Below are 55630 nucleotides of genomic sequence, written 5' to 3' on the forward strand. Positions count from 1 at the left end.
GGCCGGTTGCCGGCCTGGCAGCCGGCCGCCATGGCCTCTGCGAAGGCCAGGTCGGCCGGCTCGTGCACCACCACCTTGAGTTCGTGGCAGGCGGCCAGGAGCTCGGGCCGTGGCGGGCGGTGGCGCTTGGGCGAGAGGGTGATCCAGTCGAAGCGGCCGCTGAGCGGGTCGACGCCGCTGGTCTCCAGGTGCAGCGGCAGCCCGGCGGGCTCGAGGGCCGCGCAGAGGGCATCGAGCTGGTGGTGCAGCGGCTCGCCGCCGGTGACCACCACGAAGGCGGCGCCGGCGGCGGCGGCGGCGCGGGCCGCGGCGGCGAGCTCACCCAGCCGGCGCTCGGGGTGGGCATCCCGGGGCCAGGAGTGCTTGGTGTCGCACCAGGGGCAGCCCACCGTGCAGCCCGCCAGGCGTACGAAGAAGGCGCTGCGGCCGGCGTGCACTCCCTCCCCCTGCAGCGAGTGGAAGGTTTCCACCACGGGGATGACCGAGGGCAGGATGGGGGGCATGGCGAGGGGCATGGCGGCGGTGGCTGCCGGCATGGGGGATCGGTCGCGACCAGGCCTGGTGCCGCAACCCTAGGCAGCAGGGTGTTGCGGTCGTCTGCGCGGCAGCCTGCGCCGCTGGGAAGCAGGCAGGATGGGTCCACCGATGGTGGTTGATGCAGACCCCGGATCTGGCCCGACTGGCCCGCTACGGCCTGTTGCGCAGCTACGTGCGCCAGGCCCTGCTGGAGGAGTTGCTGGCGGATGTGCCCCTCGACGCCCAGGAGCTGGAGGCGGCGCGCGGCCAGTTCATGGCGGAGCGGCGGCTCGCCGATGAGGCCGCCCTGCAGGCCTATGCCCGCGACCAGTGCCTGGGACCGGCGGATCTCGACTACCGGATCACCTATCCGGTGCGGATCTGGAAGCACTGCCAGCAGCACTTCGCCCCCAAGGCCGAGTCGCGCTTCCTGGCCCGCAAGCAGAGCCTCGACAAGGTGGTGTACAGCCTGCTGCGCACCCGCGACGGCGGGCTGGCGCGGGAGCTGTTCCTGCAGGTGAGCGAGGGCGAGGCGGAGTTCGCCGAGCTGGCGGCCCGCTATGCGGAAGGTCCGGAGCGTGCCACCCGCGGCATCGTGGGCCCGGTGCCGCTGAACCAGGGTCATCCCGACCTGGTGGCCCGCCTGCGGGCGGTGGAGCCGGGGATGGTCCTGGAGCCGTTCCGGATCGAGAGCTGGTGGCTGCTGGTGCGCCTCGAGAGCCTGGTGCCCGCCAGCTTCGGGCCGGAGGAGGCCGACGCCATGACCCAGGAGCTGTTCAACGAGTGGCTCGACGCCGAGGTGGACCGCCGCCTGCAGGCCCTGGCTGCCGCCCCCGAGCCGGTTGAGGCCTGAGCGGCCCGCGCACCCCACCCCACCATGCCCGCCACCGATCCCGCTGCCGCCGCCCCCCTTTCCGGTCTCGATGGGCTCGATGAGGCCCTGCGCCGGCGTCTGCTGGCCAGCGGCGAGCGCCGCCGCTACGAGCTCGGCCAGTCGCTCTGCCATGCCGATCTGATTCCCTCTGAGATCCTGCTGCTGCTCAGCGGTCAGGCCCGGCTGCTGGTGCGCGATGCCGGTGCCCTGCGCACCGCCGAGAAGCTCGGCCCCGGGGCATGGGTGGGGCTGGCGTCGCTGCTGCGGGCCGCCCCCTGCGAGGAGGTGACGGCGGCCGGCGAGGTGGAGGTGCTGGCGATCGCCGATGCCCGGCTGCTGGCGCTGCTCAAGGAGGAGCCCGCGTTCGCCGCGTGGTGCGCCGGCCGGCTGTTCAGCGCCGAGCTGCTGGCCCTGCTGGCGGAGCTGCTGCAGCGCCGGGCCCAGGCCGATGCGTCGCTGCTGGGCCTGTGGCGCGAGCTGGCACCCCAGGCCCGGCTGGTGCCGCCCACCCGTGCGGGCCTGGAGAGCCTCACGGCCGAGGAGCTGCTGCTGGCTGCCAGCCACAACCTGCCGGCCCACGCCATCGGCAGCGAGCTCGATCCGGCCGAGGGGGTGCCGAAGGCCCGGCCGCCGCTGCCGCCGCGGCTGATCGCCCTGCCCGCCGCGCCGCTGCGGGCGGTGCTGGCGCCGCCGCAGCCGCTGCAGCCGGGGGAGGCGGGCACCGCCGCGGCATCCCAGCTGGTGCCCGCCGCCGCCGCGCCGCTGGCCAGCGGCCTCGATCTGGGCCAGCGCGACCGGCCCGAGCTGGCGCTGGTGCGCGGCAGCGGGCCGCTGGAGGAAACCCTCGCCTGCTTCCAGATGCTGGCGGCCCAGCTGAAGCTGCCCTTCCGCCGCGACGCGATCGAGAAGATCCTGCGCGATGTGCTCGGCCGCGGCCAGACACCCGACCTGCAGCTGTGCGGCAACATCGCCGCGATGATGGGTCTGCACGTGAGCGGCGTGCGGGTGCCGCCCCAGCTGGGCACGCGGCTGCAGGTGCCGGCCCTGGTGAACTGGAAGGGGGGCTTCGCGCTGGTGCGGGCCGCCGACGCCCGTGGCCTGGTGCTGGCCTCCCCCCGCGAGGGCTGGGTGGAGCTGCCCCCGGCCGGGATCGAGGCCGCCTTCCCCGACGGCATCGACGTGCTGCTGCTGGAGCGCAGCAACACCACGCCGGAGCAGCGCTTCGGCTTCGAGTGGTTCTGGCCGGCCCTGCAGCGCTACCGCGGCATCCTTCTGCAGGTGCTGCTGGCCTCGTTCGTGGTGCAGCTGTTCAGCCTGGCCAACCCCCTGCTGATCCAGGTGGTGATCGACAAGGTGATCAGCCAGCGCAGCCTCGACACCCTGCAGGTGCTGGGCATCGCCCTGGTGGTGGTGACGCTGATGGAGGGGGTGATCGGCGCCCTGCGCACCTTCCTGTTCACCGAAACCACCAACCGCATCGACCTGCGCCTGGGCTCGGAGGTGATCGACCACCTGCTGCGCCTGCCGCTGAGCTACTTCGACCGGCGGCCGGTGGGGGAGCTGGGCACGCGGGTGGCGGAGCTGGAGAAGATCCGCGAATTCCTCACCGGCCAGGCGCTCACCACCCTGCTGGATACGGCCTTCTCGGTGATCTACATCGCGGTGATGCTGATCTACAGCTGGCTGCTCACGATCATCGCCCTGTGCGTGCTGCCGATCCAGGTGGGGCTCACGGTGCTGGGGGCGCCCCTGTTCCGGCGGCAGTACCGGGCCGCGGCCCAGGAGAACGCCCGCACCCAGAGCCATCTGGTGGAGGTGCTCACCGGCATCCAGACGGTGAAGGCCCAGAACGTGGAGATGATCAGCCGCTGGAAGTGGCAGGACCTCTACACCCGCTACATCGCCCGCAGCTTCGAGAAGACGATCACCGGCACGGCGCTGGTGGAGACGTCGCAGGTGCTGCAGAAGCTCTCCCAGCTGCTGGTGCTGTGGGTGGGGGCCTCGCTGGTGCTCAACGCCGAGATGACCCTGGGCCAGCTGATCGCCTTCCGGATCATCTCCGGCTACGTCACCCAGCCGCTGCTGCGGCTCTCCTCGATCTGGCAGAACATCCAGGAGCTGAAGGTGTCGTTCGAGCGCCTGGCCGACGTGGTGGACACGCCGGAGGAGAGCAACGAGGCCGACCGCCAGAAGATCCCGCTGCCGCCGATCGCCGGCGAGGTGGTGTTCCAGAACGTCAGCTTCGCCTTCCCGGGCTCCTCCACCCAGGTGCTGCAGCACATCGACCTGCGCATCCCTGCGGGCACGTTCGTGGGGGTGGTGGGCCAGAGCGGCAGCGGCAAGAGCACGCTGATGAAGCTGCTCTCCCGGCTCTACGCCCCGGGGGAGGGGCGGATCCTGATCGACGGCTGCGACATCGACAAGGTGGAGCTGTATTCGCTGCGCCGCCAGATCGGCATCGTGCCCCAGGAGCCGCTGCTGTTCACCGGCAGCGTGGCCGAGAACATCGCCCTCACCGATCCGGACGCCGGCAGCGAGGCGATCATCGAGGCGGCGCGCCTGGCCTGCGCCCACGAGTTCATCATGGAGCTGCCGGGCGGTTACAGCGCCCCGGTGGGCGAGCGCGGCTCCGGGCTGTCGGGCGGTCAGCGCCAGCGCCTGGCCCTGGCCCGCACCCTGCTCAGCCGGCCCCGGCTGCTGGTGCTGGACGAAGCCACCAGCGCCCTCGACTACGACACCGAGCGGCGGGTGTGCGACAACCTGCTCGACAACCTGCAGCACTGCACGGTGTTCTTCATCACCCACCGGCTGTCCACGATCCGCCGGGCCGACCTGATCGTGATGCTGCACGAGGGTGCCATCGCCGAGGTGGGCCGCCACGATGAGCTGATGGAGCGCCGCGGCCGCTACTACGCCCTCTACCGCCAGCAGGAGACCGGCTGATGACTCTGATGCGCAGGCCCGGAGGGCTGGTGAAGGCCGGCCAGAACGCTCTCGAGCGGCGGGTGCAGGGCAGCCACGAAACCCTGGCGCTGCAGCAGTCGCGGCTGCTGGCGCGCACGATCACCTGGGCTCTGCTCGGCACCACCGGCGCAGCCCTGGCCTGGCTGGCCCTGGCGCGCACCGACGAGGTGGTGGTGGCGCCGGGGAAGCTGCAGCCGGTGGGCGAGGTGCGCACCGTGCAGATGCCGGTGGGCGGGGTGCTCGACCAGATGCTGGTGAAGGAGGGCGAGCGGGTGAGCGCGGGTCAGGTGCTGCTGCGGCTCGACAACGAGGCCTCGCTCGACCGGGAGCGGGCGCTGAAGGAGTCGATCGCGGCGCGCCAGGAGCAGCTGCGGCTCAAGCAGCTGGAGCTGGAGCGCTACCTGGGCCTGAACGACACCGAGCAGCAGGTGCTGCAGCGCAACATCGAGCTGGAGGGCGAGATCCTCGGACGTCTGGAGAGTCTGCAGACGGCCGGTGCGGCGGCCGAGCTGCAGGTGCTGCAGCAGCGCAACCGGGTGCGGGACGTGGAGGGCGAGCTGGAGAAGGTGCGGGTGGACCGCAACCGCCAGGAGGCGATCCTGGAGCAGGCGATCGCCCAGCTCAACGGCGAGCTCTCCGATCTGCGCGGCCGGCTCACCGAATCCTCGGTGACCGTGCGCTACCAGGACGTGCGCTCACCGGTGGACGGGGTGGTGTTCGACCTCAAGCCCACCGGGCAGGGTTTCGTGGCCCAGACCAGCGAGCCGGTGATGAAGATCGTGCCGTTCAAGGACCTGGAGGCCAAGGTGGAGATCAACAGCAGCGACATCGGCTTCGTGCAGGTGGGCAAGCCAGTGGAGCTCAGCATCGATTCCTTCCGCGCCAGCGACTTCGGCACCCTGGCGGGAACCCTGAGCAAGATCGGCTCCGACGCCCTGCCCCCCGATGAGCGCAACCCCAACTACCGCTTCCCGGCCACGGTGGCGCTCAACTCGCAGCAGTTCAAGCTGAAGAGCGGCCAGGAGCTGCCCCTGCAGACCGGCATGTCGCTCACGGCCAACATCAAGCTGCGCAAGGTGAGCTACCTGCAGCTGCTGCTCGGCGGCTTCCAGGACAAGACCGATTCGCTGCGGCGGTTGTGAGCTTCCAGGAATCCCATGTCATTTTCCTGTTGTCCAATTCGAGTTTCATGGGACGGCCTTGGGCTCGATTTAGCCCGGCAACCGTGCGGGGCAGGGGTGAAAGAGGTGTTTTCTGGATGGTTCTGTGGTTGACCGTCATACTCACCAATGAGGGCTAAGATACTGCCGGTTTACCCCGGCGAGATGAGTTGACGCGTTCTGGTCCCGTCGTTTAAGACGCCCGGGCGCTTTTAGCCTGTAAACAGGTTCCCGTAGTGCCCATTCACGCTGTTCAGCTTCCGCAACGCGGGAGTCATCCAGGGATTGTCCTGGATCTCTGCAAGAGCCGTCAGGGAGCGTCGCTCGTCATCATCACTTCTTTATTCTCATCGCAACACTGAAATGACTCTGGAAGCTGGCACTTACACCTGGGAGTTTGGAGATAGCAGCCAGGCGCTTTGGTTTGTTGTATCTTATGACACCGAGACCAACCAGTGGACTGTTGAAATGAAGCGGGGGTCCATGGACCTCAATGCCTTCTGGTGGTCGAATGATGACACCAACAAGGACGGTGATATCAATTTAATTTCCAAGGACAACAGTCTCAATATGAATGGGACTGGTGTTGTCTGGGACGGCTATGACAAGGTCTCGGATACTGGGCTCACTGGAACAGAGCATGATGGCAGCTCTTTGCTCACCACCAATCCAGATCGCTCACCCAAAATCTACACCTACGACCTCTCGAAGGACGGTGGGCAGGATTTTGAGGCTCTGCTTGCTAATGCTAATACCTCTACCGGCGAGGGTGCCACCCTTGGTATCCGCGCCACCAGTGTGAACGGCAGCAGCGGTATCAAGGCGGTGAATGGGGAGTTCACGTTTGTCTCTGCCAACACGCCTCCCACCGCCAGAGACGACACGGGCACCGCCGTGGAAGCCGGTGTGAACCCTGGATCCAATGCCACCGGTAATGTCCTGACCGACTCGCCTGCCGACAGCGATCCGGACGGTGATCCGCTGACGGTGAGCGCGATCCGCACCGGCACCGAGGTCGGCACGGGCACTGCCGGCACAATTGGATCGCCATTGGAGGGTATGTATGGATCGCTCACCCTCAATGCCGATGGCACCTACACCTATGTGGTGGACAACGCCAACGAAACGGTGAATGCGCTCAATGGAACGGGAACGCAGAGCCTCGCCGAAACCTTCACCTACACCGTGTCCGACGGCAAGGGTGGTACTGATACGGCTGAATTGGTGATCACCATCAACGGCGCCAATGATGCACCGACTCTGGCTGCGATTGCTGATGGCTCCGTGGCCGACGCCTTCGACAGCCCAGCTCTTGGAATTGTGGCGAACCTCTCAGGCACCCTGAATGGTGACGATGTAGACAATGGGGCTGTCCTGGCCTACGGAATCGATGGGGGGACAGCTACGGGTCCCGGTGATCCGGATGGTTTCGATGTCAAGAAGGCCGGAACCTATGGCACCCTGTATCTCAACAGCACAACTGGCGCCTACGAGTTTGTTCCAGATGCCGCAGCGGTAAACGCTCTTGCCGCTGGTGCCGAAGAAACTGATGTGTTCACCCTCAGTGTGACGGATGAGTTCGGAGCCCAGGCAACCGAGACGTTCACGGTGAATCTGACCGGTGCCAATGACAGTCCAGAGGCTGATCCCGAAAACTTCATTAGCACACAGAATACAACGGCAGTCTTCTCCGGTGATTTTCTGCTCAATGGTGACGTCGATGTCGACGGAGATCCAATCGAGATCTTCGTTCCGTCCGGCTCTACCGTGACTTGGACTCTCGTCAAGACCGACGATTCAGACTTTACGGGCACCGTTGTCTACAACAAAGACACCAACAGCTTCTCCTTCACTACGGGAGGAATTGGTACCTACACATTCGAGTACACCATCACCGATGGTGAGCTCACAGCCACGGGCACAGCCACTATTGACGTTCGTCCGGCCACAGGCGCTGCCAATCCCATTTCATTTACTGGTGCAGAGTACGACGCTTCGTTTATTGACGCTAAAGGTGGCGGCGATACCATCAATGCCGGCAACTCCCCTAACGAACTATATGGCGGTACTGGTAATGATGTGATTGTCGGCGGTGCTGGCTTCGACCTGATCGTCGGCGGTGCCGGTGCCGACAACATGACTGGTGGACTTGGCGCTGACATCTTCCGAACCGGCGCTGTGGGAGATAGCATCGCTCCCGTACTCACAGTAATGGAGATGGGTGATACTATTACTGTAAGCACGACTACAAATCCTCTCGCCGCCGGTAATACGCTTGATTTCCGAGGTGGCGTTGATATCATCACCGATTTCTCTTCCGTCGAGGGGGACAAGATTGACGTAGCCGCTGCTGGTGTCGCGCCCACATCTCTTATTGGTCTGAATCCCACCACGGCACTTGCCGCATCCACTACCTATGTGGTCTACGGAAGCTGGGACGACACAACCCAGAAGTTCACCTTAGCGACTGAATGGGATAGCACTACCAACAACGATGCCCTGATCGCTGTCGGCAATGGATCGCTGAGCGCAACCACAACCACGGCCTACACGCTGCTGAAGGATGTTGAGGGGCCACTTGTGGGAACGGATTTCATCTGACCACCAGAACATCTTTTCGCTGCCAAGAAGTATTCTCAGCCCTCGGCCTCCGCTTTGGCGGAGGCTTTTTCGTGGCTTTCAGATCATTGCCCTCTCCAGCCGCCAACCGCTGAATCCATGGCCTACGAGCAGGACACGGCGTACCTGCGGATCTTTGACCCGCATCAATCACCGGCCCACTTCGAGGTGATGGCCGGCCGCTTCGGAGCCGCTGTCGCCGCAGTCGATGCCTCCCGCACATACCTTGACCTGGGCTGCGGTCCTGGCCATTCGATCCTGGCACTTGCGCCGCTGTATCCCTGGGTGCAGTTCATCGGTGTCGACTTCAACCAGCTGCACGTTGAGGCTGCTCGGCAGGAAGCCCAGCGGCTTGATCTGGATAACGTGTGCGTGCATCAAGCTGATTTTCGCCAACTGCCGCCCGATCTCCCGCGTGCCCATTACCTCGTGCTGCGGGGTACCTACAGCTGGCTGGAGTCAACGGTGCGCAATGCAGTCGAGAGATCCCTTGGGGAGCTGCTTCTGCCGGCAGGACTGCTCAAGCTGCACAGCATCGTGCGACCAGGAGGCTTGCTCCGCCAGACCCTCATGTGCGTCATTCAGCAGGCGCTTGGAGACACCGCCGATCCCGAGAGGGGACGCCAGTTTCTCGACGAGTTGGTTGGTGAATGCCACGGCCTCGAACTCTGCTTCAGTCATGCCGGCAAAGCCATCGAGCTGATGCGTGCGGAAAGCGACGAGGCCTGGCGGCACGACATTCTCAATCCTGACTTCTCCATTGAGACAGCCGCCCAACTCTTTGCTCGCTTTGAGGGCCTTGGTCTGCGCTTCCTGGCCAGCGCCAATCATGAGCGCAACCTGCCCCTTCTGCAGGTGGGTGAAGGGATGGCCCGCCGGCTCCAGGCCTTGCCGCCAGGCCGCGCGCAGACCCTGTTGGATCATCTCAGTGGCAACGGCACACGCGATGACCTCTTCCTCCGCGAGCCAGCCCCTACAGGCCCCCGCCGCTTTGCTGCCCCATGGCGCTTCGGCCTGATCGTGCTTCCTCACCAGGCGCATCAGCCGCACCAGACGGTGCGCGGGCAGATCCTGTTCACCCATGACGACTGCCGGCGGATTCTGGAGGTACTGGCCGAGACACCTCTGACCTTTCCCGAACTGCACCGGCGCCTTGAGCCGATGGCTGTAGAGAGCATTGTCCTCTGGCTTGACCTGTTGCTGGCCGCCCGCCGGATCGGGCCCTTCCTGCCTGCCTCCCAGACAGGTCTGGCCGATCGGGGACGCCTCCGCCGCCTCAATCGGGAGCGGCTTCGGCAGACGGTCGCTGACCTCAGTGTTCGCACCACCACACCGCTGCTTGCGGCTGAATACGGCAACTGCCTGGTGGCTGGCTGGTTCGAATCGCTCGTGCTCGATCAATTTGAGCGACGCCATGACCCCAAGGTGCAGCAACGGCTCCTTCAACGGATTGCCAAGGCGGGTCTAAATCTGGGCGGCTCAGCTGGCCAGGCTAGGGATGATCCCTCCGTGGCATTTCGTTCGCGTCTGCGTCAGCTTGACCAGCTCTACATCCCTCGCTTGCCCTACTGGGGGATCGAGCTCTGAGCTTTCATTCCACCTTCCCCGTATGGAGAAACCGTTCCGCCAGCAGACGGCCAGCCTCGCCGAGTTTCACCAGGGCCACCAGCAGGACTTCCGTGCGGGTTGGAGCCGCCACGGCGGGCTGCTGCGCGGCGTGGAGCTGCTTCACGATCGCGGCGGCTGGCTCTTCCCCCAGCAGCACGGCGATCACGGCGCTGGTGTCCACCACCAGATCGATCACTCCCGGTGCCACCGCGGTGGCCGCGGCGGGTTCAGGAGCAGAGCCCATCGTCTCCATAGCCGAGAATCTCGTCGGCGCTGCGCCGATCGAGCTGCGGCAGCGTCCACACCTCGCGCTCCAGCCAGGAGAGGGTGTCCTCCACCCTGATCCGCTCAGGAGCTTGGCGGATCCTGCTCCTGGATCACGAACCGATCGGCATAGGCCGTGAAGCGGGGATGGCCGTGCTCCACCCACAGGAAGCTGCGCTGGGCCAGGGCCGGCTTCCACACCTCGAACACCTCCAGCGCCGTGAGGGTGGCGGCTGTTTCCAGCGGGCCGATGAAGCCCGCGTTCGGCAGGGTCCGCTGCCGGCGCCGCTCCACCTGGGCGGCGTCGAGACAGAACAGGCCGGCGTGGGGGTTGGCGGTGCGATCGAAACTGATCTCGGGCCCGCCGGCGAACCGGCCCCGGGCCACCGCGGGCTGCGGGGTGGCGAAGCGGCGGATGAAGCCGTCGCGCAATGGCCCATCCACCAGCAGGCGCTGGCCGCCCCGCCCGGGGATGGCCTCGTGGCGATGGGGCATCAGCACAGCCCGGCCCTCTGTGGCGCGCGTGAACCAGTGCTGCTTGGCGAAGAACAGGGGATCGGCGATCACCAGATCGTCCTCCAGGTAGAGGCTGAGATCGGCGATCGGTTCGGCGGCGATCAGCCAGTCGCGGGTGATCAGCGCCAACTGGCGCGGGTCGTTCAGTTCCACGGCATGCACGTGGATCTCCGGCCCGAAGTGGGCGAGCACCTCGCTGAGGGCGTGGCCGCCGGTGGTGAACACATGCACCTCAAGCTGCACTGCGTGTGGCATCCCGCCGGAGGAGGTGAGGCAGCGGCGGCCGATGTCCAGCATCAGGTCGGGTGCGGCGCGGCGCTGATCCAGCAGGGCCCCGAGACAGCGGGCCAGAGCCAGGCTGCGAGCCAGGCGGGCGCCGGGGGCCCCTGAGCCGTAGCCGCTGGCCTGCTCGCCTTCCTGGAAGAAGTGGGGGATCGCGGCGCGAACCCGCAGGCAGGGAAAGCCGGCACTCATCCCGGGGTGCGGCCGGCGGCCAGAGCATCCACCAGCTGCAGCTGACGCGGCAGGCACACGCTGTGCAGGTCGTAGCGCTCCACCACGCTGCGGCGTGCGGCCAGTCCCAGGGGGCGATGGGTGCCCGGATCCGCCAGCACCCCGGCGATCGTGGCCGCCAGGGCCTCGCCATCGAAAAAGTCCACCAGCAGGCCGTTCTCGCCATCCCGGATCACCTCCTGCACCGGCGCCGTGGCGGAGCCCACCACCACCGCCCCGCAGGCCATCGCCTCCAGCAGGCTCCAGCTCAGCACGAAGGGATAGGTGAGATACACGTGGCAGGCGCACACCCGGAACAGATCGTGCAGCACCGCATGGGGGATACGGCCCACGAAGTGAATGCGGGAGAGATCCAGCCGGCCCTCGAGTTCCTGCAGCAGCACCTGCCGCCAGCTGCCGCCGCCCGCCGGCGGTGCTCCGTAGCTCACCCCATCACCGCCCACGAGCAGCACGTGGGCCTTCGGGCGCAGGCGCTGCAGTTCCGGCAGGCAGCGCAGGAAACGGTGAAAGCCGCGGTAGGGCTCCAGATTGCGGGCCACGAAGCTCACCAGTTCGTCCCCGGGGTGAAACGTGAGCCCGGCCTTCTGCAGCTGGATGCGGCTGCCGGGCCGAGGGGCGATGCGATCGGAGTCGATGCCCTCGTGGATCACGCTGATGCGGTCGCGGAATTGCACCGGTGCCGTCGCCGCCTGCCACCGGGTGGGGGCCAGGCCCCAGTCGAGATCGTGAAAGGCCAGCAGCTGGGTGGCGCGCTTCAGCCGCGTGCGGCTCCGGGCCCGCCAGCCCTCCGCCGGAAACTCGGGATCGAAGCCCAGATCACCGCCCTGCAGCTGATACACGAACTCCACCTGGTGCAGCACCGGCACCCCGGGCAGCACATCCTTCACCGCCAGCAGCTCCCCCCAGCCCGGATGCCCCACCACCAGATCCGGCCGCAGGCCGTCCGCCACCAGCCCCTCCAGCAGCCGGGCCACCGCCTCGGCGCGGATCGTCTTGGCCTGGAAGTCGGCCGCCCAGCTGTGGCAGTCGGGCACGCCACCGGCCGGCATCGGGTCGTAGCGGTGCAGTTCCACCCCTTCCAGTCCGCGGGCGGTGGGCCCACCGATCGCCACCACCCGGTCGCCTCGCTGGCGCAGCGCCGCCGCCAGATGGCGGTATTGCCCGGGGAAGTTCTGGTGGATGAACAGCACCTGCATGCCGGCGATCTTGATCGGTCATCCGCCTTTCCGATCGCCAGGCGTCTGACTAGACATGGGGTGAGACCCGGATGAGACCGGAGGAGGGTGTCATGACTGCGCACACTGCCAATGGGGCGGTGGGTCTGCGCGATCCCTGCCCGCCTGGGTCAGCCCCTGCCGAAGCCTGTGCCGTGTTCGCCGAGCCGCTCATCGCCGAGGTGCGTTTCGGTGAGGGCGCGGAGGCTGCGGTGGAACAGGCCGACGTGCTGGCCATCTGCGACGACCATCTCGAGCTGGCCATGCCCACCCACGGCTTCCATCAGCCGGGTGAGGTCTGCCAGGTGTCCTTCGAGCTCAACGGGGCGCGGCGGGTGCTGGCCTGCACCATCCTCTGGTTCAGCATGCACCAGCTGGTGAGCCTGATGGGCGTGGGTCTCGGCTGAGGCCTGCACGCCAGTCGCCTTGGAGCAGCTCCAAGTCCAGCCCCGTCTTCAGGAACTGGCGGGAGTTCTGATCAAGGGTGACCAGCCGAATGGAGCCGGTGGCGGCGAAGGCTGCCAGCCGCACCTTCACATATCAAGCAGGGAGGCCGGCACGGCGGATGTCCTTCTGCATCAGGCACGGATGCTTCAGCCTCACCGCATCGCTCGGGGCGGCTGCAGGATCCGCAGCAGAGCCCGCTCGTCCTCGGCCTGCGCCAGGCCTTTTACCCTGATGGCCCAGCGCCAGGGCCATCAGCTCAGGACCAGCGCCTCTTTCCGCGCTTTCATTCGCCAAGCGGGGCAGGTTGCGTGGCTGTTTTCAGCCGCATCGATTCCCGCCTTCCATGATCTCTGCACATTCAGACCTCGGCCTTGGGATATCGATCTTGGCGGTTTCATAGACTGTATCGTCGTCTACTGATGCATAGTTGTGGGTAAGGATATTTCTGAAGCCGATGGCCTTGCGGCCATCCGAAAGGCGTTGAAATCTCTCAGGGGCGAACTTGGCCAGCATGGCAACGGCTTCTCCAATCAGCATGAACTCACGCTCTACCACTGACCTCTTCTCTCGATTCTGAGCATGCGCTTCGAGGGATGCACCTCGCAGGATGGATTCAATGGAATCGCAGGCCTCGAGGATGTCGCTCACATAGGCGAAGATGTCACGAGCCATAGATCATCTGCTTTGTTTGTTCGATTTCACGGGCAATCGCTGCATTTCGCACGGCTCCATTCATGACGAGATCAACTCTCGATCCAAGCAATTGCTGCAACTCATCAAGCATTTTGAAATAGGCTTGCCCTTTGGCGTGCCCCCCGATCGGAGCAAATTCGACAAGCAGATCAACATCGCTTTCTCCAGGCCGAAAGTCGTCCCGTATTGCCGATCCAAAAGCAAACAGCTTCTTGACACTGTGCCTGCGGCACAGTTCGGCAATTGCGTCTTTGTAATTGTGCAAGAGATTGTTCATGATTCACCTTTATGACCTTTTTCGCCATTTTACGCGAGGCAGCCATTGGAGATCAGAGCTCGTGTAGAGCGGATCGACCCCTGATCCAGAGACCGTTGGATGGGCCGGAAGCTGGCCTCGGGGGGTCAGCGGCCCATCAGCCGCACCGGCCCCGGATAGACCGCCAGTTGCTGATCGGCGGTGATCAGCAGCAGGCCGTCGGCCGTGGCCTGGGCCAGCAGCAGCCGATCAAAGGGATCGCGATGCAGCGGCGGCAAGGCGGCCACCGCCAGGGCAGCAGGCAGCCGTTCGGGCGAGCCCATCGCCCACACCAGCAGGTGCGTATCGAGCAGCAATCGCATCGACCGCCTCAGGCGCCCACAAACAGATCGGCGATCTAAGCGGCGCCCATCTGAACAAAGTCGTCGGGCACCTGGCACTGGCCGGCCAGCAGGCCCAGGCGGCGCACAGGCGCTGCAGCCATGCCCTCTTCGCTGAGGGGGGTGACGCGCACCATGGGCCGGCCGGCCTTGCAGATCACAAACGACTGGCCCGCTGCCGCCTCATCCACCAGGCGCGACAGATGGGTCTTGGCCTCGTGCATGTTCACCTGCCGCATGACCGGTTCGAGGCCTGTCATCTCACCCACCTTTGTCGACTGAGTCTGGCCGCCGCGTCACACCTGCAGCGGCTGCTCCTGGAGCGCCGCCGCGCTGGCCGGCTGCTCCTGACTGTGACCCACGGCCTCACCCCGCTGCGCCTGGGCCGCCTCGATCAGTCCCAGGAACAGGGGGTGGGGCTTGCCGGGCCGGGAGAGGAATTCCGGGTGGTACTGGCAGGCCGTGAAGAAGGGGTGATCCCTCAGCTCGATCAGCTCCACCAGCCGGCCGTCGGGGGAGGTGCCGCTGATGGCGTAGCCCGACTCCAGGAACAGGTTGCGGTAGGCGTTGTTGAACTCGTAGCGGTGGCGGTGGCGCTCGTACACCACTTCCTCGCCGTAGAGCCGGTGGCCGCGGGTGCCGGGCTGCAGCCGGCAGGGGTAGACACCCAGGCGCATCGTGCCGCCCAGGTCCACCACGTCCTGCTGCTCCGGCAGCAGGTGGATCACCGGGTGGGGCGTCTGCGGATCCAGCTCGGCGCTGGTGGCGCCGGCCAGGCCGGCCACGTGGCGGGCCCACTCGATCACGGCGCACTGCATACCCAGGCACAGGCCCAGGAACGGCACCCGCTGCTCCCGCGCCCAGCGGATCGCCGCCACCTTCCCGTCCACGCCGCGGTTGCCGAAGCCGCCTGGCACCACCACCGCGTCCATGCCCGCCAGCAGCGCCTCGGCGCCCTCGCTCTCGATCTGCTCGGCGCACACCCAGTGCAGATCCAGGGAGGCGTCGCGCTCCAGGCAGGCGTGGCGCAGCGCCTCCACCACCGAGAGGTAGGCGTCGTTGAGCTGCACGTACTTGCCCACCAGCGCCACCTTCACCGCCGGCCCCGGGTGGCGCAGCTTGGTCACCAGCTCGGCCCAGCCGCCCATGTCGCTGTCGTGGTCGGCGAGGCGGAGCACGTCCAGCACCTCCCGGCACAGCCCCTCGCGCTCCAGGGCCAGCGGCACCGCGTAGATGCTGTCGGCGTCGAGGGCCTGGATCACGGCCCGCTCGCGCACGCCGCAGAAGCCGCCGATCTTGCGCTTGAGATCGGCGCTGATCTCCCGGTCGCTGCGGCACACCAGCACGTCGGGCTGGATGCCGATCGAGCGCAGCTCCTTCACCGAGTGCTGGGTGGGCTTGGTCTTGAGCTCGCCGGAGGTGCCGATGTAGGGCAGCAGCGTCACATGCACGTAGGCGATGTCGTCGCGGCCCACATCGCCGCGGAATTCGCGGATCGCCTCCAGGAACGGCAGCGACTCGATGTCACCCACCGTGCCGCCGATCTCGGTGATCACCACGTCGGCGCCGCTGTTGGCCGCCACCCGGTGGATGCGCTGGCGGATCTCGCCGGTGATGTGCGGGATCACCTGCACCGTGCCGCCCTCGTAGTCACCGCGGCGCTCCTTGTTGATCACCGCCTGGTAGATCGAGCCGGTGGTGACGCTGTTCAGGCGCGAGAGGGCCGTGTCGGTGAAGCGCTCGTAGTGGCCCAGGTCGAGGTCGGTCTCGGCGCCGTCCTCGGTGACGAACACCTCGCCGTGCTGGTACGGGCTCATCGTGCCCGGGTCCACGTTCAGATACGGGTCGAGCTTGAGGATCGAGACGCTGTAGCCGCGGCTCTTGAGCAGCCGCCCCAGGCTGGCGGCCACGATTCCCTTGCCGATGCTCGACACCACACCGCCGGTGACGAAGACGAACTTGCTCATGGCTCCTTGCTCATGGCAGCGCGGCGGACTCTTCAATGTACCGAGCGGCTCAAGAGTCCCGGCCTGAGGGGCGAGGGGTTCCTGTGGCCGGGAGGGCTGGATGGCTGCGGGTTGGCGGTCTCTGCAATGACGCCACCGTTGACGCTTCGTTGACGCCCCAACGCCGAGAGGTCGCGCAACTCCCGACAGGAGCCGGATTCAGCCTCCGCTGCGCTCGGCGTTGCGCCAGGGCGGGAGCTGGTGCTTCGGGCTGTGCAGCGATGCCCTCGGGCTCGTGCGCACCCTCCCTCAGCTCCCCCCCTGCCTGCTGAGGGCCTTTGCCCCCGCCGGGGCGCCTGGTGAGAGGCCGGTGCCCCGGCGGCGATCACCCCTCCAGCAGGCTGCGCAGCATCCAGGCGGTCTTCTCGTGGATCTGCAGCCGCTGGGTGAGCAGGTCGGCGGTGGGCTGGTCGCCCGCCTCGTCGGCCACGCCGAACACGCCGCGGATGGTGCGGGCCACGGCCTCATGGCCCTCCACCAGCTCGCGCACCATCTCCAGGGCGGCGGGGATGCCGTGGGTCTCGGGGATGGAGGAGAGGCCGCTGTAGGTGCTGCCGCCGAAGGGGGCGGGGCAACCGAGGGCGCGGATGCGCTCGGCGATCTCGTCGAGGGCGTTCCAGAGCTCGGTGTACTGCTCCATGAACATCAGGTGGAGCGTGTTGAACATCGGTCCGGTGACGTTCCAGTGGAAGCCGTGGGTCTTGGCGTAGAGCACGGTGCTGTCGGCGAGCACGCGGCCGAGGCCTTCGGCGATCTTCTGGCGCTGGGCTTCGGGGATGCCGATGTCGATCGGGGGGGCGGTGACAGGTGCCATGGCTGCCTAACTCGTAGTGACTCCGTTTTAGCAGAGCAGTGGTGCCGTGGCCTCTTCTTGTCCTGGCTGCGCGCCCGGGCCGGGGCTGCCTCAGTCCTCTTCCTCGCGCCAGGTGCTGGCCACGTGCAGCTCCTCCAGCTGGCGCTCGCTCACGCAGGCGGGGGCCTGGGTGAGCAGGCAGCGGGCCTGCTGGGTCTTGGGGAAGGCGATCGTGTCGCGGATCGACTCCTCGCCGGCCAGCAGCATCACGATCCGGTCCACGCCGTAGGCCAGGCCGCCGTGGGGCGGGGCGCCCATGTCCAGCGCCTCCATCAGGAAGCCGAACTGACGCTCGGCCTCCTCCAGGGGCAGGCCGATGGTCTGCAGCACCTGGCGCTGCAGGGCTGAATCGTGGACGCGCAGGGAGCCGCCGCCCAGCTCCAGGCCGTTGAGCACCAGGTCGTAGGCCTGGGCGCGGGCCGTGGGCAGCGTCTCAGCCCAGGCGGCCGGATCGTCGCCGAGGTCGGCGGCGTTGGGGGCGCAGAAGGGATGGTGCAGGGCCTCCAGGCGGTTCTCCTCGGCGTTGAACTCGAACATCGGGAAATCCACCACCCAGAGGAAGTTCCAGGCGTCGTTCTCGCGCTCGGGCTTCACCAGGCCCAGCTCGCGGGCCAGATACTGACGCACCCGGTCGAGGGCCTTGTTCACCGTGGCGGTGTCGCCGGCGCCGAACAGCAGCAGGGTGCCGGGCTCGGCGCCGCTGCGCTCCAGCAGCTCCGCCTTCTTCTCCTCGGAGAGGTTGTCCTTGATGGCGCCGATCGTGTCGATCTCGCCGCCCTCGCGCACGCGGATGAAGGCCAGGCCGCCGGCACCGGCCTTCTGGGCCTCGGAGAACACATCGCCGCCGGGCTTGATGCGCACGTTGCTGATCGCCTCGTTGCCGCCGGGCACGGCGATGGCCTTCACCGCGCCACCGGCCGCCACGGCGCCGGAGAACACCTTGAAGCCCATGTCCGCCACGATGTCGCTGACGTCGGTGAGCTCCAGGCCGTAGCGGGTGTCGGGCCGGTCGGTGCCGTAGCGATCCATGGCCTCGTGCCAGGTGAGCCGGGGGAAGGGCCGCGGCAGCTCGATCCCCTTCACGGCCTTCCAGATGGCGGCGATCAGGCCCTCGTTGAGCGCCAGGATCTGCTCCTGGTCCATGAAGCTCATCTCCATGTCCAGCTGGGTGAACTCCGGCTGGCGGTCGGCCCGCAGGTCTTCGTCGCGGAAGCAGCGGGCGATCTGGTAGTAGCGCTCGATGCCGCCCACCATCAGCAGCTGCTTGAACAGCTGGGGCGACTGGGGCAGGGCGAACCACTCGCCGCCGCACACCCGGCTGGGCACCAGATAGTCGCGGGCGCCCTCGGGGGTGGAGCGGGTGAGCACCGGCGTCTCCACCTCGATGAAGCCGGCGTCCTCCAGGTAGCGGCGCATCGCCTGCACGGCCCGGTGGCGCAGGCGCAGGTTGGCGTTCATGCGCTCGCGGCGCAGATCCAGGTAGCGGTGGCGCAGGCGCAGCTCCTCGCGGGTGTTCTCCTCGTCGTGCACCGACACCGGGAAGGGCAGGTTGCCCTTCACCGCGTTGAGCACGGTGATGGCGCCGGCCAGCACCTCCACATGGCCGGTGGAAAGCTTCTCGTTGATCGATGCGGCGGGGCGCTCGCGCACCGTGCCCGCCACCTGGATCACGGTTTCGTTGCGCAGGTGCTCGGCCGCCGCGAAGGCCTCGGTCCCCAGGTCGGGGTCCACGGTGATCTGCACGGTGCCGCTGCGGTCGCGCAGGTCGATGAAGATCACGCCGCCGTGGTCGCGGCGCCGGTCCACCCAGCCGCACAGCTGCACGGCCTGGCCGCTGGCGTCCTGGCGCAGGTCGCCGCATCCGTGGCTGCGCATCTGAGATCCCGTTTGCAAGGGGCGATTGTCCCACCCGGTCAGCGCCGGGCTGTTGCGCGTCAGCGCCGATAAAAGGGTCGCTTCACCACCGTGGCCGGTTCGGCCCGGCCGCGGATCTCCACCGCCAGCTCCGTGCCCACCCGGGCCAGATCGGCCGGCACGCTCGCCAGGGCGATGCCCCGCTCCAGCGTCGGCGACCAGCCGCCGCTGGTCACCGTGCCCACCGGGTTGCTGCCGGCCGCGGCGCCGGCGGCCAGCACCGGGTAACCGTGGCGAGGGATGGCGCGCCCCTGCAGCTCCAGCCCCACCAGCCGCCGGCTCACGCCCTCGGCGGTCTGCCGCTCCAGCACCTCCCGGCCCACGAAGGGCTTGGGCATCTCCAGGTGCACCAGCCAGCCCAGCCCCACCTCCAGGGGGGTGGTGCTCTCGTCCATGTCGGAGCCGTAGAGGTGCATCGCCGCCTCCAGCCGCAGGCTGTCGCGGGCGCCCAGGCCGCAGGGGGTCACCCCCTCGGCCAGCAGCTGCCGCCAGAGGGCGATGCCCGGCTCGCGCGCCAGCAGCAGCTCGAAGCCGTCCTCGCCGGTGTAGCCGGTGCGGGCCACGAACACGTCCGCTCCCGCCGCCGCGCCCTCGGCGCTGCCGCGCAGCTCCAGCTGCCGGTGGCCGAAGCGGGGCAGGCCCGCCAGGCCGGTGCCGGCCAGCGCCTCCAGCCGCGCCGGCGCCTCCGGACCCTGCAGGGCCAGCAGCACGCCGGCGCCCTTGTGGTCACTCACCGTGATGCCGGCCGGCTCGAGCTGGCTGGCGAGCCAGGCGGTGTCGGCCGCGGCACAGGCGGCGTTGATCACCAGCAGCAGCTCGTCGGTCTCGCCCCGGCCGCGGTCGTAGACGATCAGGTCGTCGCGGATGCCGCCGCGCTCGTTGAGCAGCACCGTGTAGCAGGCCTCGCCGGGGCCGATGCGGAACAGGTCGCTGGGCACCAGGGCCTGCAGGGCGTCCTTGGCGCCGTCGCCGCGCAGCCGCAGCACGCCCATGTGGGAGATGTCGAACAGGCCGCAGTGCCCGCGCACGGCCCGGTGCTCGGCCAGCAGGCCGCCGTACTGCACGGCCATCTCCCAGCCGGCGAAGGGCACCAGGCGGCCGCCGGCGGCCCGGGCGGCCTCGAACAGGGGGGTGCGCTGCAGGTCCACGGCGCCGCTGGCGGGTGCCGTGAGGCTATTGGAGGCAACCCTCAGGCTGGCTGGACGGCAGCCAAGCGCAGCCGGGGTTCCAGGGATGGGGGAGCGAAGAGATTCGGAAGAAAGCGGTGTCGGCGGCAACAGACGCCGGCATGCCCCCTATGGTGCGGCCCCGGCCACAGCCACGGCCGGAATCCGTCAGCATTCGCTTTCGCTCCACAGTTTCGCTCCACCGTTCCAGGCCGCCTGCGAGTCGCCCTTCCCGGCGTCCCTTTCCACACCAACAGTTCCACCACCCAGTTACACAGCCCAGATCCCCAGCCCCGTTTCATGCCCCTTCGTCCCAGCTGCCGCGGTTGCGCCCATTGCGCCCTCCCCCAGGGCGGCGGTGGTGGCTGGTGCCGGCTGCGGCAACTGGCCATCCATCCCGAGCTGGCCGGCGACCTGTGGTGCCACCACTGGACGGCACGGGCGCCGCGGCTGCCGGCCACCGGCACCGCCGGTGGAGCGACGGGCGGGCACGAGAGTCCGGGGCGCTTCCGCCAGCTGAGCCTGGAGATGCTGCTCCCCCAGCTTCTCGACTGAGCCGGTCCGCACCCGGGAGCGACGCAGGTCCGAGAGCAACGCAGGAATGATGACGTTCGATCGTCATCCGCTTCCGTTGTCACTACATTCGGAAGCCTGATGCCCGGACCTCCTGGATTGATCACCACTCCGTTCGCCCATGCCTCCACCACGTCAGCCATCGATCTGATGGCCGTGCAGGTGGAAACCGAGCGCCTCACCCTGCCCACCGGCGCCACCGTGTTCGAGCAGGGCCGAAGCGCTGATTCCATCTACGGGATCCGCAGGGGAATCGTGGAACTGATCGGCAACGGGGGCGAGAAGCTCTGCTACCGCCCCGGTGAACTCTTCTGCTATCAGGACATCGTCTGGGGAGCGGGGGAGCACAGCAACACCGCCTTCGCCCGCACCCCGGTGGAGATCCTGCGGCTCGACCGCCTGCGCTTTCTGAACCTGCTGCACAACCACCCCACCCTGGCGCTGCTGCTGATCGGCCAGCAGCACGACCGCCTGCGGGAGCAGCGCTCCAGCGGCACCTGCTGTTACTGATCGCCGCGATCAGGCACCCAGGAGCAGCAGCAGGCTGCGCACCACCTTCGCCGCCAGCACGCTGCTCACCCCCGTGGGATCCAGCTGCGGCGCCAGCTCCACCACGTCGGCCGCCACCAGCCGGTGATGGCGCAGTTCGTCCACCAGCTGAGCGAAGTGCGGCCAGAGGAAGCCGCCCGGTTCGGGCGTGCCGGTGCCGGGCAGCACGGCGGGATCGAACCAGTCCAGATCCACGGTGAGGTAGAGGGGCTGGCCGCGCAGGGGCCGCAGGGCTGCGGCCATGGCCTCGATCGCCACCAGCCTGCCGCTGCCGCGCAGTTCGCTGAATTCCTCGCGGGTGCCGCTGCGGATGGCGATCTGCAGCAGCCGCTGGCTGGGCAGCACCTCCAGGCAGCGGCGCATGGCGCAGGCATGGCTGTGGCGGGCGCCGAGCCACTCCTGGCGCAGGTCGGCGTGGGCGTCGAGCTGCACCAGCACCAGCTCCGGATGGCGTGCCGCCACCGCCGCCACAGCTCCTGAGCTGATCGAGTGCTCGCCGCCGAGCATCAGCGGCCTCAGGCCCAGGTCCAGCACCGCCTCGGTGGCGGCGTTCACGGCGGCCACCACCGGCTCGGGGGCGCCGAAGGGGATGGCCACGGCGCCGAGGTCGGCGAAGGCCAGATCCTCCAGATCCCGGTCGAGCTGGGGGCAGTAGGTCTCCAGCCCCTGGCTCACCTCGCGGATCGCCGCCGGCCCGAAGCGGGTGCCGGGCCGGAAGGACGTGGTGCCGTCGTAGGGCACACCGAACAGACCCACGCGGCAGCCGGCCGGATCGCGCCGGGCGGCCATGTACACCGCGCCGTCGCTGTCGAACAGCACCGAGCCGGACAGCTCGCTGCCGGACAGCACCGGGTGGGAAGGGTGGCGGTCGCTCATCGGTTCAGTCTCCGCTGCCGCCGTTCAGGCGGCGAGGGCCCGCTCCACGAAGGCCGGCATGGCCGCGAAGCCGCCCTGCTGCCAGCGCGGGCTCCAGATCTCGCAGCCGGCGGCCACGGCCTCGGCGCGCTCGGGCCGGGGCTGGCGGTAGCGGGGCCCGTCGACGGCGGCGAAGGTCCAGCTCCACCAGCCGCTGGGGTACATCGGCACCCAGCCGTAGAGCGGATCGGCGTGGCCGAACACCTCCCGCAGCAGGCGCACGGTGGCCAGGTGCACGTCGCGGAAGGCCTCCGGCGATTCGCTCTGGGTGGCGAACACCCCGCCGGGCCGCAGCAGGCGACGGCAGTGCTCGAAGAAGGCCCGGTTGAACAGCCCCTCCGCCGGACCGGCCGGATCCGAGCCGTCCACGATCACCACGTCGTAGCTGGCATCGCCAGCCTCGCGCACCCAGGCGATGCCGTCGCCCACGCTGAGGTGGAAGCGCGGATCGCTCCAGCAGCCGCCTCCGATCCCCGGCAGGTGCAGCTGGCTCCACTCCACCACCAGGCCGTCGATCTCCACCAGGTCGAGGTGCCGCACGCCGGGGTGGCGCAGGCATTCGCGGGCGGTGCCGCCGTCGCCGCCGCCGATCACCAGCACCCGCTCGACCGCCTCGGCGCCGCACAGGGCCGGGTGCACCAGTGGCTCGTGGTAGTGGCGCTCCTGGCGCTCGGCGGTCATCCAGCAGCCGTCCAGCAGCAGGCCCTTGCCGTAGCGCTCGCTGTCGATCACCGTCACCCGCTGGAAGGCCGACTGCCGCTCGGCGATCACCGTGCCGGCCAGGCCGTAGCGCACCCCGTCGAACACCTCATCCACCCAGCCCGGGGTGGCGCTCGCAGAGGGTTGGGCGGCCGGTTCGGGAGTGCTCACGGATCGAGGGACGGGGAGTGCTGCATTCCAGCTAAGCGGTCCGGTGACAGGCCCGCCCTCCGGCCCGCACCAGAATCCGGAGGAATCCCCGAGGCGCCATGGCACCAGCGGCGATGAACCCGTTCAGGGGACAGGAGGCGCAGAGGCCCAGCCGGGCCTTGGCGGCCACGGCTCTCGCGCCCCTCCTCCCCCAGGTGATCGGCAGCATTTTCAACATCTGGTACAACACCGCCATCGTCAAGCCGCTGCTGGGATCCGAGCCCCTTCAGCGTCGCTTCGTCGAGACCGTGATCGTCTACAACGCGGTGGTCTACCCCCTTGTGGCGGGCCTCTGGCTGGCGACGGTCTACTCCCTGGCGCGCCCCCTCCGTGCCCTCTGGCTTGGACAGCCCGTGCCCGCGCAACGGCTCGGCCATGCCCGGCGGCGCGTGATCGAACTTCCCTGGATCGGCTCCGCGCTGGCTGCCTTGGGCTGGTTCCTGTGCATTCCCGTCTTCATCCTCTCCCTGCGGCTGGTGGGCCAACCGCTGGGGGGAGCGCTGTACTGGCATCTGCCGATCTCCTTCATCGTCTCGGGAACGATCGCCGTCACCCACAGCTTCTTCCTGGTGGAGATCACCTCCCAGCGGCGGCTGTTCCCCTGGTTCTTCAGCGACGTGCGTCCCGATCAGACCAGGGGGGTGCGCGGGATGTCCCTGCGGCACAGGGGCGTCCTCTGGGCCGTGTCGGCCACCGTGTGCCCGCTGTTGTCATTGCTGATGCTGAGCATCGCCCCCAGCCGTGAGGGGGCGGAATGGTTCGAGCTCTACGTGGCGGCGGTGGGAATCGGATTCAGTCTGTATACCGCCAGGCTACTCAATCGCCTTGTGGCTGAGCCCCTCGAGCAGTTGAGAGAAGCTGTCATCCGGGTGTCCGACGGAGATCTCAGCGCCGAAGTTCCCATCCAGCGGGCCGATGAACTCGGCGTGCTCGCTGCCGAGGTGAATCACATGATCGGCGGACTGCGTACCGCCCAGCAGGTACGGCAGGCCTTCGGTCTGCATGTCGGCCGCAAGGTGGCCGATCGGTTGCTCGCCCGAGGACCTCAGGGCGGCATTGAGGAACTGGTCACCGTGATGTTTGTGGATATCCGCAAGTTCACAACCCGTAGCCAGGGCAGAGAGGCCAGCGAGGTCGTGGCGGAACTGAATGAATTCCTGACCATGATGGTGCAGATCGTCGAAGCCCGTCACAACGGAATGATCAACAAATTCCTCGGTGACGGATTCATGGCGATCTTCGGCTTCGACCGGCCTGATACCGGTGCGGATGAGGCCCTGGACGCAGCCTGCAGCATGCTCAGCAGCCTCATCCAACTCAACGCCTCGCTTCGCCAGCGGGGTCAGGAGCCGCTGGCAATCGGCATCGGTCTGCATACAGGACCGGCCGTGCTCGGCAGCATCGGCTCCGCCGACCGGATGGAGTTCACCGCCATCGGCAGCACCGTCAACCTGGCTTCTCGGATCGAAAGCCTCACCAAGGAGGTGGGCGTGCCGCTGCTGTTCACGGCCACCACCCGCTCGGTCATCAGACGCCCGGCCAGCGATCTGGGCGAGCACAGCGTGCGGGGTCTGGAGGAGCCGGTTCGTCTCTTCACGGTGGCGACAGGCTGACGCTTGCCACCCTCGTCCGGCCGGACCGGGGATCACCACCGCCTGCCAGGCTGGCGCCATGGCCGCCGAGCGACCCAGCGACGACCTGCGGATCGGGGAGGCCGTGCGCATTCCCGCCGGCGAGTTGCGCTGGCGGTTCTCCCGCTCCGGCGGGCCCGGCGGCCAGAACGTGAACAGCACCGATTCGCGGGTGGAGCTGGTGTTCGACCTGGCGGCGTCCTCGGCGCTGCCGCCGGCCCTCAAGGCACGGGCCCTGGAGCGCCTGCGCGGGCGGCTGGTGGGCGGTGCCCTGCAGATCAGTGCCAGCGAACACCGCTCCCAGTGGCGCAACCGGATGGCCGCCCAGCGGCGGCTGGAGGCCGTGCTGGGCGAGGCCCTGCGGCCGCCGCCGCCGGCCCGGCGGGCCACCCGTCCCAGCCGTGCGGCGGTGGAGCGGCGTCTGGCCGCCAAGCAGCGGCGCGCGGCCCTCAAGGGCAATCGCCGCCGGGCGCTGCCGCCGGCGGACGACTGAGACTCTCAGCCGCCGGCGCCCTCAGGCGGCCAGGGCCGCCTGCAGCCGGGGGTCGCTGTGCCAGCTCCAGGGGCCCTCGCGCACGGCCTCGATGCCCAGTTCGGCGCGCAGCTCGTCCAGATCGCGGTGCATCTGCTCCTCCCACAGCACCGGGAACAGGGGCCGGGCCGCCAGGCCCATCTCCAGGCCCTGGCTGATGCGACCGAAGGCATAGGCGGCGGTGCGGGCCTGCTCCTCCGGCGTCTCCAGCTCGTCGATCGGCGTGTCGCTGCGCAGCCACTGCAGCAGCAGCGCCATCAGGTCGGTGAACACCAGCCCGGGATGGGAGAACTGGGCCACGCTGACGCTGATCACCCCCAGTTCGCCGAAGTTGTCGAGGCTGAATCCGCTGAGGATGTGATGCAGATCATGGGTGCCATAGACCCGGTAGTTGATGTAATCGGCATCACTTTCCAGGTTGTTGTAGAAGGCCGGCTCCGGAAAGAAGTTGATGTCATATCCGAGCGTGTCCAGAATCGTGGCGTAGGTGTGGCCCAAGCTGCCCTTGGGCAGCGCCTTGAGGGCCTCGCTGTCGTAGGGGCCGCAGAGCCGCCGGGAATCGATCAGGGCCTGGGCCTGGGGATCGCGGCTCAACCGCTTGCGGCACAGCTGCATCGGCATCGAGTCCCGCAGCCGATGGGACAGCAGAAACACGTTCTGGGCGGAGCTGCCGGCCCCGGCGGCCAGGTCGGCCAGCTCCAGAAAGGAACGGATGTTGTCTTGGGTGGCGATGCGATCGAGGTAGCGGAAGCCCACGGGTTTCGATGCTTGATGCGCCTGAGTGTCGCGCCCCGCCGGAGCTCAGTCCGCTCCCTGCAGCACCACATTCACGGTGAACTGGGGCGGGCGCTGATGCGCCACCGCCTCGCGGGGGTGGAATTCCAGGATTCCCTGCACCCGCTGGCCCGCCTGCAGCGGCTGGTTGGGACGGCACCAGAAGGCCGTGCCCCCGGAGTCGGGGTGCCGGCGCAGGTGGGGATCGAGCAGCTGGGCCGTGCCGTCGGGGTCGGTGCGCAGCACGGTGAAGATCTCCTCCGGCGGAATCAGCTCGGCGGGATCCGGTGCGGGTCCGGGCTGGGTGTCGGTCATGGCGGGCTGCGGCCGGGGCCGCTGGATCGCCTCCCCACCCTGGCGGCTCCTTCGGGATGGACGGCCTCGCCGGTGGCGCAGCACACAGGGTAGATGTGTCGCAGGCGACCTCTGCTGGCCGGTCGCCGCTCCGGGCAGTTCAGGCGCCGCCGTTGCCCTCGGCCTCGGCGCGGATCTGGGCCTTGGCCTGGCGCCACAGCCCCTCCAGCTCCCCGATGCCGCGGCCCTGCAGGTCGCCGCCCAGGGCCGCCTCCACGCGGGCGAAGCGGTCCAGGAAGCGGCGGTTGGTGCCGGCCAGGCCCGCCTCCGGATCGATGCCGCACCAGCGGGCCACGTTCACCAGGGTGAACAGCAGGTCGCCCAGCTCCGCCTCGGCATGCTCCCGCTCGCCGCCCGCCTGGGCCGCGGCCACGGCCTCCTTGAGCTCGTCGAGCTCCTCGTGCACCTTCTCCCACACGCCGGCGATGTCGTCCCACTCGAAGCCGGCGGCGGCGGCCTTCCTCGAGATCGTCATGGCGCCGGCCAGGGCCGGCTGGCCGCGCACCTTGCCCGCCAGGCGCTCGCTCAGGGGGCTGGCGGATGTGGGCTCCTGGCCCCCGCCCGGGGGCGTTTCTGTCTCGCGCTGGAGCCGCTCGGCCTCCTTGATCGCCTCCCAGCTGGCGCGCACGGTGGCGCTGTCGGTGGCGGCGCTGTTGGTGGTGCTGCTGTCGGCCGCTGCCGTGCAGGCCTCCCCGTCGCCGAACACGTGCGGGTGGCGGCGGATCAGCTTGGCGCTGATGCCCCGGGCGATGCGCTCCAGATCGAAGCGCCCCGCCTCACTGGCGATGCGGGCGTGCAGCACCACCTGCAGCAGCAGGTCGCCCAGTTCCTCCTCCAGGTGCCGGTCGTCGCCGTGGCGGATGGCGTCGGCCACCTCGTGGGCCTCCTCGAGCACGTAGGGCACCAGGGAGGCGTGGGTCTGCTCCAGGTCCCAGGGGCAGCCGCGTTCCGGATCGCGCAGCCGGGCCACCACGTCCACCAGCTCCGCCAGTGCGTCGAGGGTGGCCTCAGGGCTGGTGTCGCGGGGGGCGGCAGGACGGGGATCGGTGCTCATCGGTGCTCATCGGGGCAGCTGTCGGGGCCGGGGAGCGGAGGAACGGGACCGGGGCCGTCTGCGGGCGGGGCGGAACCACCGGCGCAGGGGCCGCGGCAGCCGCGGCAGCGGATCGCCATCCTGGATCAGGTGCAGCCAGCTGCTGGCCTCCAGCCCCGCCAGGGCGCTCACCACCAGCGGCCGCTGGCCATGCCAGAGCTCCAGCGCGGCGGCCAGCAGCTGCCGCGGCGGCGGCCCGCCCAGCGGCGCCAGCAGGGCCGCGGCCAGCAGCGCCAGGGCCGCCAGGTAGGCCAGCCGCCCGGCCGTGCCCAGCAGGGGACTGTGGGAGAACAGCGAGCGGTGCGACAGGCCGTGGCGGTAGGGCCACCAGAGCACCCCCAGGGGCCCCCAGCGGCGGGTGGCGTTGGAGCGGGTGTCGAGGTCGGGGGAGAGCAGCAGCCCGCCCAGCAGAAACCCCAGCCCCGCGCAGCCCACCCCGCCCGGCCCCAGGGCCGGCGCCCAGAGCAGCCCGAAGGGCAGGGCCAGCAGCCAGGTGGCCCGGTCGTGGGCACGGCCGCTGGCCATGGTTCAGGCCGGCGGCTCCAGAGTCCGCAGGCGGCCGCCGCTGCCGTCACCGGCGCGCCAGCGCCGCTGGATCCAGTAGTACTGCTCGGCGTAGGTCTGGATCCAGGGTTCCTGCCAGTCGGCCAGCGCCTGGGCCTGGGCCGTCAGCCCCGCCTCCCCGGGGCGCGGCGCCAGGGCCGGGCCGCAGATCAACCGGAACCGGCCGTCGTCCTCCCGCACATGGGCCACGGGAAACAGCGGTACGCCGGCTTTCTGCGACAGCGCCAGGGGCGTGCGCGCCACGCGCGTGCCCAGGCCCAGCACATCCACCGCCAGTGGGTGCTTGTGGGCGTAGAGGTCGGTCATCACCACCAGGGCACCGCCCCGCCTCAGCCAGGTGAGCATGGCGCGCAGGTCGAACTGGGAGATCCAGGCGCAGGTGCTGTTGGCGCTGCGGGCGGCGTTGAGCAGGCGGTCGGCCTCCGGATTGCGGGCCGGCCGGTAGATCACCGCCAGATCGTCGATCCGTCCGCTCAGCCAGCGCAGGCCCAGATCCCAGCAGCCCAGGTGCAGGGAGGCGATGATCACGCCCTGCCCCGGCCGACGGGCTTCCAGCAGCTGCTCCAGCCCCTCCCCCTCGGCCCGGATCCGCTCCGGCGGCACCGGCGCGATGATCGATTCCAGGCAGGAGAGCAGGAAGCTCTCCAGCGAGCGCCGGGCCAGCCGCCGGCGCTGGGCCGCCGTCAGCTGGGTCCCGTAGACGCGCTCGAGATTGGCGGCGGCGGTGCCCAGATGCCGGCCCAGCAGGGGCTCCGCCAGCGGCACCAGCCCCTCGATGCCGCGCCGCACCGTGGCATGCCGGCGGCCCCGCAGCAGCCCCAGCAGCAGGCGCAGCAGCAGGGCCTCGCCGTGCCAGCGCAGCCGCTGCCCGGGGGAGGCGCGGGCCCAGCGCCGCCGCTGGCGCAGGCTGATCGAGGGCGGGACGAGCTGCGGTAGCGTCCGGGTCACGCGCGATTAGCTCAGCGGTAGAGCGCCTGCCTTACAAGCAGGATGTCGCTGGTTCGAACCCGGCATCGCGCATGCACCGCTGACGGCCTCCAGCACCGCGCCACAGCCTCTCATGCCCCCATGGCCTCCTGGGCAGGCAAGGGACGGGCATCGACAAGGCACGGTCATGAAAAAGAGGCCCCCAGCCGTGGCTGGCGGGCCTCAGCGGCAGGCTCAGGCAGCAGGCGGGTTGCGCCTCCTCCCGGCCTGGCCGGGCTCAGTGCTCGTAGCGCTGGCCGCGATAGGTCAGCAGCTTCTTGGCGTCGTCACTCGTTGCGGGGTCGTCGTGGTGTGCATCCACATAGGGCACGCCGCGATAGGCCTTGGCCATCAGGAACTGAGCGTCGTCGAGACGCCTGTCCTTGATGATTTTCTTCCGGATCAGTTCGAGCACGTTCATCTCGGTCTCCACAGTGCCCGCGTCCCCGTTGCCTGACGTGGGTCGACCTGCGTCCACCGGGGGCCAGGGGGACTGGAGACCAGGTGGATCAACGTGCCCTCATTGTAGGCCGAACGGTAGCGGTTGCTACGGAATTGGCTTCACAACTCGTTGCCTCCCCTGCCCTCCTGCAGGGCCCCTCACCAGCCCGGCGAAACCGGGCTGTGATGGCAGTGGCCTTGTCATCTCCTGCCGATGTCCCTGATCAACACCGCCGTGGGCCTGGTGGCGCTCACCGATCCGATCGGCGTGCTGCCGGTGGTGATCGAGGCGGCCAACGCCAATCCCGGCCGCGTGCGGCGCATCGGCCGGCTGGCGGCCACCACCTATCTGGTCACGCTGCTGCTGTCCTGCTGGTGGGGGCAGAGCCTGCTGGATCTGTTCGGCATCAGCCTGCCGGCCTTCCGCATCGCCGGCGGGCTGATCCTGTTGCCCTATGGCCTGCGCCTGATCGAGGGCGTCGCCCCGCCCTGGCCACCAGCCCCGCCGCGGGCCACGACGACGACGTCGGGCTGCTGGCGGTGGTGCCCATCGGCCTGCCGATGCTGGCGGGCCCGGGCACGATCTCGCTGGTGGTGGCGGAGGCGCCGCCCGAACCGCTCGGCCGGCTGGTGCTCAGCGCCGTGATCGCCGCGCTCGCCCTGGTGGTGTTCCTGGTGCTGGCCAGTGCCATCCGCCTCAGCCGCGGCCTGGGGGAACTGCGGGTGCGGCTGATCTCGCGGCTGATGGGGGTGCTGATCGCCTCGGTGGCCACCCAGATGCTGGTGAGCGGCCTGCGCGAGAGCTTCCCCGCCCTGGCCCGTTGAGGGCTGGCGTCTGATGGGTGCTGGCTAGGCTGAAGCCGGCATCTCCAGCTCACGACTCACCCCTTCACGACCCAGTGCGGCGCGTCCGTGCCCTGCCCTGACCCGATGCCATGAGTCGGCCCCACCGTCACGACCGCCACGCCCCGATTCATCCCACCGCGGCCAGTGTCGGCGGTTGCCCCTGGGAGCTGGTGGAACATGCCCTGCAGCGGGAGCAGGACCATCCCCAGGAGCCCCTGTTCGGCCCCTGGCGGCAGGTGGACGCGATCCACAGCGGCACCGACGGGCAGGGCAACACCTACATCGAGTGGGTCGTGGTGGGGGTGGACATCCTGGGCCAGAGCTTTCAGCGCCGGCACATCGCCTACCGGGTGCCGTGCCCCGAGTGCGGCCGCCCGATGGCCTCGGGCCCGCGGCGCTGCCGGCACTGCGACGACTCCATGGGCCCAGACAGACCGAAGCCCGGGGGTTGAGTCCCGGGCCGGCATCGGGTGATCGGTTGAAGCTCCTGACGGGGCACCTGGGGCCATGGGATCCAGCAGGGTTTCCGTGGGCCCGGGGGCACCTGGGGCGGTGCATCGGGGATGGCCGGCTCACCGGGAGCGGGCCTGGAAACCGGAAGTCGTTGGAGACTGTTGGAGCAGGGGCCGGAGCGTCAGGGGCGCTCCTCACGGCGGCCTGGGGGCTGGTGCCCTCGGGGCCGTTGAGTTCACGATCGGACGCCGGGGCGCTTTCGGCAAGCGCCAGCCCCGCCCGCGACATGGCTCTTCACCAGCGGCAACACGCCTTCATCACAGGGGCTTCACGGCAGCTTCCACAGCTGCACCATCACCTCGGGCCCAGGGCTGCCGCCCACCAGCCAGCGCCCGTCGGCGGAGAGCCCGGCCAGGCTGGCGCCGTGGCTGCTGCGGGAGATGCGCTGGAGCAGGGTTCCCTGGCGGCTCCAGATCTGGATCTCGTCCAGTGTCTGCACCTGCAGGGTGCTGCCGTCACGGCTGAAGCGCACCGCCTCCGGCGGTGATGGCGGCAGGCCACCGGCCTGGGGATCGGTCAGCTCCTGCAGCCGTTCTCCCTGCAGGCTCCAGAGCGCCGGCTTTCCCTCCATCGGCGCCACCAGCAGCAGCGTGCCATCCGGGGAGAGATCCGCCCGCGGCATCCGCGTATCGGCGGTGGCAGCCGTGCCGAAGGTGCGGATCAGCGCTCCCTCCAGCCGCCAGTGGTGCACCCGGCCATCGCTGCTCACCGCCACGAAGGAGCGGCCATCGGGGTGAAAGGCCAGAAACCGGATGGTCCCACCCCCCTGATCGGCCGGATCGGCAGACGTGACCGGGAAGCCGCGGAAGCTGTGCCGCAGTGTGCCGTTCACGCCCCACAGCTGGGCCAGCCCCCGCGGAAACCCGATCAGCACGGATCGGCCGTCCGCAGCGATGGCCATGGCACTCGGCGCCATCGAGGCGTCCGCCTCGCCGCCGTCCAGGTGTTCCGCATAGACGGATCTGGTGCGCAGTTCACCGTTGACCAAGCGCACCTCGAGGGCCTGTGGGCCCACGATCGCCAGTCGCTGCCCCTCGGCGGAGAAGTAGCCGCCCTCGGGGAATTCGCTTTCCTGCGGGAAGCCGGCCGGCGTGTCGATCAGCACAAGGCTGCCGTCCGGCCGCCCCGCGAGGTGTGTGTCGGCGGACAGAACCTCCACCCGGCGGCTGCCCAGATCGAGCCGACCCAGGCGGTTGCCGCAGGAGAAGAGGAACACGCTGCCGCCGCTCAGGTATCCCAGTCCGTCGAAGCTCACCTGAGCGGCGTCGAGATCGGGGTGGCTGCAGGCGCGGATCGGGTCGCCCACCGGCTCGACGGCCAGCACCCGCTCGCCTGTCGACAGACAGCAGCTCAACGCCAGCAGGGCTGCAGCCAGTCCCTTGGGCAACCCCTGGGGGCAGGGGGCACAACGAGCCACGGCCAGCATGCGGATCCGGGCCGAGTCTGGTGCAGCTGGTGCCAGGCAGCCTTGGGGCAGCCATGGGGTGAGCCGTTCCATCCTGCTGACGTTGACGCCAATGTGGTGGTGAGGGCGCGGGGACCTTGGCCTACCGACTCGTCTATCTCTGGTTTCTCGGCGTGCTGGCCTTCTGGCCGCTGGCCAGCTGGCGCGCCCGCTCCCTGCCGCCCCCCGACCAGCTCGATCCCGCCCTGCGCCAGGAGCCCCGCCAGCTGCCCAGCGACCGCCCTCCCTTCACGGTGAGCCTCGAGGGCACCACTTACACCGTGCGGCCGCAGTTCAGCTACGCCCTGGCCGGCCTGGTGGTGAGTGAGCACGTCACCGAGGCCTGGTGGCGCCCGGTGAGCTTCCACACCCGCGCCAACGACCGCCTCAACGTCAAGGACCTCTGCGTGATCTGGGGGGAGAACGCCGCCAACGGCAGCTACCGCCAGGCCCGCTTCCACAGCGGCGAGTTCACCTGCTACGTGCGCTTCCCCGCGGCGCCCGCGGCCCAGGCCTTCGTGCCCCGCGCCCTCTCCAACAACCACCTGCTGGCGGTGGACCCCGGCCTGCGCCGCCAGCTGCGGGAGCTGCGCCGCGGCGACCAGATCGCCCTGCGCGGTTATCTGGCCGGCTACGGCCACGACCAGGCCACGGGAACGGGCAGCGGCCGGGGCTACTGGCGGGACACCAGCGTCAGCCGTGACGACACCGGCAACGGCGCCTGCGAAACCCTGTTCGTGACCGAGCTGCAGGTGCTGCGTCCGGCCAGCCCGGGCTGGCGGCTGGCCTCCCGCCTGGCCCCCCTGGGGCTGCTCGCCGGCGTACTGGCCTGGCTGCGCCTGCCGGTGCCGTCGCGCTGACTAGCATCCCGCGGCCCAGCACAAGGATGCGTCCCGGCCATGGCCAGCCAGTGGCAGAACTTCCAGCGCAACCTGGGCGCCTGGCGGGGCTCGTTCACCGACGTGGACGCCCATGGCCAGCCGCTGGACGCGACGCCCTCGCTGCTCACCCTCAGCAGCGCCGAGGACGGCCGGGTCGTCCACTTCCGCCTGCAGCGCTTCGGCGGGGAGGAGCCCAGCGCGCCTCCCACCCAGGACATCGCCCAGGAGTACCGCACCCTGGGCCGCCAGGTGGTGTTCTTCGACGACGGCTGCTTCTGCAAGGGGTCGCTGCAGCTGGCGCCGGCCACCCGCTTCGGCGCCGAATACGGCTTCATCGCCGGCGACCGCCGCCACCGGCTGGTGCAGCTCTTCGCCGAGGACGGCGGCTTCGACGCGCTGGTGCTGATCCGCGAGTTCCGCGACGGCAGCGCGGCCGAGGAACGGCCGCCCCTCAGCCCCGGGCAGCTCAGCGGCAGCTGGGAGGGCCAGGCCGCCACCATCGAGGCTGACTGGCCCGAGCCCACCCTGCAGCAGGTCCGCATCCGGGTGGATCAGTCCGACGGCGGGCAGTGCCTGACGGTGGAGACGGACCTGGGCGGCGCCTGCACCGCGGTGCGGGCCCGGCGGCAGGGCGCCAGCTGCTTCGCCTGCGCCCCCGAGGCCGGGCAGCCGGCCCGGTTGCTGCTGCTCCCCGACGGCGGTTTCAGCCTGACGCCGCTGCAGGTGAGCCACCGCCAGGCCTTCAGCGTGGAGGCGGGATGGCTGCAGTCCGCCGACCGCTGGCTGCGGCTGATCCGCCGCTACGGCCCGAGCGGGGAGTGGCTGTCCGCCACCCTCATCACCGCCGATCGCCGCTGAGCCGCCCGTGGCCGGCGCCCGGCCGCCGATTCACCCTGAGAACAGGACAGGCCGGCAGGCCAGGAGCTGGGTGTGGGCAAGCACAAGGGCAACGGCAAGCCCAAGGGCAAGGGCAAAGGCAAAGGCAAAGTCAGAGGCAAGGGCAGAGGCAGCACGGCCGGCGCGGCCGGGAGCAGCACGCCGTCCGGGGGCAGGACCCGGGACCCGGACCCGGCGGCAGCGCTGCCCGCAGCGCTGATCAGCGACGCGACCCGCGCGGCCCTGCGTGCGTTCGAGCAGTCGCTGCCCAGCCCGGAGCCGCCCTCCCCGGAGCCGATCGCGGCCGCGCCGGCTGAGGCCAGCGCCGGCGACGGCGAGGTGCGCAGCCTGTCTGCCAAGGACTACGAACGCCTGCTGCGCCCCCTGCATGTGGAACTGGTGAAGCTGCAGGAGTGGGTGAAGGCGAGGGGCGTGAAGGTGTGTGTCCTGTTCGAGGGCCGCGACGGGGCCGGCAAGGGCGGCACCATCAAGGCCATCACCGAGCGGGTGAGCCCGCGGGTGTTCCGGGTGGTGGCCCTGCCGACCCCCACCGAGCGCGAACAATCCCAGATCTACATGCAGCGCTACGTGCCCCATCTGCCGGCGGCGGGGGAGGTGGTGATCTTCGATCGCAGCTGGTACAACCGCGCCGTTGTGGAGCCGGTGATGGGCTACTGCAGCGAGACCCAGTGCGAGCGATTTCTGCTGGGCGCGCCGCTGTTCGAGCGGATCCTGATCGAGAACGACATCCACCTGCTCAAGTACTGGCTGGAGGTGGGGCCCGAGGAGCAGGAACGGCGCCTGCGCGATCGCATCGGCGATGGCCGCAAGATCTGGAAGCTCTCCCCAAACGACGTGACGTCGTTCACGCGCTGGGATGCGATCACCCGGGCCCGCGACCGCATGTTCCAGGCCACCGACACCGACTGGGCACCGTGGTGGGTGGCCCGCTCGGACAACAAGCGCCGCGTGCGCCTGAACGTGATCAGCCACCTGCTCAGCCAGCTGCCCTACGAGGAGATCCCCCGCGAGCCGGTGGAGCTGCCCCGGCGCACGGTGGGCAGCTACCAGAGCCCCGCGGCCCCGCGGCATCGGGTGCCGGAGCGCTTCTGAGTCCGCGCCCTGCGGCAGATTGGGAACGTTCAGTCGGCTGCCGGTCGGCTGCAGCCTTTCCGCCGATGCAATCCCGACTCGTCTACACGGTGCTGCTGGCGGCGGCCGCGGCCTGGTTGCTCTCGGACGAAGCAGCCCCGGCGCTCGAGGGCTGGCTGCAGGGCGCGCTGGTGTGGACGGCGGAGCGCATCCCCCAGGCCGGGCTGGTCACGGCGGTGCCGCCCCTGGATCTGCCCTCCACGGTGCTGGCGATCCTGCTTCTGATGCTGATCCCGGTGATCTGGCTCAAACCCACCTGAAGCGGCGCACGGCCGGCCCGCTCAGCGGGTGGTCACGACCCCGGTGGTGGGATCGAAGCGCTCCGCCAGCCAGGCCACCGGCACCATCACCACCAGCGAGGCGGCACACAGCAGCGCCTGGGTGACGTTGAGCGGTGCCGTCTCGAACCAGCCGTTCATCCAGCTCAGCTGGCTGAAGGCCAGCTGCAGCACCAGGGCCGCGCCGATGCCGGCCAGCAGCACCGGGGCCCGCCACAGCTCCCGCCAGCCCTGCTTGCTCACCTGGCTGATGCTCACCAGGTAGGCCATCTGGGCGAGCACCAGCGACTGGATGGCCATCGTGCGCGCCAGCGCCAGATCCAGGCCGTGGGAGCGGGCCCATAGGAACATCCCGAAGATGAACAGCCAGTAGAAGCTGGCCACCAGCAGCACCTTCTGCACCAGGCCCCGGGTGAGCAGGGGCTGGCCGGGAGGGCGCGGCGGCTGCTCCATCAGCCGCGGGGGCTGGGGCTCGAAGGCCAGCGGCACCGAGAGGGTGAGGGAGCACACCATGTTCAGCCACAGCACCTGCAGGGCCGTGACGGGCAGGTCCAGGCCCAGCAGTGCCGCCAGCAGGATGGTGATCGAGGCGCCGCAGTTCACCGGCAGCACGAAGGCCAGGGCCTTGCGCAGGTTGAGGTACACGGCCCGCCCCTCCTCCACCGCCGCCTCGATGGTGGCGAAGTTGTCGTCGGTGAGCAGCATGTCGGCCGCCTCGCGGGCCACCTCGGTGCCGCCCCTGCCCATGGCGATGCCGATGTCGGCCTGGCGCAGGGCCGGGGCGTCGTTGACGCCGTCGCCGGTCATCGCCACCACCTCCCCCAGCTCCTGCAGGGCACGCACCAGCGCCAGCTTCTGGGCCGGCATCACGCGGGCGAACACGTCGGTGTCGCGCACGATCGCCAGCAGCCTTCTCGGTGATTTCTCCTCCAGGGACTGGCCGGTGCGGGTGCGCACCACGCCGTTGCGGCCCAGGTTGAGCTGGCTGGCGATCGAGCGGGCCGTATCCGGGTGGTCGCCGGTGATCATCTTCACCTGGATGCCCGCCCGCTGACAGGCCGCCACCGCCGCCACGGCCTCCGGCCGCGGCGGATCGAGCAGGCCCTGCAGGCCGAGGAAGGTGAGTCCCTCCTCCACGTGGGTTTCGCTGAGACGCTCCTGGGTGGGATCGGCCTCGGCGACGGCAAAGGCCAGCACCCGCTCGCCCTGCCGGGCCATGGCGGCCACCGCCGCTTCGATCGCCTCCCGGTCGAGGGGTTCGCTGCCGCCGTCGGCCCGCAGCTGGCGGCCGCAGCGCTTCAGCACCGCCTCCACCGATCCCTTCATCAGGATCCGCCGGCTGCCGTGGAGGGTGGCCATGAACTGCTGTTCGGACGCGAACGGGATGGCGTCGCGGCGGGGGTGGCGGTCGAGGGCTTCCTGCCGGTTCAGGCCCAGGGTCTGGGCCACATGCAGCAGGGCCGTTTCGGTGGGGTCGCCCACCAGTCCCTCGCTCTGGCTGGCGCGGGCGTCGTTGCAGAGCACGCCGGCCAGCAGGGTTTCGCGCAGGGCGAGGTTGCGGGCCAGGGGATCGTCGCCACCCGATTCCGGCCAGAGGCGATCCAGACGCACCCGTTCGCCGCCGGCGTGGATCTCCCGCACCGTCATGCGGTTCTGGGTGAGGGTGCCGGTCTTGTCGGAGCAGATCACCGTGGTGCTGCCCAGGGTCTCCACCGCCGGCAGCTTGCGGATGATGGCGTTGCGGCGGGCCATGCGGTTCACGCCGATGGCCAGGGTCACGGTGACGATCGCCGGCAGTTCCTCGGGGATCGCCCCCACGGCCAGGGCCACGGCGCCGTCGAACATCTCGCTGACCTCCCGGCCGCGGGCCAGGCCCAGCAGGAAGGTGACCCCTGCCAGCACCAGCACCAGCCGCAGCAGCGTGGCGCTGAAGCCCCGGAACTTGCGCGTCAGCGGCGTGCTCAGATTCACCTGCTGGGCCAGCGACCCGGAGATCCGGCCCACCTCGGTGGCGTTGCCGGTGCCCACCACCAGGGCGCGCCCCTGGCCCGCCGTCACCAGGCTGCCGGCATAGGCCATGCCGATGCGTTCCGTGAGCGGTGCCGCCAGCTCCACGGCGGTGGTGCCCTTGGCCACCGGCAGCGACTCACCGGTGAGCGCCGACTCGTCGACCTGCAGGTTGCGGCAGTGCAGCAGGCGCACATCGGCGGGCACCTTGTCGCCCGCCTCCAGCACCACCAGATCGCCCGGCACCAGCTGTTCGGAATCCAGGCGCCGGCGCACGCCGGCGCGCACCACCTCCACCTCCGTGCGCACCGAACGGGCCAGGGCGGCGATGGCGGTTTCCGCCCGGCTCTCCTGCACGTAGCCGATCATGGCGTTGATCACCGTGACGCTCCAGATCACCGCGGCCTCGCCCGGCTCCCCCAGCAGCAGCTTCACCGTGCCCACCGCCAGCAGGGTGTAGAGCAGGGGGTCGTGAAACTGGCCCAGAAAGCGCTGCCAGGCCGGCTTCTGGCGCTGCTCCTCGAGGCTGTTGGGTCCCCAGCGCTGCTGCCGCAGCAGCGCCTCGTCCTCCGTCAGGCCTTGCTCGCCGTCGCTGGCCAGGGCCGCGATCAGCTCCGGCCACGGGGTGGCGTGCGCCGGGGGGCGGCTGGCTGTTTCGGCAGGGGGGGCGGCGGACATGGAGGGGGAGCGGACGGGAACGGGATTCAGCCAGGCTGGGATCGTCCCCGGTGCAGCACCCGCTGCGGGAAGGGGATTTCGATGCCCTGGCGCTGGAAGGCCTGCCAGATCGCCCTGCGCACCGCAGTGCTGATGGAGAGGTTCTGCATCGGGTTGGCGATCCAGAACCGCAGGGCGTAGTTGATCGCGGAATCCCCGTAGCCCATCACCAGCACCTTCGGCGCAGGCTCGGCCAGCACGCCGGGCACCTCCGCGGCCGTGGCCGCCGCCAGCCGGATCACCTCGCCGGGATCGTGGTGGTAGGCGGCACCGAAGCTCACCTCGCTGATGCGCATGCGGTCGCTGCCGGTGAAGGTGGTGGTGGTGGTGGTGAAGAACGTCTGGTTGGGGATCACCAGTTCGGCATTGTCCCGGTCGCGCCAGAGCACCGCGGCCCGCAGCCCGAGGCTGCGCACCTCGCACGGATCACCGTCGATGTAGAGGATGTCGCCGGGCCGCACCGAACCCTCGAACAGCAGCCACAGGCCGCTGATGAAGTTGGAGAACACCTCCTTGATGCCGAAGCCGAGCCCCACGGACAGGCCGCCGGCCACGGCCAGGATGGCGGTGCGGTTGAAGCCGATCTGATCCAGCGTCCAGACGACGCCCGTGGCGATGATCGAGTACTGGATCAGCAGGGCGAGGGCGCGGCGTCCGGAATCGCCGCCGCCCAGCAGCCGCTGCAGGATCCAGGCCAGGCCATGGCTGGGGGGCCTGGAGCCCACGAACAGCAGCACGATCACCAGCAGCGAGAGGAACACCTGGCCGACGGTCACGGTGGAGCCGAACCAGGTGCCGATCGGGATCACCGCCAGGCTGGCGGGAGCATCCACCTCGCGGATCAGCATCACCAGCGAGAACAGGAGGTAGAGCGGCCGCAGCAGGCCGCTGTCGAGCTGCCGGACCTCGCCCGCCGGCAGCCACCGGCCCAGGCCGTGGCGCAGCAGCCCCAGGCCGAACCATCCGCCGATCAGCAGGGCCGCGATGCCCACCAGCCCATAGGGCATGGAGACGGCCGCCAGCACGGCCGTGAACAGCCCCAGCAGGGCCAGCAGCCCCAGCCGGGCGAACCACGGCCCCGCGGGCCGGGCCGGGGGCCGACGCGAGGCGAGCAGGGACGCGGCGATCAGGACCGCCACGCCGCTCAGCTGCACGAGGACACCGGGCCGGGAGAGGTACCCGAACCACCCCCCGATCTGGCTCAGCAACTCGCTCATGGAGAGGGGCTCTGAAGCAGGCGCACCAGGGCATCGGTGGCCTCGTCCACCCCCAGGTTGCCGTAGTGGAAGGCGATCAGGATGCGGTTGAAGTCCTCCTCCCGGTTTCTCATCACCAGCAGCTGGGAGATCCGGGCGCGGGCGTCCTGGGCCTGCTGCTGGGCGGTGACCAGGGCGGCCAGCCGGGTGGAACTGGCCACCGGCAGGGGGGCTTCGCGGCTCACCGGCAGGAGGGTCCTGCCCCGCAGCGTCATCGCTCGCTGCACGGGGGGGTTCAGGGAGAAGCGCACCAGCTCCTCGGCGGCCTGGCGCTGCACGGGGCTGGAGTTGCGTCCGTAGGCCCACATCAGCAGCACCGAAACCGGACTCGGCTGTCCCTGGGAGCCCGCCGGCAGCGGCGCCAGGCCCAGGTCGTCGCCGAGCTGGGCGTGCAGATAGGTCTGGTCGCTGCTGCGGCAGGTGATCCAGGCGTAGGTGCCGTCCAGCAGACCATCGCCGAGGTTGGCGTCTGGCCCCGCCAGCGTGATGCGCTGCTGCAGGTTCGCCGTCTGCAGCCACAGCAGCCACTGGCGGATCCGGCTGACGTGCTCCTCCGTGGCGGGGCTGCCGGCCCGGATGGCGGTGAAGCTCTCCAGGGCGCCGAGGCTGCCGAGCGTCCAGGCCAGGTCGCCGAGGTCGAGCTTGAAGCCGAAGCTCTGGCCCTCGCTGCTGGCCGTCAGCAGGGCCTGCATGGTGGCGGGGGGCTGGGCCATCCGCCGCCGGTCGAAGCAGGCGAGCTGGGGTGCGTAGCCCACGGGCACGGCGAACAGGTGGCGGGCGTCCACCTGGGCAAAGGGGATCAGGGATGGACTCAGCTGATCGCTGGAAGGGTTGGGAAAGGGGACGGTGCGGGTGAGCCCTTCCTGGTGAAGCTGCTGGGCGATGCTGCCTTCCGCCAGGATCAGATCCGGCGCCAGTCCGCTGCGGGTGCGGCGGCGCACCTCGGCCAGCAGCCGCTCCTCCTCGAAGATCAGCAGCTCCAGCTTCACGCCGGGGCGCAGGTCGGCATACAGCTTCTCCAGCGCCTCGAGCTTCTCGCCCAGGGCGCTGCGCAGCGTTGAATCGATGCGGGTGGCGTCACCGACGCCGATGGCCACGTACAGGATGGTGCTGGTCCGGGGAGTCAGCCCCGGCAGCGGCTGCGGGCCGAGGCCGCAGCCGGCGACCAGTGGCGCCAGCCCCAGGACCAGCGCCGCCGCCCGCAGCCACCTGCCCACGGCGGCCTACTCCTCCGGATAGAGCAGGGCTGCCAGCTCGTCGGGATCCACGTCGTAGACCCGGGCCAGGGTCGTCTCCACGGCGCTGGTCACCACGTCGGGCAGAAAGCGCATCGCATTGAGCGCATCATCGACGATGTCGTCGGTGAGCAGCTTCTCGCCGCCCAGCTTCTCGTCGTTGATCACCGCCATCACCCAGCTCTGATAGGCGGACACGAGATCGGCGAACTCGAGCTCCGGGTCGTTGAGATCCAGCGCCATGGACGTTTCCGGTGCACGTTGCCTCTGCAGTTTGCCCGCTGGCCGGGGTTTGCCCACTGGTGAGGATGGGGCGGTATCCGATGCCTCACCGCTCCCCTCCGTGACCGATCCACCCCCGGCCGCCGTCCGCGAGCCGCAGCTCGATCCGGCCCGCCTGCAGGCCACCCTGGTGGATTTCGCCCTGGCGGAGCTGGTGCGTCAGCACCGCGAGAGCTTCCAGCCGCTCTGGAGCGCCGACAGCTGGGCCAAGCTGCTGATCTGGCTGGCGCTGAACTGCGGCTGCAGCGGCGATCAGGCGGGGCTGCGGGCCTTCGCCGAGGCCCTCGGCCCCGCCCTCGGCGGCCGGCTGCGGCGGCTGTTCTTCGAGCGGGAGCTGGCGGATCTGGACCTGCAGGTGATGGCCGATCCGGCCGAGCCCCAGGTGCTGGTGCTGCCGCTCGCGCCCGCTGGTGCCCCCCTCACGCTGGAGCACGCCGCCGCCGCCCTCGCCCGCCTCGGCCTGCTGGAGCATGTGGCGGAGCGGGGGCTGTGGCGCCGCCTCGAGCAGGCTGTGGCGGTTCCCTGGCGGGATGCCCACTCCGGCCCCGCCGGTGCCGATGTCTCCTGAGGAAGCGCCGATGAAGCTGATCGCCGCCTACCGCAACGCCGGTTTCGAGGCCCTGGCCGATGGCGTGATGGCCTTCTTCGACCGCCGCCCCGACCTGCAGCGTCCCGGGGTGGCCTTCGGGCCGGAGGGCCCGGCTGATCCGGCCGCCGAACCGGCGAAAGTGTCCACCGACATCAGCCTGGTGGCGATCGACCGCAGCGACCCGGAGGCCTTCGCCCTGGCCGAGGTGATCCTGCGGGGCGTGAACGCCGCCCTGGGGCACTACCTCAAGGAGCGGCCGCTGCTGCGCGACTGCTGCCCGGAGCAGAGCCTGTTCGTGAACCCGATCTTCAACCTGCAGCGCTACGCGCCCGGTGAGGGCTTCAGGCGCTGGCACTGCGACTGGACCCTCAGCGACGAGGCCACCGAACCCCAGGCGAGGGTGCTGGCCTGGATCCTCTACTGCAACACCCTGCCCGAGGGCGGCACCGAGTTCCACTGGCAGGGCCACCACGAGGAGGCGGAGCGGGGCAAGCTGCTGATCTTCCCGGCGGGGGTGTCGCACATCCACCGCGGCCGGGTGAGCCAGGAGCACAGCAAGACGATCGCCACCGGCTGGATCAACGCCGGCACGCTGGAGGGCTACCTCAAGCGGCTGGCGGCCTGAACGCTGGGGCAGCGGAGCGTTCAGGGACCGCTCTCCCGCTGCCGCCCTCAGCCCGTCGGCACGATCAGCCCCTCGAGGGATCGCTGCAGATCGGCGGTGAGCCTGGCCACGGCCCCACGTCGATCCTGCCTGTAGTCCTGCAGTCGTTCGTCCACGGCGATCGGATCGCCGATGCTGATCAGCACGCGCCTCGGCCCCAGCCGGGGCCGCCTGGCCACGTTGCCTCCCAGCAGACGGCACTGGGTGTCCCAGAGCAGCAGCAGCGTGTCGGCGAAGCGCTCCTGGCTGGGCAGTTCCCGCACGTGGCTGCCGCTCACCGCCACGAAGCTCTCCACCAGCCGCATGTGCCAGAGCCGCCGTTCGCTCTCCTCCGCCAGCCGGTCGGCCAGGCCGCGCTGGAGGGGGCAGCGGGCCTCGGCGCCGCCCAGCGGCGGGTAGATCCGCTCCCAGGCGGCCTGCTCCAGCCGCCGGCAGCGGTCGGTCAGATCGCCGACGGCCCGGATCCCGAAGGACTCCTCCACCACCTCCAGGGCCGTGGTCAGCAGCCGCTGCAGGCGCCCGGTCAGGTCCGGCAGCTCCGGCAGGGAGCGCTGGTAGGCCTGGCGGTAGAAGCGCTCCATCAGCGACAGCATCCGCTCGGCCAGCGCCAGCAGGCGTGCGTAGAGCTGCTCGGGCTCCAGGCTGGGGCTGGCGGGAGGAGTCAGGTCGGCGTTGCGTTCCAGCTGGCCCAGCAGTCGCTCGATGGCGTCCCAGATCGGCACACACCAGCTGTACTGCAGACCGACCGGCAGAACCGTCATCGCCTCGCGGCGGCCTGTCTTGCGCAGGTCCTCCGCGGTCCAGAAGGCCAGCTGGGCGATGCCGGGCTCCAGCGGGCTCACCACCTCGTTGTGGCCGTTGGTGCCTCCCTCCGGTGCCGCGGCGAAGGGATGGCCGCCGTGCAGCAGCAGCTCGCGGGCGGAGCGCAGTCCGGCCGTGTCGAGCCTGCCGCGCTGGATCGAGCTGCCGCCGAGCCGCTGCAGCAGCCAGCCCACCGGCTTCCCGGCCCAGAGGGGAATGCCCCGGTCATAGAGAAAGAAGCTGTGGGGTGTGCGTTGCAGGCGCACGCCCAGCTCCCGGCTGCGGCGCGGCAGCTCCCGCCACAGCAGCGCCGCCAGGCAGAGCGGGTCGCTGACGCTGGGATGGCGGAAGGCCAGCAGCAGGCGGCTGTGGCCGGCCTCGAAGGCGCGGATCGCCGCCACCAGCCGCTCGCCGTCGCGCACCCTCAGCTCGTGGATCCGGCTGCGCCGGCTCAGCCAGAAGGGCAGCAGCAGCCGGGCCGCCGCCAGCACCCGACCGTCGAGGCGGGGCGGCAGAAATGCCAGCGGTGGACCTGCAGGCATGGGGCGGCGGGCTTTGCCGTGGCGGACGAACCTCCGCATTGAACCGGGCATCGCCAGCCATCCGTGCCGCTCCCCCGGCCGTGTCGCCGGTTCAGCGCAACCGCAGCGGCTCGATCGCCCCGTCTTCCCGGCGGGTGACGCCCAGCCTGATCGGCCGCGGCGCCCCCCTGCGGGGAAGCGTCACCTCCACCCACAGCCGTTCCCCCCGGGGCCGCCGGGAGGGATCCGGCACCTGCGGCGGCAGGAAGAAGGCCAGGGGTTCGCCCAGCTGCGCCACCCCACCGTCCGCACCGCTGCGGAACGTGGCCGGCAGCGGCTCCGTGGAGCCGGGCCTGGGGCCGCCGGGGTCGACCGCTTCCACCCGTCCCTTGCGCACCACCAGCCGCACGCGGCCGGCGGGGGCGCCGCTCAGGCCGGCTGCCGGCGCCAGCAGCTGCAGACGGACGTAGCGGCCCCGGATCGGCAGGTTGGGATCCACCGGCTCGGTCAGCCCCCAGCCGCGGGGACGCGTCGCCCGCTCCAGCAGCATCTGGCCGCCGACCGCCAGCAGCAGGGCGCTCTGCAGTCCCGCCAGCAGCAGCCCCGCCCGGCGGGGACCACGCGCCGCGCTCATGGCTGTCCGCCCCCCGGAGCGCTGCCGGAGGGTGGCGCCACGCCGTGCAGATGCCCCAGCCAGCGCCGCCGCAGCCGCTCCAGCAGCCAGCCGCCGGCGAGGCACAGCGCCCCCAGCCCGATCAGGCTGAGGGAGCGATCGAGGCGGTTCATCACCTCACTGGCGTAGAAGGCCAGCACCGTGCCCGCCGCCAGGGCGGCCCCCAGGTTCACCCGCTCGGGCCGCCGATCCGCCAACCCCCAGGCCACCAGCGCCAGGCTGCCGAGCAGCCACCAGACGAAGGGCAGCAGCGCCGCCGCCAGCCCCTCCCGCAGCCCGGCGACGCCGAGGCCGGCCAGCAGCCAGCCGGCGGCGGCCCCCACTGGCCACCAGCCCCGGGGCCGCAGCCGCCAGGCGGTCAGCAGCGGGCCAGCCAGTGCCACCGTCCAGCCGAGCCCCAGCAGGGACCACTGGGCGGCAGTCAGCGCCTGATCAGCGACGGCGCCGCCGAACCGCAGCACCAGGGCCCAGATGCCGCTGGCCGGCAGCAGCGCCAGGCCCCCCACCCACAGGAGCACCTGCCGGGCCGGCGCGGGGCCATCGCGGCCGCCGGCGGCCGCCAGCAGCGCCAGGGCCAGCAGCAGCACCCCCGCCGCCGCCACCTTGGCGAACGCCCAGTCCGGCATCTCCCCCTGCCGGCAGGCCAGGGTCCATTCCGACACCAGCCAGGCGGGCAGCAGCAGCACGAGCAGGGCCAGCTGAGGCCATTGGCGCAGGAGCCCCCAGCCCAGCGCCGCGCCCACGCTCCAGAGCATCAGCCCGGCGGGCCAGTTGGCCTCGAGATGGAAGATCTGCCCCGCCAGGAACACGCCGCCCCCGAGGGCCACCGTTCCCACCGCATGCAGGGCGGTGGCCGTGGCGGGCTGGCGGGCCGCGGCCAGCGCGCCAAGCCCGTGCAGACCCGCCACGAGCGCGAGCACCAGGGCAAAGCGCCATCCGGGGGGAAGGCTGTCCCAGTGGGCGGCCACGAACAGCAGCACACCGGCGGCCAGCAGCACGGCGCCCAGCACCAGCAGCACCCGGATCGGTGCGCCGAGCCGGCCGGTGGCTGGAGGCTGCCGCTGCCGTTCGTGCTCCCAGCGGGTGATCGCCTCGCCCGTGGTGGCGGGCAGCAGGCCGGCGTCCACCCAGCGGCACAGGGCCTTTTCCCATTCAGCGGTCATGTCCCTTGTTAGCCAGCGCTGCGGGCGAGCGCTCGACCGGAGGGCCCCGGCGTCTGCGGGCCGGTGGCTTTGAGACCATGGGCGGATCGTCCGCGCCGCTTCCGTGACCGACGCCCTGCCCAAGACCTACGACCCGGTGGGCACCGAGGCGCGCTGGCAGCGGGCCTGGGAGAGCAGCGGCGCCTTCCATCCCGACCCCGGCGCCGCCGGCGAACCGTTCTCGGTGGTGATCCCGCCGCCGAACGTGACCGGCAGCCTGCACATGGGCCACGGCTTCGAGGCGGCCCTGATCGACGCGATCGTGCGCTTCCAGCGCCTGCGCGGCCGCAACGTGCTCTGCCTGCCCGGCACCGACCACGCCTCGATCGCCGTGCAGACGCTGCTCGAGAAGCAGCTCAAGGCGGAGGGCACCAGCCGGCATGAGCTGGGCCGCGAGGCGTTCCTGGAGCGCGCCTGGCAGTGGAAGGCCCACAGCGAGGGCACGATCAAGGGCCAGCTGCGCCGTCTCGGCTATTCGCTGGACTGGCAGCGGGAGCGCTTCACCCTCGACGAGGGCTGCAGCGCCGCGGTGGTGGAGGCGTTCAACCGCCTGCACGAGCAGGGGCTGATCTACCGGGGCGAATACCTGGTGAACTGGTGCCCCGCCTCCGGCTCGGCGGTGAGCGATCTGGAGGTGGAGATGAAGGAGGTGGACGGCCACCTCTGGCACTTCCGCTACCCCCTCAGCGATGGCCCGGCCGCTAACGGGCGCACCCATCTGGAGGTCGCCACCACCCGGCCCGAGACCCTGCTGGGCGACACGGCCGTGGCGGTGAATCCCGCCGATTCCCGCTACGCCGATCTGGTGGGCCGCACCCTCACCCTGCCGCTGGTGGGGCGCGAGATCCCGATCGTCGCCGACGACCACGTGGACCCCGAGTTCGGAACGGGCTGCGTGAAGGTGACCCCCGCCCACGACCCCAACGACTTCGCCATCGGTCAGCGCCACGACCTGCCGCTGATCACGGTGATGAACCGCGACGGCACCATGAACGAAGCCGCCGGCCGCTTCGCCGGGCTGGATCGCTTCGAGGCCCGCCAGGCCGTGGTGGCGGCGATGGAGGCGGAGGGCTTTTTGGTGCGTGTGGAGCCCCACCGCCACAGCGTGCCGTTTTCGGATCGCGGCAAGGTGCCGGTGGAGCCCCTGCTCTCCACCCAGTGGTTCGTGACGGCCGAGCCCCTGGCCGCCCGCTGTCGCGACGCCCTGGACCATCCCGCCGGCGCCGCGCCGCGCTTCGTGCCGGAGCGCTGGGAGAAGGTGTACCGCGACTGGCTCACCGGCATCCGCGACTGGTGCATCTCGCGCCAGCTGTGGTGGGGCCACCGCATCCCCGCCTGGTTCGTGGTGAGCGAGACCGGCGGCGCGATCACCGACAGCACCCCCTATGTGGTGGCGCGGGATGAGGCCGAAGCGATGGCGAAGGCAGAGGCGCAGTTCGGCGGCGGCACCCACGCCCACCCGGTGGTGCTGGAGCAGGACCCCGACGTGCTCGACACCTGGTTCTCCAGCGGCCTGTGGCCCTTCTCCACCCTGGGCTGGCCCGAGACGGGCGCCGCCGATCTGCAGCGCTGGTATCCCACCAGCGTGCTGGTGACGGGCTTCGACATCATCTTCTTCTGGGTGGCCCGGATGACGATGATGGCCGGTGCTCTGGTGGCTGAGGGCGGCGGCGACCCGGCGGCCTGGATGCCCTTCCGGGACGTGTACATCCACGGCCTGGTGCGCGATGAGAACAACCGCAAGATGAGCAAATCGGCGGGCAACGGCATCGACCCGCTGCTGCTGATCGAGCGCTACGGCGCCGACGCCCTCCGCTTCGCCCTGGTGCGCGAGGTGGCCGGCGCCGGCCAGGACATCCGCCTCGACTACGACCGCAAGAGCGACACCTCGGCCACGGTGGAGGCGGCGCGCAACTTCGCCAACAAGCTCTGGAACGCCACCCGCTTCGCCCTGATGAACCTGGGCGGCGAGACACCCGCCAGCCTGGGTGAGCCCGATGCCACGCTGCTGCAGCAGGAAGGGCGGCCCCTGCAGCTGGCCGACCGCTGGATCCTCTCGCGCCTGGCCCGCGTCAACGGCGAAACGGCCGAGCGCTACGCCAGCTATGGCCTGGGTGAGGCGGCCAAGGGCCTCTATGAGTTCGCCTGGAACGAGGTGTGCGACTGGTATCTGGAGCTGAGCAAGCGGCGCCTCCAGGTACCGGCCGAGCTGGAGGGCCCTGCCCGCGAGGCGGCCCTGGCCGATCAGCGCAGCGCCCGGCAGGTGCTCGCGAAAGTGCTGCAGGAACTGCTGGTGATGCTGCACCCGCTGATGCCCCACCTCAGCGAGGAGCTCTGGCACGGGCTCAGCGGCGAGCCGGACGCCACCTTCCTCGCCCTGCAGCACTGGCCGCAGGCCGACGATGCCGCCCTTGACGAGGCGCTGGAGGCGAGCTTCGCCGAGCTGATCGAGGCGATCCGGGTGGTGCGCAACCTGCGGGCCGTGGCCGGCCTCAAACCAGCCCAGCCGGCGCCGGTGCAGTTCGTCACCGGCCGCGGCGAGCTGGCCGCGCTGCTGCAGGAGGCCACGGCCGACATCACCGCCCTCACCCGTGCCGAGAGCGTGGCTGTGCTCAGCCCCGATCAGCTGGAAGTCAGCCGCGGTGGTGCCGGCGGCCAGCGGCGGGCGCTCGCCGGGGTGTGCGGCGAGCTGCAGGTGCTGCTGCCGATCGAGGGCCTGGTGGATCTCGACGCTCTGCGCGGCCGGCTGGAGAAGGACCTGGCCAAGGCCGAGAAGGAGATAAAGGGTCTGGCGGGGCGTCTGGCCAACCCGAACTTCGCCGACAAGGCGCCGCCGGCGGTGGTGGCTGAGTGCCGCGCCAACCTGGCGGAGGCCGAAGCCCAGGGGGAGCTGGCGCGGAAGCGGCTGGCGGAGTTGGGGTGACCGGCCAACGCCGATTCCCCGCGATCCATCCAGGCCAATCCCAGCCATCCCGGGCACGGGTGGCTGCAGCAGAGATGGGCTGAGGGTAGATGGGTGAGTAAGTTCCAGTCAATTCGCATCGTCATTGATGCAGATGTCGACTCTGCTGAATTTCGTGGTCACGTCCTTTGCGTTGATGAATCCGTTGGGTGCCCTGCCCATTTTTCTTGGCTTCACAGCCAGGGAAAGCAAGCCGGTTCAACGCCTTGTGGCGTTATTCGTCTCCCTCACGGTTCTTGGTCTGCTGCTGATGTTTCTGTTCATCGGTGACCCTCTACTGCGCTTCTTCGGTGTGTCGATCGATGCCTTTCGCATTGCAGGTGGAATCCTCCTGCTCGTGACGGGACTCAAGATCATCGCTGGCGGAATGGCTGACTCGGGTGATCAGCTCGTGGCTACCGAGGCGGGGGAGAACAAGCTCAAGGAAGCCGAAACGATCTACCAGAAGATCGTGATCCCGCTGGCAATGCCGCTGATCGTCGGTCCTGGGGCGATCGCCAATGTGATTCTCTTTTCCAGCCGGGCTGGTCAAGGCCATGTCGTCAGTGGCGGCCTCCTCGTCGCCACGGTGGTGCTCGCCCTTTCGGTGCTGGTGGTGTTTCTCTCCGGGCGCTGGCTGCAGGACATCCTCGGCCCGATCGGCATGAACCTGCTGCTGCGGGTGATGGGCCTGATGGTTGCCGCGATGGGGGTTCAGTTCATGGTCACCGGTGTCAGCGAGATCATCGTCAATGAGTTGGCTCCGGCCTTCCGCTGAATCACGTCCGTGCGCTGGTTGTGTAGACGCCCATGCCTGGGTTGCGGTCAGGTTGGGGCGCTGTCCTGCTTGCGGGGCATCAGCCGGTTCTCCAGCTCCTCCGAAAGGCGCAGCTCCAGGCCCTCCCCGCTGAGGTGCAGATCGCGCTGGGGGAAGGGCACGCTGATGCCGCGCTCACGCAGCAGGGCTTCGATGCGGAAGTTGAGGTCGCTCTTGATCTGGTACTGGCGCATGGGCTCACGGATCCACACCAGCAGGGTGAACTCGAGGGCGCTGTCGCCGAAGCCGCTGAAGAACACTTTCGGTGCCGGTTCCCGCAGCACGGAGGGCTGGCCGTCGCAGGCGGCGATCAGGGCCTTGCGCACCTCGGTGGTGTCGGAGCCGTAGGCCACCCCCACCGGCACCTGCAGCCGCGACACCGGACTGCCGTGGCTCCAGTTCACCACCCGGGAGTCGAGGAATTCCGAGTTGGGCACGATGATCGCCACCCCGTCCAGCGACTCCACCACGGTGCTGCGCAGGCCCAGCTTCTGCACCGTGCCCTGCAGGTCACCGATCTCCACGAAATCACCCACCTGGATCGGCCGCTCGAAGATGATCACCAGGCCGCTGAGCAGGTTCTTGCTGATCGTCTGCAGGCCGAGGCCCACGCCCACGCCCAGCACGCTGGCGAACAGGGCCAGGGAGGTGAGATCGAGGCCCCAGAGCTGCAGCAGCACGAGCGCTCCGAAGAACAGCAGCCCGTAGCGGAGCAGGAAGGCCACAGCCTCCTGCCCCCCCAGGCTCATGCCCGTGTAGCGCAGCACCCGGCTGCGCAGCAGCCGCAGCAGCAGTCCTACGCCCTGCACGAGCAGCAGCAGCAGCGCCACCAGGATGACGACATCCACCAGGGAGTAGCTGCGGGCCCCCAGCGGCAGGAGCGGCACCGCCAGCCAGCGGCTGGCTCCCGCCGCGGCCGCGCCGCCCAGGCGGCGGCTGAGCGGAAACTGATCGCCGATCCACACCAGCGCCGCCATCCACACGCCGGCCTGCAGCAGCACCAGCGCCGCCCGCTGCAGGAAGCGCACGCTGCGGCTGTGCCGTTCCAACGGCTCCTCCGGCTGCAGGGCCCAGGCCTGGGGAAAGCGGCGGTGCCACACAGCCCGCAGACCCCAGTGCAGGACGGCGGCCACGGCGAGGACCGCCAGCACCCGGGGGAGGACGCGCCTCAGATGGCCGGGGCTCCGTTCGACCCCGGCCCGTGCAAGGGCCTCCTCCAGTCGCTGGCGCCAGGCCTTCGCCTGTTCCATCGCCTCGAGGCCTTCGGGCACGTCGCGCTCGGTGACGGTGAGCAGGGTGCGGCCGTTGAGCAGCAGCACCGGCAGGTTGTTCTGCGTGCTCACCTCGATCGCCGCCGCTGTCTCGCCGCTGGCCGCCTCCTCCAGGCGCTGGTTGACGGCGGCGCTGCGCTGCTCAGCGCTGAGGTCGCCGGAGGGCCAGATGCGGAACAGGGTTCGACCGTCGAGCACGATCGGAGCCGGGCCACGCTCCGAGGCTGTGGTGCCCATCCGGAGGGGGGACTGGGGCTCGGCCCTGACGGCGCCCGCAAGGCCCTCGCCGCTCCACAACAGCGGCGTCATCGCCACTGCCAGAGCAAGCAGGGTCGCCAGCAGTGGTGAGACCCACGGCGCGCGGGGGCCGGAGCGGCGGCTGGCAGGCCTCATGACACCAGGGTGGTTCGGGAAGGTTAGGAACCGCCCTCAGCGGCAGCTGGAACCGGCGCCAGCCTCCCCCTCAAGACATCTGTGTCGTGCTGTTGTGTGGCGTCAGTTACACACCGAAGGGTGGCCCGCCACCAGGATGCTGCCGCCAGCCTCGGGGAACACCCTGTGGACCCGCACGCTCCACAGCCCGAGCCCAGCCCGCTGGCTCCCCCGCTTCCGGTCCCATTCCCCGCATCGATCGGGCTGCTCCGGCGGGAGGGGCTCACGGATGAGCCGCTTCAGGTGCTCGAGGGGTCGCTTCCGCCTGATGTGCATGGCCATGCCTTCTTCATGGGCCCCGGTGGCTTTCTGGACAGTGAGCCGCTGGGAGCCGATGGCCTGATTCATCCTTCCGCCGACGGCACGCCGCTGTTCAACGGCGATCCGCTGCTGCACCGCCTCGATTTCGGCGGCGACAAGGTGAGGATCACCAGCCGGATCCCCAAGACGCCTTGCTTTTACACCGATCAGGCCTGCCTTGCCTACGACCTGTGGAAGTCTTTCCGCTACGCCAACCATGGCCTGGCGCGCCTGTCCTTCAAACTCGGCTTCCGCAATGAGGTGAACACGGCCGTGGTGCCCATGCTCTTCAACAAGGCCGAGGGCAACCGACTGATCATCACCTGGGATGCGGGGCGTCACTTCGAGATCGACCCCGACAGCCTCGAGATCGCCACGGCCGTGGGCTTCAATTCCGAATGGCGCGAATGGATCCCCCTGCCTCTGCCCTTCGGCATCGTCACCACGCTCGCCCATCCGGCCCACGATCCCCAACTCGAGCAGAAAGCAACTGCTACTGGAGAGAGGGACCCGCGGCTATTCAGCCTCAACTACGGCAAGTCTATCGGCACGGCTCTGCACCCGATCCTGAATCACCAGGTGGATGCACCGTTCACCCGTAATGATGCGAAGCTTCAGGCCGATCTGGAGCAGCTGATCACTGTGGCGGAGCGCCTGCTGGGCGCGGCCCGCCGTCTGTTGCGGTTGATCCAATGGCTGGAGAAACGCGTCCACCCCCGGCTTGGGCATTCGTTTCGAGGTGGACTGCGCGGGCTGCTGCGTCGGCGTCGCACTGATCATGGGCCTGCTGGCTCCACACGAACCGTTGGCAAGCGCCACGTGACATCTGAACTGCTGGCCCTGCTGGAGGAACAGCTGGAAGAGGGGGCGAAGAGCACCACCGACCACGTGGAGGAACTGCTGCGCTTGCTGAAGGTGGCGCGCGGGTTGCTCGCCGATGCCGACAGCATGGAGGATTTCGTCGATCTGATCAGCTGGGATGGCCAGAACAAGCTGCAGAAGTGGGCCGTGCGTGTGGAAGGCGTGAACAAGGAAGATGGCAGCGTCAGTGCCGATGGATCGCCGCGCATCCTGCAGAGCATGCACCAGATGGGGGTGACGGAGAAATATGTGATCCTGATGGACACCGCATTCAAGCTCGGAGTCGAACAGCTGCTCACCGCTCCCTCGCCGAAGTTTCCGAAAGTGGAGCGGGTGCTGCGCAACCTGCTGGATTATCGTCAGAGTGATTACACGGTTCTCTATATTATCAGCCGCTGTGATCTGAGGTCGGATCAGGAGGAGGTGACAGCCCGACGGGTGAAGATTCCCCGTGGCACGGCGCACTTCTTGGTGGATTACGATAATCCTGACGATCGCATCACGCTGCACTGTGCCCATAACACGGGCTGGGATGCGGCGGAGTGGAATCGTCCCTTTGATGATTTCCCCCACAGCATCTACCCAGGCGTCGTGGGCATGGCCACCGGCAGCACTGACATCAACGTGCTCGGTCGCTATGTGCTGAATGGGGAAAGCGGGAAGCTGCTGGATAAGCAACTGGCCGAGGATTCCGGCAGGGATCTCACCTGGATGCTGGCGCTGTGTGCCTGGTGCCAACCCGATGGCGTCACGCCGCCTGGCCAGATCAAGCAGATCTTCTGGAATGGCTGGGGCAGCCATGGCGATCTGCTTCCCGCCTACATCGAGCGTCTCAACGCTCCGGCTGGCCCCCGAACTCTCACGTTGGAGGAGGCTAATGATGTGCTGCGCCGTGGCCTGCCTGCCACGCTGCTCCGCCTTGATACGGCCAGCATGACGATTGCCGATCGCTATGTCTTTCCGGCTGGCCGCTTCGGCAATTCAGTGCAGTTTCTGCCGTCCGAGAGGTCAACGCCCGGGGGCGGTGAGGGCTATCTTTTGTGTGTAGTAAACGGCAGTGATGACCCCACTCAAAGTGAATTCTGGTTGTTCAATGCTGCCCGGCTTTGGGTCGGCCCCGTCTGCCGCCTCGGTCATCCCGGCCTGAAAGTGGGGATGACGATTCATTCCACCTGGGTGCCGAGCATCGCAAAGCGCACGGCCACCTATAACGTGCCCGTAAAAACAGACTACGATCAAAGGTTTGTTGACATCAAGAGAATGAAACAGAACCCCGAAATACGTGATCTCCAGGATTTTTTTGAGGAGCATGTCTATCCCCATTTTCCTGCCTCCGACGCCTCGCCCACAGCTCATCAGCAGACCTCTGTTTGATGCCTCAGCAACCGCCTTTTCCCCGCTCGATGCTGCGGGCCAGCGCCGCTGAACTCATCGAAGAGCAGCTGGTGGTGGTGGAGGGTGAGATCCCCGCCGATCTGCAGGGCCATCTGTTCCTGATCGCCCCGGTGGGTTCCGTCAGTTCCGACGGCCTTCCCAACCCCGACGACAGCCATGTGTGGAACGGCAACGGGCTGATCCATCGCTTCGATCTCAACCAGACCCCCGGCGGTGGGATTGTCCTCACCACCCGCCTGGCCCGCACGCCCTGCTTCTGGGCCGATCTCGCCACCCGGCCCGGCAGTGCCGCTGCCGGGCTCGGCTTCAGCGACTGGGGCATGTCGCGGTTCTCGGTGCATCTGGGCATGCGCAATCAGCTCAACACCGCCTTCGTGCCGATGCGCTTCGGGCCCGATGAGCCCACCCGCCTGCTGCTCACCTTCGACGGCGGCCGTCCCTACGAGATCGATCCGGTGACCCTGCAGGTGGTGACACCGGTGGGCACCAACGTGGAGTGGCGGCCCGGTGCCGACCTGCCCCTGCCCTTCCCGCCGGTGCTGAGCACGGCCCACCCGGTGTTCGATCCGGCCACGGCCACCCTGTTCACGGTGAATTACGGGCGCTCCACCGGCAACTTCCTCGACACCATTCCCCTGGTGGACCGGTTGGACCGGCTGGCCGGCGCCGTGGCACAGGTGTTCCGGCCCCTGGCCCAGCTCGCGGGACTGCTGCTGGCCCCCGTGCGCTCCCTCCTGCGTCGGCGGCTGGGAGTGGCCGACTTCGTGCATCTGCTGGCCTGGGACGGCCGCGGACCCCTGCGCCGCTGGTCCCTGGTGGATGAGAGGGGCGAGCCCCTGCGCATCGACCAGACCATGCACCAGATCGGGGTGAGCCGCGATTACCTGGTGCTGGCCGACACGTCGCTGAAGTTCGGCCTCGAGCAGCTGCTCTCCCGCCCCTTCCGCCGCTGCCCCGCCCTGAACCGGCTGCTGCGCCGCCTGCTCACCCGTCCCCAGAAGCCGGACACCACCCTCTACGTGGTGCGCCGCGGCGATCTCAGCAGCAGCGCGCCCATGGTTGGAGAGAAGGCAGGTGCTGCCGAGACAGGTTCCCCAGTGATCGCCCGGCGGCTGGTGATTCCGCTGGAAGTGGGCCACTTCCTGGTGGACTGGGCCAACCCAGGGGGGCGCATCAGCCTGCACGCCGCCCACGAGTGCGCCACCGACGTGTCGGAGTGGGTCCGCCCGGAGGACGTTTCCGCCCTGGACGGCCGGCCCCTCGATCCGGCGCTGCGGGGCATGATCGCCGTGGGCGCCATGGATCTGGGCCGCCTGGGGCGCTACGAGATCGACGGGGAGACCGGTGCGTTTCTGGCGCGGACCCTGCACGACCAAAGCCTCACCTGGGGGATCGGTCTCTACACCTGCCGCCGGGATGTGGATCCGTCCGCTGCCCCCGACGGCCGCCTGTCGTCCATCTACTGGCAGTCCCTGGGCTTCTGGGCCGACCTGCTGCCGGAGTTTCTGCGGCGCCTCTATGCCGACTACCCCCATCGTCTGGTGCCGCTGCCGGAGCTGCTGGAGGGGCCCGCTGCCGGCGGTGGCCGGCCCTCGGCGCTGTTCCGGGTGGACACGGCCACGATGACCATCGCCGATGCCTACCCCTTCCCTCAGCGGCAGCTGGCCGGCGGCGAATGGCAGACCTGGGTGTGCAATTCGCCCCAGTTCGTGCCCCGGATCAGGCCCGCTGCAGCGCCCGCTGCGGCGGCCGATCCCGACACTGACGGCTGGATCCTCTGCGTCGCCATCAGCGAGCAGGCCAAGGAGCTGTGGATCTTCGACGCGGCTCACCTGGCCCTCGGCCCCCTCTGCCGCCTGGCCCATCCCCGCTTCGATCCGGGCTACACCATCCACACCACCTGGCTGGAGTGCATCGAACCGCGCAGCGCTGCCTACTGCGTCGATGCACGGGCCGACTATGACCCCAGACTGGAGCGCGTTCCGGACGTGGTGCGCGAGCTGTTCGAGCAGCACGTGTACCCCCACGTTGAACCGTGCCCACGTCCCCCGGTTACTCCCTGATCGAGACCCTCGAGGAGGGACCCTTCGCCCGCATGGTGCGGGTGCTGGATCAGCGCGACGGGCGACTGGTGCTGCTGCGCATGCTGCGCCACGAACGCCCCAGCGCCGAGGCGATCGCCAGCCTGGAGCATGAGGCGGCGGTGTGCGACGGCCTCGAGGCCGGGGCGACCCTGCCACTGCTGCGGCTGGAGCGGCACCAGGACCTGCCGGTGCTGGTGTTCGAGGATCCGGGCGGCCAGACCCTGAGCCGCAGGCGCCAGGAGTTCGCCGCCGATCGTGAGCGCTTGCTCAGCCTGATCCGGCACGCCGCCCGTGCCCTGGGCGCACTGCACCGTCAGGGGCTTCTGCA

General features: G+C 69.5%; 53 protein-coding genes and 1 tRNA gene (1 of these 54 cut by a window edge). 25 read left to right on the plus strand and 29 right to left on the minus strand.

Annotated elements, in window-relative coordinates:
- On the minus strand, positions 1 to 536 hold a 536-nt coding region (locus KBY90_RS10015; RefSeq protein WP_254968458.1), incomplete at its 3' end, for a 7-carboxy-7-deazaguanine synthase QueE.
- Between the two features lie 119 nt (positions 537 to 655).
- On the opposite strand from KBY90_RS10015, the gene KBY90_RS10020 reads away from it, so the two are divergent.
- The 5 genes from KBY90_RS10020 to KBY90_RS10040 all read left to right on the plus strand — a co-directional run bounded on the left by KBY90_RS10020 (position 656) and on the right by KBY90_RS10040 (position 9720).
- Positions 656 to 1369: a peptidylprolyl isomerase gene (locus KBY90_RS10020; protein WP_254968459.1), complete on the plus strand. Its 714-nt coding sequence runs from the start codon at positions 656 to 658 to the stop codon at positions 1367 to 1369.
- A gap of 24 nt (positions 1370 to 1393) precedes the next feature.
- Positions 1394 to 4333 carry an ABC transporter transmembrane domain-containing protein gene (locus KBY90_RS10025; RefSeq protein WP_254968460.1) on the plus strand — a complete coding sequence of 980 codons (2940 nt, stop codon included), beginning with the start codon at positions 1394 to 1396 and terminating at the stop codon, positions 4331 to 4333.
- 8 nt (positions 4334 to 4341) lie between these two features.
- On the plus strand, positions 4342 to 5496 hold the full coding sequence (locus KBY90_RS10030; protein ID WP_254968461.1) for an HlyD family secretion protein: 1155 nt from the start codon (positions 4342 to 4344) through the stop codon (positions 5494 to 5496).
- Positions 5497 to 5799: 303 nt separating this feature from the next.
- Complete coding sequence (locus KBY90_RS10035) at positions 5800 to 8115, plus strand: VCBS domain-containing protein (RefSeq protein ID WP_254968462.1); 2316 nt, start codon at positions 5800 to 5802, stop codon at positions 8113 to 8115.
- Between the two features lie 117 nt (positions 8116 to 8232).
- The gene (locus tag KBY90_RS10040; protein ID WP_254968463.1) at positions 8233 to 9720 is read left to right on the plus strand and encodes a class I SAM-dependent methyltransferase; all 1488 of its coding nucleotides are present in this window, start codon (positions 8233 to 8235) and stop codon (positions 9718 to 9720) included.
- A gap of 4 nt (positions 9721 to 9724) precedes the next feature.
- On the opposite strand, the gene KBY90_RS10045 is transcribed toward KBY90_RS10040, so the two are convergent.
- From KBY90_RS10045 to KBY90_RS10055, 3 genes are all read right to left on the minus strand, one after another.
- Entirely contained in the window at positions 9725 to 9985 is a 261-nt protein-coding gene (locus KBY90_RS10045; protein ID WP_254968465.1) for a type II toxin-antitoxin system VapC family toxin, read from the minus strand.
- A gap of 104 nt (positions 9986 to 10089) precedes the next feature.
- Complete coding sequence (locus KBY90_RS10050; RefSeq protein ID WP_254968467.1) at positions 10090 to 10995, minus strand: hypothetical protein; 906 nt, start codon at positions 10993 to 10995, stop codon at positions 10090 to 10092.
- Positions 10992 to 12230: a glycosyltransferase gene (locus KBY90_RS10055; protein WP_254968468.1), complete on the minus strand. Its 1239-nt coding sequence runs from the start codon at positions 12228 to 12230 to the stop codon at positions 10992 to 10994. Before KBY90_RS10055 ends, KBY90_RS10050 begins: the two co-directional genes overlap by 4 nt.
- A gap of 92 nt (positions 12231 to 12322) precedes the next feature.
- Here KBY90_RS10055 and KBY90_RS10060 point away from each other — a divergent pair, with 92 nt between their 5' ends.
- The gene (locus KBY90_RS10060) at positions 12323 to 12655 is read left to right on the plus strand and encodes a hypothetical protein (RefSeq protein ID WP_254968469.1); all 333 of its coding nucleotides are present in this window, start codon (positions 12323 to 12325) and stop codon (positions 12653 to 12655) included.
- 358 nt (positions 12656 to 13013) lie between these two features.
- Here the strand turns inward: KBY90_RS10060 and KBY90_RS10065 are convergent, their stop codons facing one another.
- The 8 genes from KBY90_RS10065 to gcvT all read right to left on the minus strand — a co-directional run bounded on the left by KBY90_RS10065 (position 13014) and on the right by gcvT (position 19945).
- Entirely contained in the window at positions 13014 to 13367 is a 354-nt protein-coding gene (locus tag KBY90_RS10065; RefSeq protein ID WP_254968470.1) for a DUF86 domain-containing protein, read from the minus strand.
- Positions 13357 to 13665: a nucleotidyltransferase family protein gene (locus KBY90_RS10070; RefSeq protein ID WP_254968471.1), complete on the minus strand. Its 309-nt coding sequence runs from the start codon at positions 13663 to 13665 to the stop codon at positions 13357 to 13359. The genes KBY90_RS10065 and KBY90_RS10070 overlap by 11 nt, the downstream gene beginning before the upstream one ends.
- A gap of 125 nt (positions 13666 to 13790) precedes the next feature.
- Positions 13791 to 14006: a hypothetical protein gene (locus KBY90_RS10075; RefSeq protein WP_254968472.1), complete on the minus strand. Its 216-nt coding sequence runs from the start codon at positions 14004 to 14006 to the stop codon at positions 13791 to 13793.
- 35 nt (positions 14007 to 14041) lie between these two features.
- Positions 14042 to 14284, minus strand: coding sequence for a type II toxin-antitoxin system Phd/YefM family antitoxin (locus KBY90_RS10080; protein WP_254968473.1), 243 nt, complete (start codon positions 14282 to 14284; stop codon positions 14042 to 14044).
- A gap of 36 nt (positions 14285 to 14320) precedes the next feature.
- A complete protein-coding gene (locus KBY90_RS10085; protein ID WP_254968474.1) occupies positions 14321 to 15991 on the minus strand; it encodes a CTP synthase in 1671 nt (556 codons plus the stop codon).
- A gap of 364 nt (positions 15992 to 16355) precedes the next feature.
- Positions 16356 to 16844 (minus strand): Dps family protein, encoded by a 489-nt coding sequence (locus KBY90_RS10090; protein ID WP_254968475.1) that lies wholly within the window; start codon positions 16842 to 16844, stop codon positions 16356 to 16358.
- 90 nt (positions 16845 to 16934) lie between these two features.
- The gene (gene aspS / locus KBY90_RS10095) at positions 16935 to 18758 is read right to left on the minus strand and encodes an aspartate--tRNA ligase (RefSeq protein WP_254968476.1); all 1824 of its coding nucleotides are present in this window, start codon (positions 18756 to 18758) and stop codon (positions 16935 to 16937) included.
- A 59-nt stretch (positions 18759 to 18817) separates the two neighbouring features.
- A complete protein-coding gene (gene gcvT / locus KBY90_RS10100) occupies positions 18818 to 19945 on the minus strand; it encodes a glycine cleavage system aminomethyltransferase GcvT (protein WP_254968477.1) in 1128 nt (375 codons plus the stop codon).
- Positions 19946 to 20263: 318 nt separating this feature from the next.
- Between gcvT and KBY90_RS10105 the strand changes: the two genes are divergently transcribed.
- Both KBY90_RS10105 and KBY90_RS10110 read left to right on the plus strand, forming a co-directional pair.
- Positions 20264 to 20518, plus strand: coding sequence for a hypothetical protein (locus KBY90_RS10105; RefSeq protein WP_254968478.1), 255 nt, complete (start codon positions 20264 to 20266; stop codon positions 20516 to 20518).
- A gap of 117 nt (positions 20519 to 20635) precedes the next feature.
- On the plus strand, positions 20636 to 21046 hold the full coding sequence (locus KBY90_RS10110; RefSeq protein ID WP_254968479.1) for a cyclic nucleotide-binding domain-containing protein: 411 nt from the start codon (positions 20636 to 20638) through the stop codon (positions 21044 to 21046).
- A gap of 9 nt (positions 21047 to 21055) precedes the next feature.
- Here KBY90_RS10110 and speB read toward each other — a convergent pair whose 3' ends face one another.
- A complete protein-coding gene (gene speB, locus KBY90_RS10115; RefSeq protein WP_254968480.1) occupies positions 21056 to 21961 on the minus strand; it encodes an agmatinase in 906 nt (301 codons plus the stop codon).
- A 24-nt stretch (positions 21962 to 21985) separates the two neighbouring features.
- Complete coding sequence (gene speE / locus KBY90_RS10120) at positions 21986 to 22870, minus strand: polyamine aminopropyltransferase (RefSeq protein ID WP_254968482.1); 885 nt, start codon at positions 22868 to 22870, stop codon at positions 21986 to 21988.
- A 158-nt stretch (positions 22871 to 23028) separates the two neighbouring features.
- Here speE and KBY90_RS10125 point away from each other — a divergent pair, with 158 nt between their 5' ends.
- Positions 23029 to 24522, plus strand: coding sequence for an adenylate/guanylate cyclase domain-containing protein (locus tag KBY90_RS10125; protein ID WP_254968483.1), 1494 nt, complete (start codon positions 23029 to 23031; stop codon positions 24520 to 24522).
- 58 nt (positions 24523 to 24580) lie between these two features.
- Positions 24581 to 25033 (plus strand): alternative ribosome rescue aminoacyl-tRNA hydrolase ArfB, encoded by a 453-nt coding sequence (arfB, locus tag KBY90_RS10130; RefSeq protein ID WP_254968484.1) that lies wholly within the window; start codon positions 24581 to 24583, stop codon positions 25031 to 25033.
- A 21-nt stretch (positions 25034 to 25054) separates the two neighbouring features.
- On the opposite strand, the gene KBY90_RS10135 is transcribed toward arfB, so the two are convergent.
- The 5 genes from KBY90_RS10135 to KBY90_RS10155 form a co-directional block, all read right to left on the minus strand.
- The gene (locus tag KBY90_RS10135) at positions 25055 to 25828 is read right to left on the minus strand and encodes a Coq4 family protein (RefSeq protein ID WP_254968485.1); all 774 of its coding nucleotides are present in this window, start codon (positions 25826 to 25828) and stop codon (positions 25055 to 25057) included.
- 45 nt (positions 25829 to 25873) lie between these two features.
- On the minus strand, positions 25874 to 26161 hold the full coding sequence (locus KBY90_RS10140) for a hypothetical protein (RefSeq protein WP_254968486.1): 288 nt from the start codon (positions 26159 to 26161) through the stop codon (positions 25874 to 25876).
- A 139-nt stretch (positions 26162 to 26300) separates the two neighbouring features.
- Complete coding sequence (gene mazG, locus KBY90_RS10145) at positions 26301 to 27254, minus strand: nucleoside triphosphate pyrophosphohydrolase (protein WP_254968487.1); 954 nt, start codon at positions 27252 to 27254, stop codon at positions 26301 to 26303.
- Positions 27255 to 27260: 6 nt separating this feature from the next.
- Complete coding sequence (locus KBY90_RS10150) at positions 27261 to 27818, minus strand: DUF2227 family putative metal-binding protein (protein ID WP_254968488.1); 558 nt, start codon at positions 27816 to 27818, stop codon at positions 27261 to 27263.
- 3 nt (positions 27819 to 27821) lie between these two features.
- Positions 27822 to 28805: a lysophospholipid acyltransferase family protein gene (locus tag KBY90_RS10155; protein ID WP_254968489.1), complete on the minus strand. Its 984-nt coding sequence runs from the start codon at positions 28803 to 28805 to the stop codon at positions 27822 to 27824.
- Here KBY90_RS10155 and KBY90_RS10160 point away from each other — a divergent pair.
- Positions 28806 to 28877, plus strand: a tRNA-Val gene (locus KBY90_RS10160).
- A 184-nt stretch (positions 28878 to 29061) separates the two neighbouring features.
- On the opposite strand, the gene KBY90_RS10165 is transcribed toward KBY90_RS10160, so the two are convergent.
- The gene (locus tag KBY90_RS10165; protein ID WP_254968490.1) at positions 29062 to 29244 is read right to left on the minus strand and encodes a hypothetical protein; all 183 of its coding nucleotides are present in this window, start codon (positions 29242 to 29244) and stop codon (positions 29062 to 29064) included.
- A 234-nt stretch (positions 29245 to 29478) separates the two neighbouring features.
- Here KBY90_RS10165 and KBY90_RS10170 point away from each other — a divergent pair, with 234 nt between their 5' ends.
- The 3 genes from KBY90_RS10170 to KBY90_RS10180 all read left to right on the plus strand — a co-directional run bounded on the left by KBY90_RS10170 (position 29479) and on the right by KBY90_RS10180 (position 30562).
- The gene (locus tag KBY90_RS10170; protein ID WP_254968491.1) at positions 29479 to 29910 is read left to right on the plus strand and encodes a MarC family protein; all 432 of its coding nucleotides are present in this window, start codon (positions 29479 to 29481) and stop codon (positions 29908 to 29910) included.
- Entirely contained in the window at positions 29826 to 30089 is a 264-nt protein-coding gene (locus KBY90_RS10175) for a MarC family protein (RefSeq protein ID WP_254968492.1), read from the plus strand. Before KBY90_RS10170 ends, KBY90_RS10175 begins: the two co-directional genes overlap by 85 nt.
- Before the next feature lie 110 nt (positions 30090 to 30199).
- Positions 30200 to 30562 carry a hypothetical protein gene (locus KBY90_RS10180; protein ID WP_254968493.1) on the plus strand — a complete coding sequence of 121 codons (363 nt, stop codon included), beginning with the start codon at positions 30200 to 30202 and terminating at the stop codon, positions 30560 to 30562.
- A 329-nt stretch (positions 30563 to 30891) separates the two neighbouring features.
- On the opposite strand, the gene KBY90_RS10185 is transcribed toward KBY90_RS10180, so the two are convergent.
- Positions 30892 to 32040, minus strand: a complete 1149-nt coding sequence (locus KBY90_RS10185) for a WD40 repeat domain-containing protein (RefSeq protein WP_254968494.1) — start codon at positions 32038 to 32040, stop codon at positions 30892 to 30894.
- Positions 32041 to 32165: 125 nt separating this feature from the next.
- Here KBY90_RS10185 and KBY90_RS10190 point away from each other — a divergent pair, with 125 nt between their 5' ends.
- The 4 genes from KBY90_RS10190 to KBY90_RS10205 all read left to right on the plus strand — a co-directional run bounded on the left by KBY90_RS10190 (position 32166) and on the right by KBY90_RS10205 (position 35236).
- The gene (locus KBY90_RS10190) at positions 32166 to 32927 is read left to right on the plus strand and encodes a hypothetical protein (RefSeq protein ID WP_254968495.1); all 762 of its coding nucleotides are present in this window, start codon (positions 32166 to 32168) and stop codon (positions 32925 to 32927) included.
- Positions 32928 to 32966: 39 nt separating this feature from the next.
- A complete protein-coding gene (locus KBY90_RS10195) occupies positions 32967 to 33806 on the plus strand; it encodes a DUF3598 family protein (protein ID WP_254968496.1) in 840 nt (279 codons plus the stop codon).
- A 72-nt stretch (positions 33807 to 33878) separates the two neighbouring features.
- Entirely contained in the window at positions 33879 to 34937 is a 1059-nt protein-coding gene (gene ppk2 / locus KBY90_RS10200; protein ID WP_254968497.1) for a polyphosphate kinase 2, read from the plus strand.
- A gap of 65 nt (positions 34938 to 35002) precedes the next feature.
- On the plus strand, positions 35003 to 35236 hold the full coding sequence (locus KBY90_RS10205) for a hypothetical protein (RefSeq protein WP_254968498.1): 234 nt from the start codon (positions 35003 to 35005) through the stop codon (positions 35234 to 35236).
- Positions 35237 to 35257: 21 nt separating this feature from the next.
- Here the strand turns inward: KBY90_RS10205 and KBY90_RS10210 are convergent, their stop codons facing one another.
- Genes KBY90_RS10210 through KBY90_RS10225 form a run of 4 tightly spaced genes read right to left on the minus strand, consistent with a single transcriptional unit; the run spans position 35258 to position 40712 of the window.
- Positions 35258 to 37939 (minus strand): HAD-IC family P-type ATPase, encoded by a 2682-nt coding sequence (locus KBY90_RS10210; RefSeq protein ID WP_254968499.1) that lies wholly within the window; start codon positions 37937 to 37939, stop codon positions 35258 to 35260.
- A 26-nt stretch (positions 37940 to 37965) separates the two neighbouring features.
- A complete protein-coding gene (locus KBY90_RS10215; protein ID WP_254968500.1) occupies positions 37966 to 39195 on the minus strand; it encodes a mechanosensitive ion channel family protein in 1230 nt (409 codons plus the stop codon).
- Positions 39192 to 40451 carry an ABC transporter substrate-binding protein gene (locus KBY90_RS10220; RefSeq protein ID WP_254968501.1) on the minus strand — a complete coding sequence of 420 codons (1260 nt, stop codon included), beginning with the start codon at positions 40449 to 40451 and terminating at the stop codon, positions 39192 to 39194. The genes KBY90_RS10215 and KBY90_RS10220 overlap by 4 nt, the downstream gene beginning before the upstream one ends.
- Before the next feature lie 6 nt (positions 40452 to 40457).
- The gene (locus KBY90_RS10225; RefSeq protein ID WP_254968502.1) at positions 40458 to 40712 is read right to left on the minus strand and encodes a hypothetical protein; all 255 of its coding nucleotides are present in this window, start codon (positions 40710 to 40712) and stop codon (positions 40458 to 40460) included.
- 100 nt (positions 40713 to 40812) lie between these two features.
- Between KBY90_RS10225 and KBY90_RS10230 the strand changes: the two genes are divergently transcribed.
- Positions 40813 to 41319, plus strand: a complete 507-nt coding sequence (locus tag KBY90_RS10230) for a protein phosphatase (protein ID WP_254968503.1) — start codon at positions 40813 to 40815, stop codon at positions 41317 to 41319.
- Positions 41320 to 41329: 10 nt separating this feature from the next.
- Entirely contained in the window at positions 41330 to 41965 is a 636-nt protein-coding gene (locus tag KBY90_RS10235; protein ID WP_254968550.1) for a 2OG-Fe(II) oxygenase, read from the plus strand.
- 47 nt (positions 41966 to 42012) lie between these two features.
- Here the strand turns inward: KBY90_RS10235 and KBY90_RS10240 are convergent, their stop codons facing one another.
- The 3 genes from KBY90_RS10240 to KBY90_RS10250 form a co-directional block, all read right to left on the minus strand.
- Complete coding sequence (locus KBY90_RS10240; RefSeq protein WP_254968504.1) at positions 42013 to 43347, minus strand: 1-acyl-sn-glycerol-3-phosphate acyltransferase; 1335 nt, start codon at positions 43345 to 43347, stop codon at positions 42013 to 42015.
- 91 nt (positions 43348 to 43438) lie between these two features.
- Complete coding sequence (locus KBY90_RS10245) at positions 43439 to 43960, minus strand: hypothetical protein (RefSeq protein WP_254968505.1); 522 nt, start codon at positions 43958 to 43960, stop codon at positions 43439 to 43441.
- Positions 43957 to 45162: a DUF2157 domain-containing protein gene (locus tag KBY90_RS10250; RefSeq protein ID WP_254968506.1), complete on the minus strand. Its 1206-nt coding sequence runs from the start codon at positions 45160 to 45162 to the stop codon at positions 43957 to 43959. The genes KBY90_RS10245 and KBY90_RS10250 overlap by 4 nt, the downstream gene beginning before the upstream one ends.
- A 103-nt stretch (positions 45163 to 45265) precedes the next feature.
- Between KBY90_RS10250 and KBY90_RS10255 the strand changes: the two genes are divergently transcribed.
- Complete coding sequence (locus KBY90_RS10255; protein ID WP_254968507.1) at positions 45266 to 48124, plus strand: valine--tRNA ligase; 2859 nt, start codon at positions 45266 to 45268, stop codon at positions 48122 to 48124.
- A gap of 133 nt (positions 48125 to 48257) precedes the next feature.
- A complete protein-coding gene (locus tag KBY90_RS10260) occupies positions 48258 to 48920 on the plus strand; it encodes a MarC family protein (protein ID WP_254968508.1) in 663 nt (220 codons plus the stop codon).
- A gap of 47 nt (positions 48921 to 48967) precedes the next feature.
- Here the strand turns inward: KBY90_RS10260 and KBY90_RS10265 are convergent, their stop codons facing one another.
- Complete coding sequence (locus KBY90_RS10265; RefSeq protein WP_254968509.1) at positions 48968 to 50623, minus strand: mechanosensitive ion channel family protein; 1656 nt, start codon at positions 50621 to 50623, stop codon at positions 48968 to 48970.
- A gap of 165 nt (positions 50624 to 50788) precedes the next feature.
- Between KBY90_RS10265 and KBY90_RS10270 the strand changes: the two genes are divergently transcribed.
- The 3 genes in view from KBY90_RS10270 to KBY90_RS10280 are tightly spaced (each overlapping or abutting the next) and all read left to right on the plus strand, a layout consistent with a single transcriptional unit that may run on beyond the window.
- Positions 50789 to 53197: a carotenoid oxygenase family protein gene (locus KBY90_RS10270; RefSeq protein ID WP_254968510.1), complete on the plus strand. Its 2409-nt coding sequence runs from the start codon at positions 50789 to 50791 to the stop codon at positions 53195 to 53197.
- Positions 53197 to 55281, plus strand: a complete 2085-nt coding sequence (locus tag KBY90_RS10275; protein WP_254968511.1) for a carotenoid oxygenase family protein — start codon at positions 53197 to 53199, stop codon at positions 55279 to 55281. The genes KBY90_RS10270 and KBY90_RS10275 overlap by 1 nt, the downstream gene beginning before the upstream one ends.
- Positions 55254 to 55630: the beginning of an AAA family ATPase gene (locus KBY90_RS10280; protein ID WP_254968512.1), read on the plus strand. 4819 nt of this gene lie beyond the right edge of the window; 377 of the gene's 5196 nt are visible here — the first part of the coding sequence; its start codon is at positions 55254 to 55256; its stop codon lies off the right edge, out of view. Before KBY90_RS10275 ends, KBY90_RS10280 begins: the two co-directional genes overlap by 28 nt.

The organism is Cyanobium sp. CH-040 (assembly GCF_024346135.1).
Classification (GTDB): Bacteria; Cyanobacteriota; Cyanobacteriia; order PCC-6307; family Cyanobiaceae; genus NIES-981.

Excerpts from the sequence above, each read along its gene's own strand:
- KBY90_RS10250 (WP_254968506.1), bottom strand. The coding sequence starts at position 45,162 with ATGACCGCTGAATGGGAAAAGGCCCTGTGCCGCTGGGTGGACGCCGGC.
- KBY90_RS10080 (WP_254968473.1), bottom strand. The coding sequence starts at position 14,284 with ATGACAGGCCTCGAACCGGTCATGCGGCAGGTGAACATGCACGAGGCC.
- KBY90_RS10020 (WP_254968459.1), top strand. The coding sequence starts at position 656 with ATGCAGACCCCGGATCTGGCCCGACTGGCCCGCTACGGCCTGTTGCGC.
- KBY90_RS10235 (WP_254968550.1), top strand. The coding sequence starts at position 41,330 with ATGAAGCTGATCGCCGCCTACCGCAACGCCGGTTTCGAGGCCCTGGCC.
- KBY90_RS10050 (WP_254968467.1), bottom strand. The coding sequence starts at position 10,995 with ATGAGTGCCGGCTTTCCCTGCCTGCGGGTTCGCGCCGCGATCCCCCAC.
- KBY90_RS10085 (WP_254968474.1), bottom strand. The coding sequence starts at position 15,991 with ATGAGCAAGTTCGTCTTCGTCACCGGCGGTGTGGTGTCGAGCATCGGC.
- KBY90_RS10225 (WP_254968502.1), bottom strand. The coding sequence starts at position 40,712 with ATGGCGCTGGATCTCAACGACCCGGAGCTCGAGTTCGCCGATCTCGTG.
- KBY90_RS10065 (WP_254968470.1), bottom strand. The coding sequence starts at position 13,367 with ATGGCTCGTGACATCTTCGCCTATGTGAGCGACATCCTCGAGGCCTGC.
- KBY90_RS10170 (WP_254968491.1), top strand. The coding sequence starts at position 29,479 with ATGTCCCTGATCAACACCGCCGTGGGCCTGGTGGCGCTCACCGATCCG.
- KBY90_RS10205 (WP_254968498.1), top strand. The coding sequence starts at position 35,003 with ATGCAATCCCGACTCGTCTACACGGTGCTGCTGGCGGCGGCCGCGGCC.
- aspS (WP_254968476.1), bottom strand. The coding sequence starts at position 18,758 with ATGCGCAGCCACGGATGCGGCGACCTGCGCCAGGACGCCAGCGGCCAG.
- KBY90_RS10265 (WP_254968509.1), bottom strand. The coding sequence starts at position 50,623 with ATGAGGCCTGCCAGCCGCCGCTCCGGCCCCCGCGCGCCGTGGGTCTCA.
- KBY90_RS10150 (WP_254968488.1), bottom strand. The coding sequence starts at position 27,818 with ATGGCCAGCGGCCGTGCCCACGACCGGGCCACCTGGCTGCTGGCCCTG.
- KBY90_RS10260 (WP_254968508.1), top strand. The coding sequence starts at position 48,258 with ATGTCGACTCTGCTGAATTTCGTGGTCACGTCCTTTGCGTTGATGAAT.
- KBY90_RS10090 (WP_254968475.1), bottom strand. The coding sequence starts at position 16,844 with ATGGCACCTGTCACCGCCCCCCCGATCGACATCGGCATCCCCGAAGCC.
- KBY90_RS10210 (WP_254968499.1), bottom strand. The coding sequence starts at position 37,939 with ATGTCCGCCGCCCCCCCTGCCGAAACAGCCAGCCGCCCCCCGGCGCAC.
- KBY90_RS10055 (WP_254968468.1), bottom strand. The coding sequence starts at position 12,230 with ATGCAGGTGCTGTTCATCCACCAGAACTTCCCCGGGCAATACCGCCAT.
- KBY90_RS10215 (WP_254968500.1), bottom strand. The coding sequence starts at position 39,195 with ATGAGCGAGTTGCTGAGCCAGATCGGGGGGTGGTTCGGGTACCTCTCC.
- KBY90_RS10040 (WP_254968463.1), top strand. The coding sequence starts at position 8,233 with ATGGCCTACGAGCAGGACACGGCGTACCTGCGGATCTTTGACCCGCAT.
- KBY90_RS10240 (WP_254968504.1), bottom strand. The coding sequence starts at position 43,347 with ATGCCTGCAGGTCCACCGCTGGCATTTCTGCCGCCCCGCCTCGACGGT.
- KBY90_RS10195 (WP_254968496.1), top strand. The coding sequence starts at position 32,967 with ATGGCCAGCCAGTGGCAGAACTTCCAGCGCAACCTGGGCGCCTGGCGG.
- KBY90_RS10030 (WP_254968461.1), top strand. The coding sequence starts at position 4,342 with ATGCGCAGGCCCGGAGGGCTGGTGAAGGCCGGCCAGAACGCTCTCGAG.
- KBY90_RS10070 (WP_254968471.1), bottom strand. The coding sequence starts at position 13,665 with ATGAACAATCTCTTGCACAATTACAAAGACGCAATTGCCGAACTGTGC.
- KBY90_RS10180 (WP_254968493.1), top strand. The coding sequence starts at position 30,200 with ATGAGTCGGCCCCACCGTCACGACCGCCACGCCCCGATTCATCCCACC.
- KBY90_RS10045 (WP_254968465.1), bottom strand. The coding sequence starts at position 9,985 with ATGGGCTCTGCTCCTGAACCCGCCGCGGCCACCGCGGTGGCACCGGGA.
- KBY90_RS10075 (WP_254968472.1), bottom strand. The coding sequence starts at position 14,006 with ATGCGATTGCTGCTCGATACGCACCTGCTGGTGTGGGCGATGGGCTCG.
- KBY90_RS10275 (WP_254968511.1), top strand. The coding sequence starts at position 53,197 with ATGCCTCAGCAACCGCCTTTTCCCCGCTCGATGCTGCGGGCCAGCGCC.
- speB (WP_254968480.1), bottom strand. The coding sequence starts at position 21,961 with ATGAGCGACCGCCACCCTTCCCACCCGGTGCTGTCCGGCAGCGAGCTG.
- arfB (WP_254968484.1), top strand. The coding sequence starts at position 24,581 with ATGGCCGCCGAGCGACCCAGCGACGACCTGCGGATCGGGGAGGCCGTG.
- KBY90_RS10245 (WP_254968505.1), bottom strand. The coding sequence starts at position 43,960 with ATGAGCGCGGCGCGTGGTCCCCGCCGGGCGGGGCTGCTGCTGGCGGGA.
- KBY90_RS10060 (WP_254968469.1), top strand. The coding sequence starts at position 12,323 with ATGACTGCGCACACTGCCAATGGGGCGGTGGGTCTGCGCGATCCCTGC.
- KBY90_RS10140 (WP_254968486.1), bottom strand. The coding sequence starts at position 26,161 with ATGACCGACACCCAGCCCGGACCCGCACCGGATCCCGCCGAGCTGATT.
- KBY90_RS10165 (WP_254968490.1), bottom strand. The coding sequence starts at position 29,244 with ATGAACGTGCTCGAACTGATCCGGAAGAAAATCATCAAGGACAGGCGT.
- KBY90_RS10025 (WP_254968460.1), top strand. The coding sequence starts at position 1,394 with ATGCCCGCCACCGATCCCGCTGCCGCCGCCCCCCTTTCCGGTCTCGAT.
- mazG (WP_254968487.1), bottom strand. The coding sequence starts at position 27,254 with ATGAGCACCGATCCCCGTCCTGCCGCCCCCCGCGACACCAGCCCTGAG.
- KBY90_RS10105 (WP_254968478.1), top strand. The coding sequence starts at position 20,264 with ATGCCCCTTCGTCCCAGCTGCCGCGGTTGCGCCCATTGCGCCCTCCCC.
- KBY90_RS10175 (WP_254968492.1), top strand. The coding sequence starts at position 29,826 with ATGCTGGCGGGCCCGGGCACGATCTCGCTGGTGGTGGCGGAGGCGCCG.